Here is a 57,671-nt window from a genome sequence, read left to right as displayed (position 1 = left end):
GGCGGGCACGTGGTCGGACAGGGTTCGGTCGAAGAGCTGCGTTCGGGCGGGGGGTCGCGGTACCGGCTGGTGCTCGACGGTGATCCGGCGTGGTTGCGGGAGTATCCGGGGGTTCGCGCGATCGACATCGACGACGGGCGCGCGCTGTTCGAGATCGACGGTGCCGACACCGACGGGGTGTTGAAGGAAGCGCTCTCGCGCGGGTCGGTGCGGGAGTTCACCGAAGTACGGCCCACCGTGGCCGAGATCTACCGGGAGGTCACGGCATGAGAGGGTCAGCGCCTGGCGGCGGCAGCTCACGTCACCACGGAGGGCGCCCGATCATGCCGAGAAGGTGCAGCATGAGAGGTCGGGGCGGTAGCCCGCACCACCACGCAGTGCACTCGATCGTGTCGAGTAGCTGCAGTGTGAGAAGTCAGCGTCTGGCGGCCATAGCTCGAGTAGGTGTCGCGTGAGCGGGGTGTGGCGGATCGTCGCCGCCCGCGAGATCGCGGTGAAGCTGCGTGACCGTAACTTCGTGATCTCGACGGTGGTGACGATCGTCGTGATCGTCGCGTCGCTGGCCGTGAGCGGGTTCCTCAGCAGCCGACCGGACAAAGTGGAGGTCGCCGTCGCCGGTCCCGAGACCATGATGGTGCTCGACACAGCGAACAGCCTGGCCGCCACCGCCGATACCGACCTCACCTTCGAGGGCCGCGCGGTGGCCGACCGTGGCACGGTCGAGCAGCAGGTGCGCGACGAGGTGGTGGAGGTGGGTCTGGTGCCCGCCGAACCCGATGGCTGGCAGCTCATCGGGAAATCCGCGGAGAACGACGAGGCCACCACCTACATCTCCGCGGCCGCGCAGCAGATCGCGTTGCAGCGCAATGCCGCCGCGGCGGGAGTGTCGCTGGAGGAGCTGGCGCGCGGGGCGGCCGTGGATTACGAACTGCTGGAGAAGGGTGCCGTCGATCCCGGACTGAGCAAGATCGTGGCGTTCGTGTTCGCGTTCCTGTTCTATCTGGCCTCGGTGCTGTTCGGGATGTCGATCGCGCAGAGTGTGGTGGAGGAGAAGCAGAATCGCATCGTCGAGATCCTGGCCAGCGCGATGCCGTTGCGACAGTTGCTGATCGGGAAGGTGGTCGGCAACGCGGTGCTCGCGTTCGTGCAGCTGGCGCTGTTCGTCGGGGCCGGCCTGATCGGGTTGGCGGTGATCGACAAGGGCGCGCAACTGGGCCAGATCGCCGGGGCCGCCGGATGGTTCATCGTGTTCTTCCTCGTCGGTTTCCTGGCGCTGGCCAGCCTGTGGGCGGTCGCCGGATCGCTGGCCACCCGCAGTGAAGACCTGCAGTCCACCGCCACTCCCCTGTCGATGCTCATCATGGTGGTGCTGTTCGCCGGCATCTTCCTCACCGGCACCGGCCGCGTGATCGCCTCCTACATCCCGATCACCTCCATCGTCGCCATGCCGAGCCGCCTCGCCGAAGGCACCGCCGCCTGGTGGGAGCCGTTCGTGGCGCTGGCGTTGATGGGTGTGGTCACCTACGGCATCGTGATCGTCGCCGAGAAGATCTACCGCCGTTCGCTGATGCAGACCCAGGGCCGGCTCACGATGCGCCAGGCCCTGGCCCTGGAGGAATGACCCCGGCGCTTGCGCGGTGGTGAGTGCAGCCGATTGAATGCGGACGTGAGCGTTACGCGGGAATTCGATGTGTGCGTGGTCGGGCTGGGGCCGACGGGGCGTGGGCTGGCGCATCGGGCCGCGGTGGCCGGGTTGCGGGTGGCCGCGGTGGATCCGCGTCCGGACCGGTTGTTTCCGCCGACCTTCTCGTGCTGGGTCGACGAGCTGCCCGCCTGGTTGCCCGACAGCGCGATCGCCCAGCGGATCGCGGCCCCGACGGTGTGGACCACCGGTGAGCTCCGGATTCAGCGGCCCTACTGCGTGCTGTCGAAACCGGGGCTGCACGCGGCGCTGGCCCTCGACGACGCCACGGTGTTCGCCGACCGGGCCCGCCGCGTCGACGCGCACGAGGTGGAGCTCACCGACGGCACGGTACTGCGGGCGGGGACCGTGTTCGATACGCGCGGCCTACCCGGTCCGGGCCGGCGCCGGACGGCCTCGGCGCACGGCATCTTCGTCGACGAGAAGACCGCCGCGCCGATGATCGCCGACGGCGAAGGGCTGCTACTGGACTGGCGGCCCGAGAACGGCGCCGGACCCGACGAGCCCCCATCGTTCCTCTACGCGGTGCCGCTGGGCGACGGGACCGTGATCTTCGAGGAGACCAGCCTCGGTCTGCGCGGTGGGATGCCACAGCACGAACTGCGCAAGCGGACGCTGAGCCGGCTGGCGGCGCACGGCATCCGGCTCACCGGCGACGAACCGCACGAAGCGGCGCACTACCCGCTGGACCAGTCGCCACCGAAGCCGGGCACCGGCGGCGCGGTGCCGTTCGGGTCACGCGGCGGGATGATGCACCCGTGCACCGGGTACTCCGTGGCCGATTCGCTGGCCCTGGCCGACACCGCCGTCACCGCGGTGCGACAGGGCCGGGACCCGGTCGCGGCGCTGTGGCCGTGGCAGGCCCGCGCGGTGTACTGGATGCGGATGCGCGGGCTGTGGGGGCTGGGCCGGCTCACCACCGACCAGTCGATCGCGATGTTCGAGGCCTTCTTCACCGAATCCGAGCGCGGTCAGCGGGCGCTGCTGTCATCGCACGACGACTACCCCGCACTCGGTGCGGTGCTGTTCAACACCGTCGCCCACACCTGGCCGTTTCGCTGGCGCTACGACCTGGTCGGCTGGACCAACCGCGACCGCTGGCTGGACTACCCGTTCGCCCCGGCCGCCGAGACCGACGAACAGCCGGTCTGACGCGGTCAGCCGAATTCGTTCGTTTCCAGGGTGAACGCGAACGGCGACGGCAACTCGATCGACTTGCCGAACGGAACGCGGGTCGACGCGCGGTAGTCGATCAGGTCACCGGAGCCGCCGGGCTCGCCGAAGAGGGTCGCGGACTGTTCGCCCTGATCGATCAGCAGATACAGCGGCACATTGCCGCGTGCGTACGCGCGACGCTTCGCCCCGCGATCGCGATCGGCTTTGTAGCTCGTGACCTCCGCAACCATCAGCACGTGGTCCGGGGGCATCCACGATCCCTGGCCCGCAAACGCACCGACCGGTACGAATACCGCATCCGGGATCACGTGGTCGTCCACTTTGTCCGGCCCGCCGCCGATCGACAGGCCTTTATTGCCCGAAGCATCAGTTTCCAGCTTCGACCGCTTCATCACCTGACGCACAAGAGACGCGATCGCACTTTCGTGGGACCCATCAGGCGGCGGCGTCACAACGATTTCCCCCTCGATCAGTTCGGCGCGAAATCCATCCGGTGTTTCGAACGCGTGAAATCCATCGAGCAGTACCTCCGACGGGCTCCGCGCCGCCGACCGATCCTCTGGCGGCTCATACCGCGCAGCTGTGGTCACCCTGATCGCCTCCTCCGCTCCTGGTCACAGGATACGTACTGCTAGGCCGTCTCAGCTGCCCTCTTGTACCCGCGGATCGCCGGGTAGGCGAAGACCGCGATCAGGCCGACCGTCCAGAACACCGTCTTCAGCAGCGGCTCGGCGACCGGGCCACCGTAGGACAGCCCCTTCATCGCATCGATCGCACAGCTCATGGGCTGATTGGCGACCACGTCCTGCAACCAGGTGGGGTAAGCGACGATGGGCACGAATCCGGTGTTGAAGAACATCAGCAGCGTGTTGAGGATGCCGATGAGGCTGATCAGCATCACGCCTTCGGTGATGGTCGCCAGCGCCGTGATCATCACCGCGAAGCCGAGACCGAACAGCACCGGCACGCTGATCAGCGCGATGTTGGTGAGCGGGTCCTCCATGAACAGGAAGCCCAGTGGTACGGCGACGAGCAGCACGATGACCGTGGTGAGCAGGATGCGCATCGCCTCGGCGAGCAGGCGTCCGGCGAGCAGCGAACCCTTGTTGATCGGCATGGTGTAGAACCGGCTGAGCAGCCCCGACGCCTTCTCGCGTTTGAAGCCCAGCGCACTCACCACCGCACCGGTCATCGCGGCGATCAGGGTGAGCAGTGCGGCCTGGCCGTAGATGCTCGGGATGCCGGTGGCCGCGGTGATCGAGTCGCCGAGCACGATGCGGAACATCACCAGCGTCACGGCCGGGTAGGCGATGGTCTGGATGGTGGTCGACGGGTCGCGCAACCATACGGTCAGGATCCGTTTGCACTGGATGAGGCTGTGGAGGAACCACACCGACACCGAGTTCTCCGGCTTGGCATGGACCACCGGCAGCTGCGTGGCGGTTTCGGTTGCTGTGGTCATGATCGCCTCACACTCGCCCACACTGCCAGTGGGAGGAACAGAACTGCCGCACCGCAGAGCCACACCAGCGAAACCCAGGTGCCCGCCCACGACAGGTGTCCGGCGGCCATATCGCTGAGTGTCTGGGCGAACTGGGAGATCGGCTGGTTGCGCGCGAACGGGCGCGCCCAGGACGGGAAGCTGCTTTCCGGCACGAAGCCGGTGGACATCATGCCGAAGATCAGAATCGGCAGGGTGAGCGCCTGACTGAGCGCCTCGGGGTTCTTGGTCAGGCTGCCGAGCGCATCGGCGCCCAGGGTGAGCACCACGCCGACGGCGAGGGCGAACCCACAGAACGCCAGGGCCTGCGCCCAGCCGCCACTGAACTCGAAACCGATCAGGTAGCCGTAGACCATGGTCGCGATCAGCGAAACCACCGAGCGAACCAGGCCCGCGCAGATCCGTGACATCAGTGGAACGAGCGAACCGATCGGCATCGTCTGTAACCGGGTGCTCAACCCGGTGAGCGACTCGAACGCGGCCAGCTGGGCGTTCGACATCATCGTCAACGCCATCGTCTGCAGCACGATGATGGGCATGACGTACTGGGCGTAATCGATGCCCTGCGCCTCCATCACATAGCGCAGCGGCAGGTAGAACGCGAGAGTCATCACCAGCGGGGTGAGCACGGCGACGATCAGCTCGCCCTTGAGCGCCATGGTGCGCACGATGCGACCGGTCAGCGCGCGCCACTGCGCGAAACTGCTGTGCCGCACGTCGTACCGGTCGCCGAACAGCTCCTTCGCCGAGGGGGTGGAAACACTCACTAGTGGCCGCCCGAGTGACCGGTGATCGAGAGGAACACGTCGTCGAGCGACGGGCGGCGCAGCGCGATGTCGGCCAGTTCGATGCCCGCGTTGTCGAGCCTGCGCAGCGCCTCGGCCAGGGTGCTCGCACCGTCGGGGGCCGGTATGGACAGGTTGTCGGCGCCCGAGATCTCGGCGGCGACGGCAGCCGGGACCAGGTTACCGAGGGCCTGCACGGCCGCCGAGATGCGGCTCAGATCGAGCGGCACGATCTCGCAGTAGCTGCCGCCGGTCTTGGCCTTGAGCTGGTCGGCGGTGCCTTCGGCGATGACGGTGCCCTTGTCGATGACGATGATGTTGTCACTGAGCACGTCGGCTTCTTCGAGATACTGCGTGGTGAGCAGCACCGTGATGCCCTGGTTCTTCAGCGCGGTCACCAGGTCCCACACGCCCTGGCGGCTGCGCGGGTCCAGACCGGTGGTCGGCTCGTCGAGGAACACCACCTCGGGCCGCACCACCAGCCCGCAGGCGATGTCGACGCGGCGGCGCATGCCTCCGGAGTAATTGCGTACGGCGCGTTTGCCCGCGCTGACCAGGTCGAACTCCTCGAGCAGCAGTTCGGCGCGCTTGCGTGCGGCCGACTTGGTCAGGCCCATCAGGCGGCCGAACAGTTCGAGGTTCTCGCGGCCGGTGAGGTTCTCGTCGAGCGCGGCGTACTGCCCGGTCATCATGATCGAACGGCGCACGCCCGCGGCGTCGGTGCGCACGTCGTGCCCGGCGACCACGGCGGTGCCGGAATCGGGGCGCAAGAGCGTGGACAGGATCTTGACCGTGGTGGTCTTGCCCGCGCCGTTGGGGCCGAGGATGCCGAGCACGCTGGCCTTCTCCGCCTGAAAACTGATGCCTTGCAACGCGTGCACATCGCCGAAGGACTTGCGCACGTCGGACACGAGCACCGCGGGCTCACCGCCGTGCGATGCGACGCCACCTACGGGCGAATCCACTGAGATCGAACTCGGCATCAACTCTCCACCATCGGCCGGGCGCGGCGTCTCTGCGTCGAGACGAACGCACCGCGGAATTTACTTCCCGGTAAGTGATCCATACCGTTCGGCGCGATGTTACCGCTCCGGTGTTTTTCGGGGTGGGTACTGGGCCGAGGCGGTCCGGATTCACGCGGTGGCCGACCCATCGTCCCCAGGGCAGTGCAAGGGCAGTGCGCTGACCTTGTCGGCGCGGTCGCGCACCCATACGCTGACCTTCGGGGAAACACTTGTCTCGCCGGCCCGCGTGCGGGTGTGTTCGAACTCGTGGGAGGTGACCATGGCCGAGTCGGCAGCCGCCGCGCCGATGGGGCGATCCGATGTGCTCACATCGTTCGACCCGCGTACCGGCGAGCAACTCGACCGGTACCCGGTGCAGGGTCACGCCGAGGTGACCCGCGCGGTACGCACCGCACACGCCTCCCAGAACTGGTGGGGCGAGCTGACTTTCGCCGACCGCAAGCGCTTGTTGCTCGATTGGCGCCGCCGGATCGCCCGCAATGCGGGTGAACTGGTGGAGATCCTGCGCAACGAGACCGGCAAGCCAGAGGCCGACGCCGCGCTGGAAGTGATGCTGGCCGTGGAGAATCTGGACTGGGCGGCGCGCAACGCCGAGCGCACCCTGGGTCGGCGGCGCCTGGGCACCGGGTGGTTCACCCGCAATCAGTACGCCTCGGTCGGTTACCTGCCGCTCGGGGTGATCGGTGTGCTCGGCGCGTGGAACAACCCGGTTTTCACCCCGATGGGGTCGATCGCCTACGCGATGGCGGCGGGCAACGCCGTGGTGTTCAACCCGCACGAACTCACCACCGGTGTCGGCGTCTGGCTGGCGGCGAGCTGGGCCGCGGTCTGTCCTGATCAGCCGGTGTTGCAGGCGGTCACCGGGGACGCGCGCACCGCCACCGCGCTGTGCAAGGCAGAGGTCGACAAGATCGCCTACGCCGGACCGCAGGCGCGGGGCCGCGAGGTGATCGCGCTGTGTGCGCAGACGCTCACGCCCGTGGTGGTGGAGAACAGCGGCAAGGGCAGCATGATCGTGCACGTCGACGCGGTGCTCGACGGGGCGGCCGAGGCCGCGGTGTTCGGGGCGATGGCCAACGCCGGCCAGAACGCCTCGGGAATCCAGCGCTGTTATGTCGCCGACTCGGTCTTCGACGACTTCTTGGCCCGGGTGGCCGACCGGGCGGCGAAGCTGCGCCCCGGCGCCGACAATCGCGCCGCCTACGGCCCGATGATCAACGGCGATCAGGTGGACGTGGTGCGCAGACAGGTGCGCGACGCGATCGCCCGCGGCGGGCACGCGGTCCTGGGTGGGCTCGACTCGTTCCGCGACCCCTATGTGGAGCCGATCGTGCTGGCCGACGTGCCCGAGGAGAGCATCGCGATCACCGGCGAAGGGATCGGACCGGTGCTGGTGGTGAACCGGGTGGCCGATCTGGCCGACGCGGTGACCCGGGTCAACGCGGCGGGCAACGGGATCGCCGTCACCGTGTTCACCCGCGACATCGCCAGTGCCGAGTTCATCGCCGAGCAGCTCAAAGTGGGTGTGGTGACAGTTAATTCGTCCACGGCGTTCACCGGGATCCCGGCTCTGCCCTTCGGCGGGGTCGGCGAATACGGTCAGGGCCACAGCCACGGGCAGCAGGGCCTGCACGAGTACAGCCGCACCATGTCGATCGCCCGTAAGCGCTATCAGGCACCGATCCGGCTGTCGACGTTCGACCGTCGGCCCGGGCATCTGCAGTCGGCGAAGGCGCTGTTCCGGTTACGTCACGGCCGCGGCTGACCCGCGGCCGTTCAGTCGCCGGCCGAATCGCCGATCAGCACCGCCCCGGTGAGCGCGCCGAGCCGGGCCAGCTGCTCGGGGCGGGAATCGAAACGCAGCAGCCGGCCGACGTCGATGATCTGACCGATCGCGGCGTGTACGCGAAAACGCGACTCGATCGGGTCGTCGTCGAGCAGGTTGGCCCATTCGAGGATGTTCTGGCGCTGAAGAGTGCGCAGACGGTGCTGTTCGGCCTGCGGCAGGTTGCTGAACTCCGCGTAGTAGACCGGCATGATCTCCGGGGTCGCGAAGGTGAGGCGGGCGTGCTGATCGGCGATGCGGCGGGCGGCGTCGGCCCGGTTGTCGGCCTCGGCCAGCGCTTCGCCGATCGCGACGGCCAGGCGCTCGCCGGTGCGGTGGAAGGCCGCCGCGAGCAGATCGGCTTTGCTGTCGAAGTGGCGGTACACGCTCGAGGCGTTGATGCCGACGGCGGCGCCGATCTCCTCGATGCCCGACTCGTGGTAGCCGTTGCGGCCGAAGATCCGGATCGCCTCGGTGAGCAGCTGTTCGCGTTTCGAGATGACCGGCAGACCGCGATTCTGTTTGTCCGGTTCGGCCGCGGGGGGCGCGGGCGGCAGTTCGGCCCGCACGATCGCCCAGGCCATTTCGCGTTGCACGGCGAGCATGCGCGCGTGCGAGAGCGTGGTGCGGTGCGCGGCGATGCTGGCCAGCGCGCTCAGCGCGGCGACGGCCAGCAAAGTGACGTCGGCTTCGTCGGCCTCGGGGCGCAGTTCGGCGATCGGTGCGGCCACCAGCGCCTCGAGTTCGCGGTAGAACGCGCGGATGCGCACCCGGTCCTCGCGCTCGAGGTAGCGGCGTTCCCAGCGGTAGAGCCCGGCCTCGCGGCGGATCCCGATGTTGTGTTCGGCCACGGCGGTGAGCAGCGCGTCGAGCCGGTCTCGCGGAGCCAGCTCCGGGTCGTCGGCCGCGCGGGCGACGTCACGCAGGCCGCGTGCGCCTTCTTCGGCGGCGGCCACGAGCAGGGCGTACTTGTTGGCGAAATGGCGGTACAGGGCGGGGCCGGAGATCCCCACTTCGGCGGCGATCTCGTCGACGCCCACCGGGTAGTAGCCACGGGTGCTGAAGGCACGCGCGGCGGCCCGCATGATCTGTATCTTGCGGTCTTTCGGCCTGCGGCGCACCACCTTGGCCTGCGTGGCAGCCGGGTCGCAGGCACGTTCGGCCTCACTGCGATCGGCGACCATGTGCTCACTTTCCGTTCCACGAACCGGGTTGGACCAGTCAACCTAAGTTAACCACAATTCGCAAACGTCGACAGGTAGGTCGGCAAAACGAAACCCGCCCCGGCGGCGACTGGTCGCTACCGGGACGGGCTGTCGAGCGCGGAGAACTACAGGCCGAGACCGCGGGCCAGGGTCGGCCACGACAGCTTCAGTTCGTCCTTCCAGTAGCCCCACGAGTGGGTGCCGTTGGGACGGAAGTTGAACGTCGCCGGGATGCCGAGTTCGTTGAGCCGGTTGGACAGGTTGTGCGTGCAGAAGTTGGTGCCCGCCTCGATGATGCCGCCGATCACGATCTGGTTGGCCAGACCGTAGGCGCCGGGCAGCGCGTAGGGGCCGTTGAGGGTGTCGTACGGGCCGGGCAGGCCGTTGCCGGTGGAGACGTAGAGCTCCACACCGCGCAGACCCTCGGCATTCACGTACGGGTCGTTCTCCACCCATTCCGCCGAGCCCTGCGGGCCCCACATGTTCATGGTGTCGCCGCCGCCCCAGGTCTCGACCGTGACCTTGACGAACTCGGAACCGATCGGATCGGAGGTCTGCGCGCAGCCACTGTAGGCCGCGGCCGCCTGGTAGAGGCCGGGCTTGGCGATCGGCAGCGCCAGCACCGTGGTGCCCGAGGTGGACAGGCCGGCGATGGCGTTCACACCGTTGGTGCCCAGCGCGCCGTCGACCAGCGGGGGCAGCTCTTCGGTGAAGAAGGTCTTCCACTTGTTGCGGCCCAGGACCGGGTCGTCCTTGATCCAGTCGGTGTAGTAGCTCCAGGCGCCACCGATCGGCTGGACGACGTTCACGTTCTTGTCGCCGAGGAATTCCAGCGCATCGGTCTTGGCGACCCAGGACGCCGAATCCTCGCCGCCGCCCGCACCGTTGAGCAGGTACAGGGTGGGGCGCGGCACCGAGGCGTCGGCCGGGCGCTGCACGTCGACGATGATGTTCTGATCCATGGCCGCGGAGAAGACGTGCAACCGCAGGCTGCGCGAATCCTTCACCTCGGCCTTGACGATCTTGGAACCGTCGGGGGACACGGGGTTGGCGAGCAGGCTCTGGGAATCGATGATCGGGTCAGCCGAAGCGGGTGCCGTTCCGATGCCGGACATCAGTCCGGCGGCCACTGCCGTTGCCGCGATCATCGCCGCGGCTCGGGAGCCACGACGCCGGGTGTGCCGACGAATCAATTTCGCACCTTCGCTTCGTCTCGAATTCCGACTCGGTCGCACCCGTATTCCGGGCGCGCAGTTGCACCTCGGCAGAACCATACGGGTTGTGCGCTGGTTACAACAGTAGTAATCGTTACAACAGCGCGGTCACATCATGCCTCACCAGCCACAGTGTTGTCACCGTGACCCAACGGCCCGGTCACCGGCGTCCAACAGCTCGGCCAGGCGTGGCCCGATCTCGGCCAGCGCCTGCGGTGCGGTCATCTGATCATGCACCGCCGCGACCGGCCGATCGCGGATTTCGCCGTCGACATACGGGGCCCAATTTCGCGCGGCGTGCTCATGACCGAGCGCGCTGAAATACTCCAGCCTGCCCCGGAACACCGCGGGCCGGTGCTCGGCGATCAGTTCGGCCGAACGCACCGCGCTGCGATAGATACGGCGTACCCGTTCGGGGGTGAGCACGGCCATGTTGGCGGGGATGATCGCGTGCAGCGCGGCCAGCGCGTCATCGCTGAGATCCCGTACGCCCGCCGCGGGCAACGCCGCCCGCAGGTCCACGCCCAGTTCGGCCAGCGCGTCGCGTACCGCGGTGTGGAAGTCGGGAACGTCGATATCGGGGTGCGAGTCGAGCATCGCCAGCAGCGACACCTGCGCACCGGCGGCCTGAAGTTCGGTCGCGACAGCGTGGGCCAGCACCCCACCGAGCGACCAGCCCATCAGCCGGTACGGGCCCTCCGGCTGTTCGGTGCGGATCTCGGCGGCGTAGCGGCGCGCCATCTCGGCGAGAGTACCGGGCAGGTAGCCGGCTTCGCTCAGGGCGGGTGACTGCAGACCGAAGATCGGCCGCCGTGCCGGAATGTACTGGGCCAGCCCGGCGTAACACCACGACAACCCGTACATGGGGTGGATACAGAACAGCGGCCCGCCCGCTTCGGTGCCGTGCGGAACGCGGTTGCGGATGGGCAGCAGTACGCCGAGGGCGTCGTCGGATTCCAGGTCGTAGTCGCCGGTGCCGGATTGGGTGGCGTCGATGCGCGCGGCCAGTGCGGCGACGGTGGCGTCGGTGAAGAACCACTGCACCCGCACTTCGGCGCCGACCCGGGTGCGCAACCGGCTGATCGCCTTCGTCGCCACCAGCGAATTGCCGCCGAGTTCGAAGAAGTCGTCGTCGAGGCCGACCTTGCCCGCGCCGAGGACTTCGGCGTAGACCTCGGCCACCGCCCGCTGCAACGGTGTGGTCGGTGGCCGGTAGGGCCGGTTGGTGAAGGCCGGAACCGGGAGCGCCTTGCGGTCGAGTTTGCCGCTCGGGTTGAGCGGCAGGGACGGCAGGACCACCAGCGTGGACGGAACCATGTAGGCGGGCAGGGCGCCGCGCGCGTGGGCGAGCAGGGCCGCCTCGTCGAAGCCCGCCACCTGCGCACCGCTCTCGATCGAATAGCCGGCGGGCGGGGTGGGTGTGCTCGGCTGTCCGGCCGGCGCCGCCGTCGGCACGACGTAGCCGACGAGCCGATCGCCGGTCGGACCGTGTGCCAGCGCGACCGCGGCGCGACGCACCGAGGCGTGCCCACCCAGCACCGCCTCGATCTCGCCGAGCTCGATCCGCTGACCACGCAACTTCACCTGGAAGTCGCTGCGACCGAGGTATTCCAGTTGATCACCCAGCCACCGGACCACGTCGCCGGTGCGGTAGAGCCGGCCACCGCCGGGTCGGGCGACGAACCGCTCGGCGGTGAGCGCCGCGGCGCCCAGGTAACCGCGGGCCAGCTGGACACCTTCGATGTAGAGCTCCCCCGCCGTGCCCGGTGGTACCGGATTCAGCTGACGATCGAGCACACGCACACCGGTGTTGGCGACCGGAGCGCCGATCGCGATACTCACGGCGGCACCAGGTTTCGCCGACGCGGCGGTGACCACGGTGGCCTCGGCCGGGCCGTACCAGTTGATCAGCTCCACCTCGGGCAGCACCTGCGCGCAGCGGCGCGCGATCACCGACGACAGCACCTCACCGGCGGCGAAGATCCGTCGCAACGCGGGGAACTCGGCGAGGCCGGGTTCGGCGAGGAATGCGTCGAGCATGGACGGCACGAAATGCACGGTGGTGACGGCGCGTTCGGCGATCACCCGCGCAAGATAGGCGGGGTCGCGGTGGCCGTCGGGCTCGGCGATCACCACGGTGGCACCGGTCTGCAACGGCCACAACAGTTCCCAGGTGGAGATGTCGAAGGTGACCGGCGTCTTGTGCAGCACCACATCGCCGGGTCCGTGTGGGTAGGTGCGCTGCGCCCAGCGGAACTGGGCGACCAACTGCCGGTGAGTCAGCATCACGCCCTTGGGGGCGCCGGTCGAACCGGAGGTGTGGATGACGTAGGCGAGGTTGTCGGCCTGGGCGTGCTCGAGGTTGTCGGTGGTCGAGGAGCGCGGGCCGAGCGCGTCGATGTCGACGACGGGAATCTCCGTGCCGGTGCTGAATCCGGTGGCCGCGGTGGTGAGTACGCACACCGGCGCGGCGGCGGCCAGCACCCGTTCGGTGCGTTCGACCGGATGATCCGGGTCGACCGGCACGTAAGCGGCCCCGGTGCGCAGTACGGCGTAGACGGCGGCCACCAGGTCGACGCCGCGCCGCATCGCCACCGCGACCAGCTTCTCGGACCCGGCGCCGTGCTCGCGCAGGGCCACCGCGAGGGCCCGCACCCGCTCGTCGAATTCGCTGTAGGTGAGCGTGGTTTCGCCGTCGACGAGGGCGGTGGCGTGCGGGGTGCGCGCCACTTGGGCATCGAACAGCGACAGCAGGGTGGCCTCGTCGAGCAGTTCCGGCGCGTCGGTCGCGTTGGCCGCCGCCAGGGTCGCGTGTTCCTCGGCCAGCAGCACGTCGATGCCGGCGATCCGGGCCTGCGGGTCGGCGGTGAAGCGGGCCAGCAGCATCGACAGGCGCTGCGCCAGCGCCGTCGCGGTGTCGGCACCGAACACGTCACGCAGGTATTTGACCGAGACCCGCAGCTTCTCGTCGGCCACCACCTGCACGGTGATCGGGTAGTGGGTGCCGTTGGCGGCGTCCATCCCGGTGACCGCGGCCGCGCCGGACGCGGCCTGCGCCAGCCCGGCCCGGTCGACCGGGAACGACTCGAAGACCACCAGCGAATCGAACAGCGCGTCGATGCCGGCGATCTCTTGGATCTCCCCCAGGCCCAGGTAGTGATGGTCGAGCAGCGCGGCCTGCTCGCCCTGCAGGGTGCGCAGCAGTTCGGCCACGGTGTCGCCGGGACGCAACCGCACCCGCACCGGGATGGCGTTGAGGAACAGCCCGACCATGCGTTCCACACCGGGCAGCGCGGCGGGCCTACCGGACACGGTGGCGCCGAACACCACGTCGTCGCGGTCGACCAGGCGCGCGATCAGCAGGCCCCAGGCCGCCTGCACCACGGTGTTCACCGTGACCCCGAGCTCGGCGGCGAGCGCACTCAGCGCGGCGGTGTCCGGTGCCGACAGCTCGAAACCGGTTTCGCCGGTACCCGTGGCGATTTCGCGGCCCTGATCGACCGGTGCCAACGGAGTCGGTTCGGCCAGGCCGGTGAGCGCGGTGCGCCAGGCCTGCCGGGCGGCGTCGAGATCCTGGGCGACCAGCCAGGCCAGGTAGTCGCGGTAGGGCACCGGTTTGGGCAGGCGCCTGCTGCGCCCGCCGATCGTGTAGGCGGTGAGCAGTTCCTGCAACAGCAGCGGTGTCGACCAGCCGTCGATCAGAATGTGATGGCTGGTGACGAGCAGATGCGCACCATCGGGTGTGCGCACCAGTGTGAAGCGCAGCAGCGGTGCGGTACCCATGTCGAAATGCTTTGCCAGATCGGCGTTTCTGACCCGCTGATAGGTGTCGGCGTCGGTGTCGAGCACCTGCCACGGCACGTCGATGTCGTCGAGCACCACCTGCATCGGGGTGCCCGCGGCGTCGGTGGCGAAGGCGACCCGCAGGTTGTCGTGCCGGTCGAGCACGGCCTGGGCGGCGGCGTGCAGGCGCTTGTCGTCGACGGCGGGATCCAGATCCAGCACGAACTGGGTGATGTAGGGGTCTACCGAATGCTCGGCGAGCAGGGCGTGGAACAGCATGCCCGACTGCAGCGGGGTCACCGGCCACACATCGCTGAGCCGTGGGTAACGCCGCGTCAGGCGGGTCACTTCGGTCTGGCCCAGCCGCACCAGTGGGAAATCCGATGGGGTGAAACCACCCGCGTCGGGGCGCAAGCCGTGTTCGGCGAGACCGCCGAGGGCGCGGATCCAGTGTTCGGCGAAGGTCTTCACCGCGTCGGCGTCGAGCACGGCGGTGGCGTAGTCGAAACGGGCGACCATCCCGTCGTCGGTGGCGTCGACGGTGAGGACCAGGACCAGGTCCTCGGCGGCGACATCGGTGTGTACGCGGGCCGGTCGCAGGTCACGCAGGCGCACCGCGAACCGGCCGCGGTCCAGGGCCCGCACGCTCTCGGCGGTCTCGGTGTCGAGGTAGCGCAGCAGGGCGAAACCCGCACCGTGGGCGGGGACGGCCCGGCACAGTTCCTTGATCTGCGACAGGGCCGCCCCGGCGGCCGGTCCCCCGATCAGCGCGTCGGCGACGTCGACACCGTCGAGTCGCAGGGCCAGCGGATAGTCGGTGGTGAAGCCGCCGACCACGTTCTCCGCGTCGGGCCGGCCGAGCACCCGCTGATCGGCCCGCAACCGGACCACCGTGCCGATCGCCCTGGCCACGGCGGTGTCGGCCGCGGTGTGCAGGGCGAGGGCGGCGGCGGTGAGCAGCACCTCGTCGATGGTCGCGCGGTACGCCTCGGCGACCGTGCCGACGGCGGCGGTGCCCTCACCGGTGATGCTGAGCGAGACCCGGCTGCGCTGCCGCAGGTCAGCGGAATCTCCTGCACGGGAACGGATCACGCGATGCCAGTACGCACGCTCGGTGCGCGCCCGCGGCGAGGACGGGTAATCGGCGAGCCGGTGCACGAGATCGCCGAGGCCGGCGTCGGGACCGGTGGGCGCGGCGTGGCGACCACGGCTCCACGCGGTGGTCAGCTGGTCGACCACCGCGCGCCACGACACCTCGTCCAGGACCAGGGCATTGGCCACCACAACGAGCGTGGCGGGATTTTCGCCGTCGCCGGTGAGGATGAAGTGGATATTGCGGCCCTCGTCCGGATCGAGAGCCGCGACGGCCGCGGCGACGATGTCGTCGACCGGCAGCAGGGCCGACCCGTCATCGGCGCCGAGCCTGCGGAAGGCCCGGCCGGTGCGTTGCTCCTGTGCGGGTATGCGCAGCACCGGGGTGTCACCGGTGCGATCGAGCCGCGCCCACAGCATCGGATGCTGGCGCATCACCGCGGCCGCCACCGCGGCCACGGCATCATCGGGGCAGGTAGCGGGCACATCGAGCAGCACGGCGCGCGGTTCCACCGCTCGCTCACCGGCTTCGAGCAACTGGGCCGCGGTGGCGGTCAGTGGCAGGACATCGGAGGGCAGTGTGGTCGCCGAGGTGTCGGCGGTGAGCTGGGCGCGGGCCGCGAGCGCGGCGACGGTGCGGGCGTCGAACAGGTCGCGCGGGCGCAGGGTCACCCCGGCCGCCGCGGCCCGCGAGACCACCTGGATGGCGGTGATGCTGTCGCCGCCGAGGGCGAAGAAGTCGTCGTCGAGGCCCACCCGGTCGTGACCGAGGACCTCCGCGATCACTGCCGCGACGGCGCGTTCGGCTTCGGTGCGCGGGGGGCGGTGAGCGCCGCGCACTGCGGCCGGAGTGGGCAGAGCGCGCCGGTCCAGTTTGCCGGTGGGGGTGAGTGGGAGTTCGTCGAGGACGATGATCGCGGCGGGCACCATGTAGTCGGGCAGCTTCCGCGCGGCCAGGGCGGTCAGCTCGGCGGCGAGTCCGGTGTCGGTCCCAGCAGGGGTGTTCGCGGCGGGAACGGGCGCCGCGTCCTGCTCCCCCGGTTCGGCCAGCACGTAGGACACCAGCATGGTGGTACCGGTTCCGGTTTCGCGGCCGATCGTGGTGGCCCAGTTGACGCCGGGGGCGGCGGTCAGGACGGCATCGATTTCGCCGAGCTCGATCCGCAGCCCACGAATCTTCACCTGGAAGTCGTTGCGGCCCACGAACTCCAGGGTCTCGCCACGGCGGCGGACGAGGTCACCGGTGCGGTAGAGGCGTTCACCCGGGGTGTAGGGGTCGGCGATGAAGCGGGCGGCGGTGAGCGCGTGGCGGTCGTGGTAGCCGCGGGCCAGCTGGATGCCGCCCAGGTACAGCTCACCGGTGACGCCGTCCGGGACCGGGTGCAGCCGCGTATCCAGGACGAGCGCGCGGACGCCACGGAGCGGACCACCCATGTGCACGGCGTCGCCGGGGCGCAGCGGCGGGCTGATGGCGGTCATGATGGTGGTTTCCGTCGGTCCGTAACCGTTGTGGAAGTGCCGTTGCGCCACGGAGTTCCAGCGGGCGGCGAGATCGTCCGGTACGTGTTCGCCGCCGACGATCAGCGTGCGCAGGCCCGGCACACCATCGGGGTCGAGGGTGGCCAGCACCGTCGGGGTGAGGAAGGCATGGGTCACCTCTTCGGCCCGGATCAGTTCGGCGAGTTCGGTACCGCCGACGGAACCGGCCGGTGCCACCACGAGGGTGCCCGCGCCGCCGAGGGCCAGCAGCAGTTCCAGCACCGACGCGTCGAATGCGGGTGAGGCGAACGCCAGTGCGCGCGTGCCGGTGCCGAGTGCGTAGCGGTCGACCTGCTCGGCACAGAAGTTGGCCAGCCCGGCATGGGTGACGACGACGCCCTTGGGTCGCCCGGTCGAACCGGAGGTGTAGATCATGTACGCGGCGTCGCCGGTGCGCGGCCGCGCAGGCAGGTCGGTGTCGAGCACGGCCCCGGTGGCGCAGGCGGCGACTTCGGCGGTGAAGGCGCTGTCGTCGAGGGCGAGCCAGCTGCCTTCCCCGGGCAGGGCGGGCAGGTCGGACAGCTCGGCCGCGACGGTGAGACCGAAGACGGCGCCCGAGTCGGCGATCATGTGACTGATCCGGTCGGCGGGGTAGCCGGGGTCGATCGGGACGATCACAGCACCGGTGCGCGCGACGGCCCACACCGCGAGAACCGACTCCAACGAGCGCCGCATGGCCACAGCCACAGCGACTTCCGGCCCCGCACCACGGGCGGTGAGCGCCCGCGCCAGCTGGTTGGCGGCCGCGTCGAGTTCGGTGTAGGTGAAGCCGCGCCCGTCGCCGCGCACCGCGACGCCGGTCGGGTTGGCCCGCACCGCGTCGGCCATGAGCTGAGCGAGGGTACGTTCCGGTTCGGCGGGTGGACCGGCGAAGGTGAGCTGTGCGGTGCGCTCGGTGGGGCTGAGCAGGTCGATGTCGTCGACCGCGGCGGCGGGCGCGGCGACCACGGCTTTCAGCAGCCGGACGAAGCGGGTACCGAAGCCCGCGACCGTGCCGTGGTCGAACAAGTCGGTGGTATAGGTGAATTCGGCCCGCATACCACCGTTGTCCGCCAGCTCGCGCAGGGTGAGCAGCAGGTCGAACTTGGCTTCGGCGGTGCGGGCATCGAGCGCGCTCACCGCCAGGCCGGGCAGCTCGACGGTCAGCGGGGCCAGGTTCTCGAACGACAGCGCCACCTGGAACAGCGGATGCCTGCCCGCGGACCTGGCCGGCTGCACCACGTCGACGACCCGCTCGAAGGGGATCTCGGCGTGCGCGAAGGCACGCAGGTCGGTGTCACGGGTCCGGGCCAGCAGCGCGGTGAACGGCTCGTCGCCGTCGACGCGGCTGCGCAGCACCAAGGTGTTGACGAACATGCCGACGAGGTCGTCGAGTTCCCGGGCACCACGGCCGGCGATGGGCGTGCCGATGGCGATGTCGCCGGTGCCGCTGAGCCGCGCCAGCAGCACCGCCAGCGCCGCCTGCACCACCATGAACACGGTGACACCCTGGGTGCGCGCCAGCGCGGCCAGTTCGGCGTGCAGTTCGGCGTCGATCTCGAAAACGCTGCTCGCGCCGGCGAACGACTGCACCGGGGGGCGCGGGCGGTCGGTGGGCAGCGCGATTTCCTCCGGCAGCCCGGCGAGTTCTTCGGTCCAGTAGGCCAACTGGGTCGCGGCCGGCGAAGCGGGGTCGGCTTCATCACCGAGCGAATCACCTTGCCACAGTGCGTAATCGGCGTACTGAAGCGGCAACGGGGACCAAGCGGGCGGAGCACCGGCAGCCCGTGCGGTGTAGGCGAGGACCAGATCACGGGTGAGCGGACCCATGGAGAATCCATCGGCACTGATGTGATGGGCGACGAAGACCAGCACGTGCTCCTCGGCACCGACCCGCAGCAGGCGCAGACGCACCGGCGGTCGCGCGGTGACATCGAACCCGTCCCCGACCGTCCGAAGGACTTCGGCGAGCAACTCGTCCTCGGTCACCGGAACCGGTGTCAGATCAACGCGCACCGCGTCCGGTGCCAGCACTTCTTGCACCGGGGCGTCGACCGCGCCGCGACCCGCCATGGGGGCGCGGTCAGCCGAGGCGCTGGCCTGGGCGGTAGCCGAGCCACTGGGTGACGCCGGGTAGCGGGTGCGCAGGATTTCGTGGCGGGTGAACAGGTCGCGGATGGCGGCTTCGAGGGCGGGGAGGTCGAGGGTGCCGGTGAGGCGGATGGCGGCGGGGATGTTGTAGACGGTGGCGTCGGGGTCGAGCTGATTGAGCAGCCACATGCGGTGCTGGGCCGGCGAGAGCGGGATCCGCTCGGGTCGCGGGCCCGCGACCAAGGGAAGGATGGCTTGGGCGCCGGAGCGGTGTACGCGCACGGCGAGGTCGGTGACGGTGGGCGCTTCGAACAGCAGCCGGACGCCGACCGACCGGTCGAGGGCGGCACCGATCCGGGCGGCGGCTCTGGTGGCGAGCAGTGAGTTGCCGCCCAGGGCGAAGAAGTCGTCGTCGGCGCCGACGGTGCCCACACCCAGGATCTCGGCGTACACACCGGCGATCAGCTGCTCGGTCGGCGTGGTGGGCGCGCGGAAGGCGGCGGCCTCGAACACCGGGGCGGGCAGGGCGTTCCGGTCCAGTTTGCCGTTGACGGTGCGCGGCAGTTCGTCGAGTACGACGAAGGCTTCCGGCACCAGGTAAGCAGGCAGCTTCGCCCGCAGTGCCGACTCGGCCTGGGCGACAATCAGCTGTTGAGCTGCCTCGGTCGCGGAGTGCGAGGTGGCGGAGTCGGCTGTTCCGCTGCGCAAGGTGGCGGAGTCCGCTGTTCCGGCGCGCGAGGTCGCGGAGTCTGCTGATGCAGCGTGCGAGGTCGCGGAGGCGGAGTCCGCTGATGCGGTAGCTCGAATCGCCGGATCTGCAGGGGCGGGGTTCAGCGCACCAGCCGAATCCGGTGCTGGGTCGCCCTGCACGACGAGGTAGGCGACCAGCCGATCGCCGAAGTGCGCGTCGGTGCGGGCGAGCACTGCGGCCTGGGCGATGCCGGGCAGCCCGAGCAGCACGGCTTCGACTTCACCCGGCTCCACCCGGAACCCGCGAATCTTCACCTGGAAGTCGCTGCGCCCCAAGTAGACCAGTTCACCGCCGGAGGTACGACCACGCACGACACCGTCGGCCGCGGACCTACTCACGGAACTACTCTGTGGTCCACCACGACCTGCACCGGGCTGCTCCACGCCAGTACCTGGCTGCACCGCACCAGCACCCGGCTGCACCACGCCGACACCGGGCTGCTCCACGCCAGTACCCGGCTGCACCACGCCGATACCGGGCTGCTCCGCGTCGGTACCCGGCTGCACCACGCCGATACCGGGCTGCTCCGCGTCGGTACCGGGCTGCACCACGCCGATACCCGGCTGCACCACACCAGCACCCGGCTGCACCACGCTGGTAGCGGGCTCCTCCGCGCCAGTACCGGGCGGCCGCAAGTCCGCGCCGGTCGCGGGCCCGCCTCGCACACCACCATCAGCGAGCGCGACACGGTCGTCCGGGTGGCGCCCGCCGACAGGCTGTCCGCTCGGACCGGCGGCGGGAGTGCGGGCCACCAGGTCGCCGGTGCGGTACATGCGGGCGCCCGGCTCGAAGGGGTCGGGGACGAACCGTTCTGCGGTGAGGGCGGCTTTGCGGAGGTATCCGCGGGCCAGTTGGATGCCGCCGAGGTACAGCTCGCCCCGGACACCGGGCGGGACTGGGCGCAGGCGCTCGTCGAGGACGTAGGCGCGGGTGTTCCATTCGGGGGTGCCGATGGGGACGGTGAGCGTATCGGCTTCGGTGACACGGTGATCGGTGACCGACACGGCGGCTTCGGTGGGGCCGTAGAGATTGTCGATCCTGGTGTCGGGCAGCGCGCGCAGCAGTCGCTGCGCGAGCGGCGCGGGCAGCGCTTCGCCGATGGCGAGGATGCGGGTCAACGGCTGCGGGCGGGTTTCCCAGTAGCCGGTCAGGGCGTCGAGCAACGACGGGACGGCGGTCAGGGTGGTGACACCGGCCTCGGCGATGAGGGTGTCGAGGTAGGCGGGATCGCGGTGGCCGTCGGGCGCGGCGATCACCAAGCGGCCACCGCACACGGCGGCGGACCAGAATTCCCAGACCGACAGGTCGAAGGTGGCGGGGGTCTTCAGCAGGAACACATCGGACTCGGTGGTACCGAATTCGCCGCGCAGCCACTGCAATTGGTTGACGGCGGCCACGTGCGGCACCGCGACACCCTTGGGGCGCCCGGTGGAACCGGAGGTGAAGATGACGTAGGCGGTGTTGTGCGGGCGCAGCGGTGCGCGACGGTCGGCGTCGGTGATCGGCGACGGGTCGGCGGACTGCACCGCCGGGTGATCCACCCGGACCACCGGTGCCGCATCGGTGCGGAAACCGTTGCTGAGCACACAGATCGGGGCGGCGGTGTGCAGGATGTAGTCGGTGCGTTCGGCGGGCTGATCGGGGTCGATCGGCACGTAGGCACCGCCGGACCGGCTCACCGCGAACATCGCGACGACGAGGTCGATCGAGCGGGGCAGGGCCAGCGCGATCAGCGATTCCGGACCGACACCGAGCGAAATGAGGTGGCGGGCCAGGCGGTTCACGCGCGCTTCGAACTCGGCGTAGGTCAGTTCCAGCCGGCCTTCGGGCAGGTCGGCGACGAGCGCGACGGCTTGGGGACGCGCCCGCAGCGGCAGCTCGGCCAGTGTGCCGACCGGCACGGACAGGTCAGCGGCACCGCTGACAATCTCGGCGTCCCGTTCGGCGGGTGTGCGCAGGTCGACATCACCGGCGACCACGCCGGGTTCGCGCACGATCGCGTCGAGCAGCAGTGTCAGCCGATCGGCGAACGCGCGCACGGTGGCGGCGTCGAACAGCTCCGTGGCATAGGTGAAGAAGCCTTCGATGCCGGTGGGGGCACCGTTTGCGTCGTACCCGTCACCGACGATCAGGTGCAGATCGAACTGGGACACAGCCAGTTCCGTCGATACCGGTGCGATCCGCAGCCCGGGCAGCTCCAGCGCCGCACGGTCGATGTTCTGGAAGGACAGGCCCACCTGGAACAGCGGGTGCCGGGCGGTGGAGCGCGGTGGGTCGAGCACCTCGACGAGCCGTTCGAACGGCACGTCGGCGGCGGCGAAGGCGGCCAGGTCGCGGTCACGCTGGGTGGTGAGCAGTGCGGTGAACGGCGCGCCACCGTCGTAGCGGGTGCGCAGCACGACGGTGTTGACGAACATGCCGATCAGGTCGTCGAGCTCGCGTTCCCCGCGTCCGGCGACGGGGGTGCCGACCGCGACGTCGGTGGTGCCGGCCAACCGGGCCAGCAGCACGGCGAACGCGGTGTGCAGCACCATGAACACGGTCGCGCCACTGTCCTGCGCGATCCGGGTGAGCCCGGCGTGGGTGGTGGCGTCGATCCGTACCGGCACCCGGTCTCCCGCCAGGGCGGCGACCGCCGGACGTGGGCGGTCGGTGGGGAGTTCGAGCAGGTCCGGCAGATCGGACAGTTCGTCGCGCCAGAACTCGATCTGCTGGGCGGCGGCGGATTCCGTGTCGTCCTCGGAGCCGAGCCGATCCAGCTGCCGCACCGCGTAGTCGGCGTACTGCACGGGCAGCGGCGCCCAGTCGGGAGCCCGGCCCGCCACCCGTGCGAGGTAGGCGGTGGTCATGTCCCGCACCAGCGGCGCCATCGATGACGCGTCCGCGGCGATATGGTGCACGACCACGGCGAGCACGTGCTCGGTCGGCGCGTCGGGGCCGTCACCGGTGATGTCGAACAAGCGCACGCGCAACGGCACCTCGGTGGTCACGTCGAAGGCCGTCGTGGCGAGCCCGGTGATCTGCTCGCGCAGTTCGTCTTCGGCGTTACCGGCTGCCGTGGCCGACCGTGCGGTATCGCAGGCAGGAGCGTGCCACCCGGCTGCGGGATCCGTCGGCTCGACATCCGCGAGAGGCACGGCTTCTGCATCGGCTCCCGGCCGGTTGAGCGGCGCAGAAGGGCCCGTCCGACCAGGTGTTGTGCGGTGGATCGCGAAGTCGAGGTCGACCTGGTCGACCGGCAGGATCTGCTGGATCGGCCCGTTGCCCGTGTCGGGGTAGACGGTGCGCAGTACCTCGTGGCGGGCCAGCACGTCGTGTAGGGCCGCGGTGAGAGCCGCGGTGTCGAGGGTGCCGGTGAGGCGCAGGGCGAAGGGGAGGTTGTAGGCGGCGGTGCCGGCGCCGGTGGCGCCCTGGTCGAAGCGGTTGAGGAACCACATGCGGCGCTGGGCGGGCGAGAGCGGCAGTTCGGTGGGGCGTGGCAGGGGGGCGTGGGTGGTCGGGGTGGTGCCGGCGCCCAGGGTCGCTGCCAGGGCCGCGACGGTGGGGTGCTCGAACAGGGTGCGCACGGCGACGCGAGCACCGGTGGCGGCGGCGAGGCGGGCGACCAGGCGGGTGGCGATCAGGGAGTTGCCACCGAGGGTGAAGAAGTTGTCGTCGGCACCGATATCGGTGCGGCCCAGCATTTCACCGAACAGGTCGGCGACGAGCAGCTCCTGTTCGGTGGTGGGTGCGCGGAAGGCGCGCGCGGTGAAACGTGGTGCGGGCAGGGCGCGGCGGTCGAGTTTGCCGCTGGGGTTGAGCGGCAGCTCGTCGAGCACGGTGATCGAGGCCGGAACCATGTACGCCGGAAGGGTTTTCGATACCGCCGATTGGAGACGGTCGGGTTCGGCGGCGTGGCCGTGCGTGGGCACGACATAGGCGACGAGCTGGTCGCCCAGTTCGGTCGCGGCGACCACCGCGACGGCCTGGCTCACCGAAGCGTGGGTCAGCAACGCGGATTCGATCTCCCCGAGTTCCACGCGCTGACCACGGAACTTCACCTGGAAATCGATGCGGCCCAGGTAATCCAGCCGATGCGGCGCGGTGGCGGTGGGGCGGCGCCACACCACCAGGTCGCCGGTGCGGTACATGCGGGCACCCACGCCGACCGCACGCCCGGGGTTACCGTTGAACGCGGTGTTGCCCGCGAACGGGTCGGCTACGAACCGATCCGCCGTCAAGCCGGGCCGTGCGGCGTAGCCGCGCGCGAGCTGATCGCCCGCGAGGTAGAGCTCGCCCGCCACACCGGGCGGTACCGGCCGCAACCGCTCGTCGAGCACGTACACCCGGGAGTTCCACTGCGGCAAGCCGATCGGTACCGGCTGCTCCCCCGACCGAGCCGGCCAGTAGGTCACCGACACGGCGGCTTCGGTCGGCCCGTACAGATTGTGCAACCGGGCCGAGCACACGGCCGCCATCGCCTCGACGGTCGTCGGCGGCAGCGCCTCACCGATGACGAACACATCACGCAGCGAGGCGACCGGCCTCGGCGACTCGACCGCCGCGAGCTGTTCGGCGAACACGGTCAACATCGAAGGCACGAAGTCGGTGACGGTGACGCTGTGCCGTTCGATCAGCTCGATCAGATAGGCCGGTTCACGGTGCCCGTCCGGGGTGGCCAGCACCAGTGTGGCGCCGACGCGCAGCGGCATGAAGTATCCCCACAGCGACACATCGAAGGTGGTCGCGGTCTTCTGCAGGTACACATCGCCCAGAGCCAGTGGGTATTTCGCCAGCATCCACACCAGCTGGTTGTGGATCGCGGCGTGCGAGATCACCACGCCCTTGGGTTTGCCGGTGGAGCCGGAGGTGAAGATGACGTAGGCGGGGTGCTGCGGGAGCAGCGGCGCGGTGAGTTCGTCCGGGCGTACCGGATCGACGGGCACTGCGCTGGTGTCGAGTTCGTCGAGCAGCAGCAGCTCGGTACCGGCGGGCACCCCGACCGCGTCGGCCCGGGTGCTCAGGACACAGGCGGGCTGGGCGGTGTCGAGGATGTAGGCGATGCGTTCGGCGGGGTGGTCGGGGTCGAGCGGCACATAGGCGCCGCCGGCGGTCAGGACCGCGTACATGCCGATCACCAGTTCCGGCGAGCGCCGGATGGCCAGCCCCACCAGCGCTTCGGGGCCCACGCCGGCGCGGATCAGCAGCCGGGCCACGGCATTGACCCGTTCGTCGAACTGCCGGTAGGTCAGGACCGTGCCCTCGTAGACGAGCGCGGTGGCCGACGGATGCGCGCGCACCGCACGGCGGTACGCGTCGAGCATCAGTTCCGGCGCCACCGGGTGGGTGGTGTCGTTCCAGGTCAGTACGGCTTGTTCGCGTTCGACCGGGGTGAGCAGGTCGACATCGGCGACCGCCAGGTCGGCGTCGGCGCTCACCACGTCGAGCAGGCGCACGAAGCGCGCGGCCAGCATCGCGACCGACGCGGCGTCGAACAGGTCGGTGGCGTAGGTGAACGACGCTGCCATCGGCTCGGTGGGGTCGTGGCCGGGCACGATGGTGAGTTGCAGATCGAACCGGGCCACCTTGCCCTCGAACTCGATGGGCGCGACGTCGAGGCCGGGCAGGCGCAGGTTCGGCAGGTCGAGATTCTGGAAGAACAGCGCCACTTGGAACAGCGGATGGTGAGCTTGGGAACGAACCGGATCGAGCAGCTCCACCAGGCGCTCGAACGGCAGGTCGGCATGGGCGAACGCGGCCAGGTCGACGCGCTTGGTCGCACGCAGCAGTTCGGCGAAACTCGCCCGCGCATCGACGCGGGTGCGCAACACCAGGGTGTTGACGAACATGCCGATCAGGTCGTCGAGTTCGCGCGCGCCGCGCCCGGCCACGGGGGTGCCGATGGCGATGTCGTCGGTGTGGGCGACCCGGCTCAGCAGCGCCGCCAGCGCGGCGTGGACCACCATGAACTCCGAGGCACCGCTGCGCTGGGCCAGCGCGGCCAGTGCGGTGTGCACGTTCGCGGGAATCCGGAAACCGAATTCGGCGCCGCGGCCGGTGAACACGGGTGGGCGTGGACGGTCGGTGGGCAGATCGAGGCGGTCGGGCAGCCCGGCCAGTGCGCGGCGCCAGTGCGCGAGCTGGGTGGCGGCGACCGAATCGGGGTCGTCCTCGGCGCCGAGCAGTTCGCGGTGCCACAGCGTGTAGTCGGCGTACTGCACCGGCAGCGGCTGCCAGGTGGGCCGCGAGCGGTTGCGCCGGGCCAGGTAGGCGCCGAGCAGGTCGCGCAGCAGCGGCGCGATCGAGGCGCCGTCGGCGGCGATGTGGTGCAGCGCCACGGCCAGCACGTGTTCCTGCGGCCCGAGTTCGCCCACTGCCACCCGCAACGGCACACCGGCGGCGACGTCGAAGCCGGTGGCGGCGAATTCCGACAGCCACAGCGGCACCTGGTCTTCGTCGAGCGTGTCGAGCAGCACATCGGGCACGGCCTCGGCCATCGGCAGCACCACCTGGTGGCCGACGCCGTCGTGCACCGGATACCAGGTGCGCAGCGATTCGTGGCGGCCCACCAGATCCGACAGCGCCGCGTGCAGGGCTCGTGGGTCGAACGGCCCGGACAGGCGCAGCGCGAACGGGATCGTCTCGGCGGTGGAGTCGGGATCGAACTGGTTGAGGAACCACATCCGCTGCTGCGCGGGCGAGAGCGGGATCAGCTCCGGGCGGCCGCGGCGGGTGGGCGGGTTGTGGCCGCCGGTGCCCTTCAGCGGTTCGAGCAGCGTGGCCAGCCCGGCGACAGTGGGACTTTCGAAGACGTGTCCGGCGGGCACGCGGGTGGCCAGTTCGGCGCCGAGCCGGGCCGCGGCCTGGGTGGCCAGCAGCGAATTGCCGCCGAGGGCGAAGAAGTCGTCGTCGGCGCCGATCGGGTCGGCCGGGCGGAGCAGCTCGGTGAAGATCTGGGCGACCAGTTCCTCCATCGCGCCGGAGGGGGCCCGGAATTCCTGGGCGCGCAGGGCCGGCGCGGGCAATGCGGTGCGGTCGAGCTTGCCGACGGGTGTCAGCGGGATGGTGTCGAGCACCGTCAGGGCGGTGGGCACCATGTGGGCGGGCAGGCCCGCCGCGGCGTGGGCGATGAGCTCGTCGACATCGATGCGCGCGCCGGCGCCGGCGTGCACGTAGGCGGCCAGAATCGTGGTGCCGTTGTCGAGTTCGTGTCCCACGGTGACCGCGAAATCGACGCTGGGATGTGCGGTGAGCACGGTATCTATCTCACCGAGTTCGATCCGGAACCCGCGCACCTTCACCTGGAAGTCGTTGCGGCCGACGAACTCGATGGCGCCGTCGGCCCGCCTGCGCACGAGGTCACCGGTGCGATACAGCCGGCCGGGGGCCGCTTCGGTCGCGCGCGGTCCGGCCTCGGATACGACGAACGGGTCGGCCACGAAACGCGCGGCGGTGAGCGCGGGCTGCCGGTGGTAGCCGCGGGCCAGCCCGTTTCCGGCGATGTAGAGCTCGCCGATCATGCCGTCGGGCACTCGCACCAGCCGCTCGTCGAGCACGTATTCGGTGACCCCGCGCAGCGGTGCACCGATGTTCACGGTGTCGCCGACGGTCAGGGGCGCGCTGATATTGGTGACGATGGTGGTCTCGGTGGGCCCGTAGCAGTCGTGGAAGCGCCGGGGACCCGATGGCAGTTCGGTGGCCCAGCGGCGGATCAGATCCGGCGGGCAGGACTCGCCGCCGGTGGTGACCACGGCCAGCTCGTCGAGGCCGGCCGGGTCGAGTGCGGCCAGCGCGGCGGTGGTGATGAACAGGTGGGTCACCGATTCACGGCGCAGCACTTCGGCCAGCTCGGGTCCGCCGAGCACACCGGCGGGCACGATCACCATCGTGGCTGCCGCACCCACGGCCATCAGCAGTTCCAGCACGGCGCCGTCGAACGACGGTGAGGCGAAATGCGCGGTGCGCGAGGCCGCTTCGATGCCGTAGTGCGCGCGCTGCTCGGCGCAGTAGCCGGCCAGCCCGGCGTGGGTCACCACGACGCCCTTGGGCAGCCCGGTCGAGCCGGAGGTGTACACCACGTAGGCGGGGTGCTGTAGCCGCAGCGGTCGCACCCGGTCGGCGAAAGTGACCGGCTCCCCGGACAGTCCCTCGATGTCCTGCGCCACGGCGGGGTCGTCCAGGCACAACCAGTCGATGGTGCCGGGCAACCGGTCGGCCGCCGCGGCGACCGAAAGTCCTACCACCGCACCGGAATCGGCCAGCATGTGCCGCACACGGGCGGGCGGATAGTTCGGGTCGACGGGCAGGAAAGCCGCACCGGCCTTGGTGATCGCCCACATCGCCAGCACCGAAGCCGGGGAGCGGCCGATGCCCAGCGCCACCACGTCCTCGGGGCCCACCCCGCGGTCGATCAGCAGGCGGGCCAGCCGGTTGGCGCGTTCGTCCAGCTCGGCGTAAGTCCAGCGCACCGGCGCCGACATCCCGTCGGACCACGACAGCGCGAGCGCACCCGGATCCGACTCCACCGCCACCGACAACAGTTGCGGCAGCGACTTTCCGCGCTGCCTGGCACGGGCACCGGACGCCCGAGACGCCCGTGTCACGACAGTTCCGTCCGATCGACGGAACCGATTCGCCGTTGCCCGGTCATGCACACCTCGTACCGATCTCGACGCGCACCGCCCGGTCTGCGCAACCCGCGCGGACCGGCCGGCGTTCGTTCCACCTATCCATCCAACCCAGCTACCGCCGACCGCTGTCGCGGCTGCCCGGCGCTGCCGATCATCTCACTGAGCGCGACGATCGTCGCACCGGCACCATCCCCCGGCTCGGCCACCGCTACCGCCGACTCGGTGAACACATGGCTCACCTCATCGGCTCCACCGTCTTCGTCGCTCAGCACCAGGGTCGCGCCCGCGATGCCGGCGGACACGATCTCGAGCACCCCGGCCACCGAATCGGGCCTGCCCGCCGCGCGCGTGCGGGATTCGAAGTTCAGTCCGGTGCGCTGGGCCACCCGCTCGGCGGCCCCGGCCAGCTGGTCGTAGCTGAGCTTGCGGCCACCGCCGAGGAAGGCCGGGTCGTCACCGCGCAGGGCCCGGGTGCGGTGCGCGTATCCGATCGGGCGCGGCGATTCGGCGGCCAGTTCGGCGCGCAACGCGGGGTCGGACAGGTCGTACCAGTCCAGGCCGTCGGGCGGGTCGTCGATGTCGAGGCTCAGGCCCAGCTTCACCTCGAGCCCGTCGGGCAGTGGTGCGCCGATGGTGGCCAGCGGCACCACTGTCGCGCCGGCCTTGAGCACCGCCCAGGTGGCGATCGCGGCGTGCATCCCCCGGTCCAGGCGCACGGCCACCCCCGTGCCCGGCCCGGCCCCACGGGCGATCAGCGAACGCGCCAACTGCGAGGAGCGCGCGTCGAACTGGTGGTAGTCGAGCTCGGATTCGCCGAGGTCGAGCGCGGGCGCCTCCGGGTCCTCCTCGACCGCGGCGGCCAGCTCCTGCGCCAGCGCGGCGCCGTTGGCCGACGGCGCGGGCGCGTACACCGCCGCGGTCAGTGCGCGTTCGCGTTCCCTGGCATCGCGCAGGTCGATGTCGCCGATGCGCACAGCGGGGTCGGCGGCGACCGCGGTGAGGATCTCACCGAAGCCGTGTGCGAACGCGGTGACGGTGTGCTCGTCGAAAAGGTCGGTGGCATAGGTGAACACGACCGCGAGCTCGGCAAGGTCGCCGGCCGGGGTGTGGCATGGCTCCACGTTCACCTGCAGGTCGAACTTCGCGGGCCGCGCGGCTTGATCCAGCGCTTCGATGGTGAGTCCGGGCAGGCGCAGCACCGGGGTTTCGGTGTTGTGGAACGAGAGCACCACTCCGAACAGCGGGTTGTGCGAGACGGTGCCGGTGGGGGCCACTTCCTCGACGATCCGCTCGAAGGGCAGGTCGGCGTGGGCGAAGGCGGCCAGATCCACTTCGCGGGTGGTGTCGACCAGTTCGGCGAAGTCGCGCTGCGGCACCACCTCGGTGCGCAGGGCGAGCGTGTTGACGAACATGCCGACGAGGTCGTCGAGTTCGGGTGCGCCGCGACCGGCGATGGGGGTGCCGATCACGACGTCGGTGCTGCCGCCGATCCGGGCCAGCAGGGCCGCGAGCGCGGCGTGCACCACCATGAACAGCGAGGCATTGTGTTCGCGGGCGAGTTCGGCCAGGCCGGCGTGCACCTCGGCGGGCAGGGTGGTGCTCACATCGGCGCCGCGCAGTGAGGCCTGCGGGGGGCGGGGGTGATCGTGGGGCAGTTCCACGATGCCGGACCGGTCGGCCAGGGTGCGGCGCCAGAATTCGAGTTGCCTTGCCGCGATGGAGTTCTCGTCGTGCTCGTCACCCAGTACCGCACGCTGCCACAGCGCGTAGTCGGCGTACTGCACCGGCAGCGGCGGCCAACCGGGCGAACGGCCCTCCACCCGCGCCCGGTACGCGATCACCAGGTCGCGGGCCAGCGGGGCGAGCGAGGCGCCGTCGGCGATGATGTGCTGCACCACCACGGCCAGCACATGATCTTCCTCGGCCAGCGGATCGGTATCGGGCACCGTGAACAGCGCGGCCCGCAACGGAACCCGCTCGGCGACATCGAAACCACCCGCCAGCAGACGCGTCACCCGTTCGCGGGGGTCTTCGCAGGTCTCGATCGGCAGCCCGTTGGGCAGGACCGCGCTCACCGGCAGGATCTCCTGATACGGGAGCGCGCCGGGCCCGTCGGCCGGGAACCGGGTGCGCAGAGCCTCGTGGCGTTCGAGTACGTCGGCGACCGCGTAGCGCAGCGCCGAGGTGTCCAGCGCGCCACGCAACCGCAGCACCAGGGGGATGTTGTAGGCCGGGGAGTCCGGGTCGATCCGGTTGAGCACCCACATCCGGTGCTGGGCGGGCGAGAGCGGCACCACTCCGCGTTCAGCCGCCGGGATCAGCGGTGGCCGCGGGGTGGCGACCACGCCGGGACGGACTCGGGTGGCCAGCGTGGCGACGGTGGACGCCTCGAACAGGTCGCGCACCACCAGATCGGCGCCGAGGGCGGCGTTGATGCGGGCGACGGCTCTGGTGGCCAGCAGCGAGTTGCCGCCGAGGTCGAAGAAGTCGTCGTCGAGGCCCACCTCGGGCACCCCGAGCAGGGTCGCGAAGACCTCGGCCGAGCTCTGTTCGATCGGTGTCGTGGGCGCCCGGAACGCGGCTGTGGCGGTGAACTCGGGGGCGGGCAGCGCCGCCCGGTCGAGTTTGCCGTTCGCGGTGAGCGGCAGGCCCGCGATCACCACGACGGCGTCGGGAACCATGTGACCGGCCAGGAAGTCGGCCACGGTGGTGCGGATCGCGACCGGATCGAGGTCGGCGCCCGCGTCCGGGACGACATAGCCGACCAGCCGGTCACCGGCCTGCTCGTCGGCGCGCACGATCGCGGCCGCCTGCCCGACACCGGGCACACCGAGCAGTGCCGCCTCGATCTCGCCGGGTTCGATACGGAAGCCGCGCAGCTGCACCTGCTCGTCACCGCGACCGCCGTATTCCAGCGTGGGGGTGCCGCGGAAACCGATCCAGCGGCCGAGATCGCCGGAACGGTAGCGGCGCGCGCCGGGCGGGCCGAACGGGTCGGCGACGAAGCGGGTGGCGGTCAGGCCCGGCTTCCCGAGGTAGCCGCGCGCGAGCTGGTTGCCCGCGACGTAGAGCTCACCGGCGACACCGAAGGGCACCGGCCGCAGCCGGTCGTCGAGCACGGCCACCGACAGACCCGGCAGTGCCCGGCCGATCAGGCTGCCCGGCAGCTCGGTGACACTCGCGGTGGCACTGTCGGCCGCCCGCCGCGGCAGCGCCAGCTGCGAGACGTGCACGGTGGTTTCGGTGATGCCGTACATGTTCACCAGTTGCGGTGCGTCCGGATGATTTCCGTAGCGGTCGTACCAGCGGTTGAGCTTGCGCGGGTCCAGCGCCTCCCCGCCGAAGATCACGTAGCGCAGCGGCAGTGCCGGCGCACCCGCGGCCTGGGCGGCCCGGTCGGCCTCGTCGAGCTGGGCGAAGGCGGTGGGTGTCTGGCTCAGCACCGTCACCTGCTCGCGCGCCAGCAGTTCCCGGAACTGGATCGGCGAGCGCGAAGTGAAGTGGTCCACCACGACGACCGAGGCGCCACCGGCGAGCGCGCACCACAGTTCCCACACCGAGAAGTCGAAGGCGAAGGAGTGGAACATCGTCCACACGTCGCGCTCGTCGATGTCGAACAGCACCTGGGTGTTGGCGAACAGTTCGAGCACATTGCGGTGGCTCACGCCGACGCCCTTGGGCTGGCCGGTGGAGCCGGAGGTGTAGATGACGTAGGCGAGGTGGTCGGGCCGCAGCGGTGCGCGCCGCTCGGCGGGACGCAACGGGGTGCTGGGGTGGGCGGATTGCTCGTCGAGCAGCACCACCGGCAGTTCGGTGCGCGGGATGCGCGACGACTCGGCGGTCGTCGTCAGCAGCACAGTGGGTTTCGCGTCATCGATGACGTATTCCAGGCGCTGGGCGGGGTAGCCGGAATCGATCGGCAGATATCCCGCGCCCGAGAGCAGCACCGCAAGCAACGCCACCGGCAACTCCGCGGAGCGCGGCACCGCGACGGCCACCAGGGTTTCCGGGCCCGCACCGTGCGCGATGAGCGCGCGGGCCAGCGCCGAGGCGCACCCGAGCAGTTCACCGAAGGTCAGCGATGACGCCCCCGCGCGGACGGCGATCGCGTCGGGTCGCTGCTGGGCCTGCGCGCTGATCACCTCCACCAGGGTCACCTCGGGCACCGCGATGCCGGGCGAATCTCCTTCGCGCAGCACGAGTTCGCGCTCACCGGGGGCGAGGACATCGATATCGCCGACCGGCACCGACGGGTCGGCGACCACCGCGGCCAGCACGCGCGACCAGCGGCCGGCGAGATCGGCGACAGTGGCGCGATCGAACAGGTCGGTGGCGTAGCCGAAGGACACCGCCATGCCCTGTGGTGCGCCGTCGACGCCGATGTGCTCGGCCAGTTCCACCTGCAGATCGAACTTCGACAGCGGCACACTGAACTCGGCGGGCGACACGGTGAGCCCCGGCAGCGCCAGGTTCGTGCGAGCCAGGTTCTGGAAGGTCAGCATCACCTGGAACAGCGGGTGACGCGCGGTCGAACGCACCGGCTCGAGCAGTTCCACCAGGCGTTCGAAGGGCACGTCGGCGTGTCCGAAAGCGGCCAGATCGCGGGCCCTGACCTCGGTGAGCAGGTCGGTGAACGGCACAGCCGGATCGACGTCGGTGCGCAGGACCAGGGTGTTGACGAACATGCCGATCAGCTCGTCGAGGGCCTGCTCACCGCGACCGGCGACCGGGGTGCCGATCGCGATGTCGCGGGTGCCCGAGAGCCGGGCCAGCAGCAGCGCCAACGCGGTGTGCACCACCATGAACAGGGTGGCGTTGTGTTCGCGGGCCAATGTGGTCAGCCCGGCGTGCACCGAAGCGGGCACCTGGATCTCGAGGATGTCGCCCGCTCGGCTCGCCACCGGGGGGCGGGGCCGGTCGGCGGGCAGTTCCAGCTGTTCGGGCAGCCCGGCCAGGGTCTGGCGCCAGAAGTCCACCTGCGCCGACATCAGCGACTGCGGGTTCTCCTCGGAGCCGAGCAGTTCGCGCTGCCACAGCGTGTAGTCGGCGTATTGCACCGGCAGCGGCGGCCAGTGCGGAGTGCCACCGCCGCGGCGTTCGGTGTAGGCGGTGAGCAGATCCCTGGTGAGCGGGGCGAAGGAGAAACCGTCGGCGGCGATGTGGTGGATCACGCACACCACCACGTGCTCGGTCTCGTTCAGCGCGAACACCCGCACCCGCACCGGCGGGGCCGCGGTGACGTCGAAGCCGGTGAGTACCACCGCGCGGATCGCGTCGAGGAGCGCGGCTTCCTCGATGTCGACCACGTCGAAGGCCGGGGCGGCCGCGGGGTCGCCCGGTGCGAGCACCACCTGCTGCCCTTGCCCGTCGAGCACCGCGTCGCGGCCCGCGCGCCGCCATTGGTCCGCGTCCACGCCCTCGACCACTGGATACACCGTTCGCAGCACTTCGTGCCGGGTGATCAGGTCGGTGATCGCGGTGTGCAGGGCGGCCAGGTCGAGCCGACCGGACAGGCGAACCGCGATGGGGATGTTGTCGACGGCCGAGCCCGGATCGAACCGGTTGAGGAACCACATCCGCTGCTGGGCGTAGGACAGCGGGATGTGTTCGGGACGCTGCCGCACCGTCAACGCCACCGTGGGCGCCGCGTTGCGCTGCTGTTCGGCGCGCTGCGCGAGACCGGCCACGGTCGAAGTCTCGAAGACCGTCTGCACCGGCACCCGCACGTCGAGCGCGGCACCGATGCGGGCGACGGCCTGCGCGGCGAGCAGCGAGTCACCGCCCAGTTCGAAGAAGTCGTCGTCGGCGCCGACCCGGCCCGCGCCGCCGCGCAGCAACAGCGCGGCGAACACGTCGGCGACCACCTGTTCGGCCGGGGTGGCCGGGGCACGGAAGCCGCGCACGGTGAACACCGGCGTCGGCAGCGCGGCCCGATCGAGCTTGCCCACCGTGGTGAGCGGCAGCTTGTCGAGCACCATGATCACGGCCGGAATCATGTAGGCGGGCAGGGATTCGGCCAGGAAATCGGTGAGTGCCCCGGTGTCGACCGAGCGTCCCACCCGTGGCAGCACGTAGGACACCAGCGCCGTCGCGCCCGAGGGCATGGTTTTGCCCAGCGTCACCGCGTAGTCGAGATCAGGATGGTCGGTGAGCGCGTTGTCGATCTCGCCGAGCTCGATCCGGAAGCCGCGTACCTTCACCTGGAAGTCGGTGCGACCCAGGTACTCCAGGGTGCCGTCGGCCTCGAGCCGGCGGACCAGGTCACCGGTGCGGTACAGCCTGCCCGCACCGAACGGCGAAGCGACGAACCGTTCGGCGGTGAGCCCCGGCCGGCCCAGATACCCCTGTGCCAGTGCCGGACCGGACAGGTACAGCTCGCCGACGACACCGGCGGGCACCGGTCGCAACCGCGCGTCGAGGACGTACAACCCCATGCCCGGCACGGCGTTGCCGAGGGTGATCGGCGCGTGCGGGTGCAGCGGTGCGGTGCTGCTGGCCAGGATGGTGGCCTCGGTGGGCCCGTACGCGTTGTGGAACGCGCGACCTTCGGTGGCCCAGCGACTCACCAGTTCCGGGCCGAACCGGTCCCCCGCCACGACAACGGTTCCCAGCTCGGGCAGCCCGTTCGGGTCCACCGATTCCAGTGCGCCCGGGGTGATGAGCAGGTGGGTGACGCGTTCGTGGCGCAACAGGTCGGACAGTTCGAAACCGCCGAACACCTGCGGCGGGGCGATCACGAGCGTCGCCCCGGCGGCGAAGGTCAGCAGCAACTCCAGCACCGACACGTCGAAGTTGGGTGAGCAAACATGCAGCACCCGTGAATCGCGCTGCACCCCATAGTGTTCGCGCTCGGCAGTCACCAGCGCGGCCAGACCGGCATGAGTCACCACCACACCCTTGGGCTTGCCGGTGGAGCCGGAGGTGTAGATGACATAGGCCGGATGACGTTCGTCGATCCGACGCACCCGGTCGGCGTAACTCACCGAGTGCGCCGGCCTGGCGGACACCCGCTCCGCGACCACGGGGTCGTCGAGTTCGAACCAGTACAGGCTGGTGCCCAGACCCGCGCGGTGCGCCGCGGTGGTGAGCCCCAGGACCGCACCGGAATCGGCGACGATGTGCGCGATCCGGTCGCTGGGAAAGGCCGGGTCGACGGGCACGTAGGCGGCGCCGGTCTTGGCGACCGCCCAGACGGCGAGCACCGACTCGATCGACCGGGCGATCGCGACGGCTACGACGTCGCCCGCGCCGATGCCACGGTGGATGAGTTCACGCGCCAGGCGCGAGGACTCCTCGTCCAGTTCCCGATAGGTGAGCTCCCGCTCCGCACCACCCCAGCTGTAGCGGACAGCTATCGACTCGGCCGCGGATTCGACCGCGGCCGTGAGCAACTGGCCGAACAGCGGCGAGCCGACTGATCGCCGCCGATCAGCACGGCCAGTGCGACGGGGGGCTTCCACAGACCAATACACCTCTCGCGTCCGACGGCCGAACCGGACACAGCATAGCCACCTCTACAGTGCTACCGACGACCGTCGCCGAGGTGTGCGCCACAACACACCATCTCTCTGGCAACAAAATCGTAAACCCCGGGACCTTCGTTACGCGGACATATGCCCAGAATCGGAAAACCTGGCGATGACCTGCGTAATTACCGGACCGATGACAGCCGGGGCGGAGGTTGAGAGCAGCTGTTGATGGGTGGTGTCGACAGGGTGATCGGCAATGACTGCGCTGACATGGGGCCGCCAGCGCGAGGCGCCACCGCGGTCGGACCCGGTGGTGCGCAGCGCCGTGAAGTAGGTGAGCTCACCCTCGAATCGTTGCGGCACCAACTCGGTAACGAGTCCCACGGTGTGCAGCGCCCCGCGATACATCCCGATGAACTCCGCCGGTGAGATCGGGATCTCACCGGCCAGCATCGAGTGCAGCGCCGCGACGGTGTCGTCATCCAATTCGGTGAGCCGGTCGGCGCCGGGCAGTTGCTGCTCGGGGATACCGAGTTCGATGAAGGCGTGGCGCAGTTCGTCCCGGAAGTCGGTGAGATCGGCGCCGGGCACGCTGTCGAGCATGGTCAGCGAGGCCACCGTTTCGCCCGCGGCCTGCAGCCGGGTGGCCACCGCGTGGGCCAGCACGCCGCCCAGCGACCAGCCGAGCAGGTGGTACGGCCCGTGCGGCTGCACGGCCACAATCTCGGCCAGGTAGCGATCCACCAGGTCTTGGGGCGTGGCGGGCCGGAAGCTGGGGTCGCTCAGCGCGGGCGACTGGATGCCGATGACCGGCCGGTCCTCGGGCAGGTGCGGCACCAGGCTCGCGTATGCCCAGGCCAGTCCCGAGACCGGGTGCAGGCACAACACCGGCTCCCGGCTGCCACGGGTGCTCAGCGGCAGGACCGTCGACAGGGCGGCGGTCAGGTCGGCGGCGCCGGTACCGGGGGCGCTGATCCGGGCGGCGAGCCCGGCCACGGTGGGGTCGGCGAAGAAGGCGGCGACGGTGAGCGCGGTGCCGGTGCGCTCGTGCAGCTGGTGCACCACCCGGGTGGCCAGCAGCGAATTGCCGCCGAGGGCGAAGAAGTCGTCGTCGAGGCCGGGATGTTCGGCACCGAGGACTTCGGCGACCACCTCGGCCACCGCGATCTCCTCGCGGCTGCCCGGGGCTCGGTACGGGCGCGGTTCCAGCACCGGTTCCGGGAGCGCGGCGCGGTCGAGTTTGCCGTTGGCGTTGAGCGGGAGCCGGTCGAGGACCACGAAGGCCGACGGCACCATGTAGGACGGAAGCACCTGCGCTACAGCGCTTTTAGCGATATCTGCGGTGAGCTCGGCGCCCGGTGCGGCCACCACGTAGGCCACCAGCCGGTCGCCCAGTTGCTGATCGGTCTTGGCCAGCACGGCGGCCTGGGCCACCTGCGGAGCCGCCAGCAGCGCCGCCTCGATCTCGCCGAGCTCGATGCGGAAACCGCGGATCTTCACCTGGAAGTCGGTGCGCCCCCGGTAGTCGAGTTCGCCGCGCACTGTGCCGGAGGCATCCGACACCGCCTTCCAGGCGACCAGGTCACCCGTGCGATACATCCGGGCGCCCGGCTCGAAGGGGTTGGCCACGAAGCGGTCGGCGGTGAGGTCGGGGCGGGCGAAGTAGCCGCGGGCGAGCTGAGCACCGGCCAGGTAGAGCTCCCCCGCCACGCCGGGCGGTACCGGTTGCAGGCGGGCGTCGAGGACATAGACCCGGCTGTTCCACTCCGGTGCGCCGATCGGCACCGTGGTGCGGTCGGCGGCGGTGACGCGGTGGTCGGTGACCGAGACCGCGGCCTCGGTCGGCCCGTACAGGTTGTGCAGGGCGGCGCTCGACGTGGCGAGGAAACGCTGTGCGGTCGCGGCGGGCAACGCCTCACCGATCGCGAGTACTCGGCGCAACGACGGCGCAGGCCTGCCGTCGGCTTCGGTGAGCAGCGCGTCGAGCATGGACGGGACCACGTGCAAGGTGGTCACGGCCTGCTCCGTGATCGTGCGAAGCAGGTAGGCGGGGTCGCGATGCCCGTCGGGGTCGGTGATCACCAGGCGGCCGCCGCAGACGGCGGTCGTCCAGAATTCCCACACCGACAGGTCGAAGGTGGCGGCGGTCTTCAGCAGCACCGAATCGTGCGGGCCCAGCCCGAAGCGTTCGGCCTTCCAGCGCAACTGGTTGACGACGGCACCGTGGGAGACCGAGACACCCTTGGGTTTGCCGGTCGAGCCGGAGGTGAAGATGACGTAGGCGGTGTTCTCCGGGCGCAGCACACCGTTGCGCTCGTCCGGCCGGATCGGCGCGGGTGCATGGTCGGTCGAGTCGAGGGTGTCCACGGTGAGCACCATCGGCCGGCCCGTCGACGCGGCGACAGCTGGATCGAGGCTGAAACCGTCACGCGCAGTGGTCAATACGCACACCGGTGCGGCGGTTTCGAGGACGTGACGCACCCGTTCGCCGGGCTGGTCGGGGTCGACCGGTACGTACGCGGCGCCGGTCTGGGCCACCGCGTACATGGCGACCACCAGGTCGGTGCAGCGCCGGATCGCCAGCACCACCCGGTCCTCCACCCGAACGCCCTGCGTGATCAGGTGCCGCGCGAGCCGATTCACCCGCGCGGAGAACTCGCCGAAGGTGAGTTCGGCACCGCCGGCATCGACCAGCGCCACCCCATCGGGGCGCGCGGCGACGGTGGCGGCGAACAGCGAGGCCAGCGTGCCGGGCGGGCACGGCTGCTCGGTGTCGTTCCAGTCGCGCAGGATTCGCGTCCGCTCGGCCGCCGCGAGCAGGTCGAGCTCGTCGACCGGCTGCCCCGGCGCGGTGGCGACAGCAGCCAGCACCCGCCCGAACCGATCGGCGTAGGCGGCCGCCGTTCCAGGGTCGAAAAGGTCGGTGGCATAGGTGAACACGCCGCTGATGCCCTGCGCCGTACCGTCGGCGTCGTAGGTGTCGGCGACGATGGCGTGCAGATCGAACTGCGAGACCGCGAGGTCCACATCGACGCCTTCGACGGCGGTCTCGCCCAGCTCGAGCCCTGAGTGACCCAGGTTCTGGAACGACAACCCCACCTGGAACAGGGGATGCCGCGCGGTGGAACGAGCCGGGTTGATCGCCTCGACCAGCCGCTCGAACGGCAGGTCGGCATTGGCGAAGACCTGTAGATCGATGTCGCGCTGCCGGGCCAGCAGGCCGGTGAAGGATTCGCCGGGAGTCAAGGTGGTGCGGAAGACGAGAGTGTTGACGAACATGCCGATCAGGTCGTCGAGCGCGGCCTCGCCACGTCCGGCGATGGGCGTTCCGATGGCGAGGTCGTCGGTGCCCGCGAGCCGAGCGAGGGTGACCGCGAGCGCGGTGTGCACGACCATGAACAGCGTCGCGCCCTGCGCGCGGGCCACTGCCAGCAGCGCGCGGTGGGTCTCGGCGTCGATCTCGATCGGCACCCGGCCACCGGCCAAGGACTGCACGGCCGGCCGGGGCCGGTCGGCGGGCAGGTCGAGCTGATCGGGCAGCCCGGCCAGCGCGCCGCGCCAGTAGGCCAGTTGGGCCGAGGCCAGCGATTCGGGGTCGTCCTCGCTGCCGAGCAGCTCACGCTGCCACAACGCGTAGTCGGCGTATTGCACCGGCAGCGGCGCCCAGTCCGGGTCGGTGCCCGCCGCACGCGCCGCGTAGGCCGCCATCAGATCCCTGGTCAGCGGGGCCAGCGAAGCGCCGTCACCGGCGATGTGGTGCACGACCACGGCAAGCACAGATTCTTCGGCGCCGAGCTGCAACAGCGCGACGCGCAACGGCACCTGGCCGCGCACATCGAAGCCGGCGGAGCCGAGCTCACGCACGGCCGCGGTCAGTTCGTCGGGCGCGATCGTGCGCACCTCGAGCCGGGGTGTCGCCGTCGAGGGGTCGAGTACCCGCTGGATCGGACCGTCGTCGGTCTCGGGGTAGATCGTGCGCAGGGTCTCGTGCCGGGCCACCAGGTCGGCGACCGCCGCACCCAGTGCCGCCACATCGATGGCGCCGGTGAGCCGCACCGCCGTCGAAATGTTGTAGGCCGCCGACTGCGGGTCGAACTGGTTGAGAAACCACATCCGCTGCTGGGCCAGCGACAGCGGTATCCGCTCGGGCCGCTCCCCCGCCACCAGCGCCGGACGGGCACCGGCACCGGCGGTATCGGCCAGCTGCTCGGCCAGCGTCTCGACCGTCGGCGCCTCGAACAGCAGCCGCACCGGGAACTCGGTGTCGAGCGCCGCGCCGAGCCGGGCGGCGACCTGGGTGGCCAGCAGCGAGTTGCCGCCGAGGGCGAAGAAGTCGTCGTCGAGGCCGAGCTGGGCATCGTCGCCGACGTCGAGGACCTGAGCGAAGGTCGCGGCCACGATCTGTTCCACCGGGGAGGCGGGCGCACGGAAAGCGGCGTGCTCGAGCACCGGCTCGGGCAGTGCCCGCCGGTCCAGCTTGCCGACCGGGGTCAGCGGGATGCTGTCGAGTTCCATCAGCACGGTCGGCACCATGTGCGCGGGCAGGCTGGCTTCGGCGAAGGTGACGAGTGCGCCGGTGTCGACCGCGGCACCGGGAACGGCGTGCACGTACGACACCAGAATCGTGGCGCCACTGTCGAGTTCGTGTCCGACCGTGACAGCGAAATCGAGGCTCTCGTGCGCGGACAGGACGGCGTCGATCTCCCCGAGTTCGATCCGGAAACCACGGATCTTCACCTGGAAGTCGTTGCGGCCCACGTATTCCAATGCGCCCAGCGCGCCGTTGCCTGTGAGCACGGAGGCGGGGTCCGAGTCCGACCACGCGGTGTCGCCGGCCGCGGCGCCATCGGGAACACCGGTCCAGCGCACCAGGTCACCGGTGCGATAGAGCCGGGAGCCGGCCGGGTCGAACGGGTTGGCGACGAAGCGCGAGGCGGTGAGTCCGGGGCGGGCGTGGTAACCGCGGGTCAGCTGGGGGCCGGTGATGTACAGCTCACCCGTGACACCGGGCGGTACCGGGCCGAGCCGGTCGTCGAGAACGTATTCGGCGACGCCGCGCAGCGGTCCGCCGATGGTGAGCGGATCGCCGGGTTCGAGCGGCACGCTGATATTGGTGACGATCGTGGTCTCGGTGGGCCCGTACACGTTGTGGAACTGCCGCAGGGTGCCGTCGGCCAAAGGTACGGCCCAGCGCCGCAGCAGCTCCGGCGGGCACGCCTCACCGCCGACGGCCACCACCCGGAAGTCGTCGAGGCCGGCCGGGTCGATCGAGGCCAGCGCGGCGGGGGTGATGAACGCGTGACTTACTCGCTCCCGGCGCAGCAGCGCGGCCAGATCGGCACCGCCGTACACGCTCGGATCGACGATCACCATGGTCGCCCCGGCGCCGACGGCCAGGAGCAGTTCGAGCACCGAGGCATCGAACGAAGGCGAGGCGAAATGCAAAGTACGCGAATGTGACTCGACGCCGTAGTGCAACCGCTGCTCCGCGCAGAATCCGGCGAGCCCGGCCTGGGTCACCGCGACGCCCTTGGGCAGGCCGGTCGATCCCGAGGTGTAGATGACGTAGGCCAGGTCCTCGGCACGGATCTGGCGCACCCGGTCGGAGTTGGTGACCGGCACCCCGGAGAACTCGTCGAGCCGTGCCACCGTCGCCGCGTCGTCGACGGTCAGCCATTGCACCCGCTCGGGTAGCCGTTCGACCGACCCGGCGACGCTCAAGCCGAGGACCGCACCGGAATCGGTGACCATGTGCGCCACCCGATCCGGCGGATAATTCGGGTCGACCGGCACGAAACCGGCCCCGGTCTTCGCGACCGCCCACACCGCGAGCACCGACTCGATCGAGCGCGGGATCCCGATCGCCACCAGGTCGCCCGCACCGATACCACGCGCGATGAGCAGGCGCGCGATCCGGTTCGATCGCTCGTCGAGTTCGGCGTAGGTGGCGTCGGCGATGGTGCGGGTGGCGTCGGCGAGTACCACCGCGACACCGTCGGGACCGGTTTCCACGGCCGTTGCCAGCAACTGCGGCAGTGCGGTCACCCGGGCCCGGCGCGTGCGCACCGGACGGGTCCGTACCGGTCGTGTCATCGCGATTCCACCTCATCCATCGCCGAAACTCGTTGTGCTGCCACGCCGGTCACGGTTCAGACGGCCGAGGCACCCAGGTCCGCGAGCACCATAACCACCTCGGCCGAGCCGCAATCGTTCGGTGCCGCGTCATCGACGATCAGCGCCCGCAGATCATCGAGCCGACCGGTGTCGATGGCCTCCAGGCCGGTGCGGTCACCGAACATGTGACTCACCCATTCCTCGGCGAGGGCATCCGACAGCTCCGCTGCGGCCGGGACCAGCACCATCGAGGCACCGGCCACACCGGCCGCGACCGTCTCGACCAGGGCGGCGAAGCTGCCGGGCGCGCTGTGGGCGAACGTGCGTGACTCGAAGGTCAGCTCGGCACCGGCCCGGACCCGCGCACCCACGGTGGCGAGTTCGTCGTAGCTGCGCACACCGTCGGCGCCGACGAAAGCCGGGTCACCGCCGCGCAAGGCCCTGGTCCGGTCGGCGTAGGTCACCGGGCGGGCCGACTGGGTGGACAGTTCGGTACGGATCGCCGGGTCGTCGAGCAGCAACCATTCGAGGCCGCTGGAAGAGGCCGCGCCGGTGGTGATCCCGATCTTGGCCGTCGGCTCGCCGGGCAGCTCGTCCAGGACCGGCACGACCGCCGCACCCGACTTGAGCACCGCCCACACCGCGGCCGCCCGGTCGACGCCGCGCGCGAGATCCACCGCGACCCCGGCTCCCGGGCCGAAACCGCGGCCGATCAGCAACCGCGCCAGGCGCGAGGAGCGGGCGTCGAGCTGTTCGAAGGTGACCGAGTCGTCGCCCCAGACCAGCGCGGGGCCGTCCGGGTCGTCCTCGGCGGCCGCGGTGAACGCCTGGGTCAGCGTCGTGCCGCCGGTCGGCGTGGTGGGCGCGGGCGTCTGGGCGGCACCGGCGAGCAGCTTGGCCCGCTCCTGCTCGTCGAGGATGTCGATATCGCCCACCCGCAACTGCGGGTCGGCGGCGACCGCGGTCAGGATGCGGGCGAAGCGCTCACCGATGGTGCGCACCGTCGACTCGTCGAACAGATCGGTGGCGTAGTTGAACAGGGTGACGAGATCGTCCGGCTCACCCGCCGCGGTGAACCGTGGCTCCACATCGACCTGCAGGTCGAACTTGGCCGACACCCCGGTGTCCAGCGCCGCCACGGTGAGACCGGGCAGCTCGAGCGCGGCGGTCTCGTTGTTGCTGAAGGTCAGGGCCACCTGGAACAGCGGATTGTGCGCGTTTCCCTTGCCCGGTGCCACCTCGTCGACGATCCGCTCGAACGGCAGGTCGGCGTTGGCGAAGGCACCGAGATCAGCCTCGCGGGCCAGGTCGACCGCCTCGTCGAAGGAGCCGGCCGGATCCAGTGCCGTGCGCAGTGTCAGCGTGTTGACGAACATGCCGACCAACTCGTCGAGCGCACGCTGACCACGCCCGGCCACGGCGGTACCGATGGCGATATCGGTGCTACCCGAGAGCCGGGCGAGCAGTACGGCCAGCGCGGCGTGCACGACCATGAACAGCGACGACTTGTGCTCTCGCGCAAGCGCGTCGAGCTGGGCGTGGACCTCGGCGGGCAACCGGAGTTCGGTGGTGGCACCGCGCAGGGTCGGCACCGCCGGACGGGGCCGGTCCTGCGGCAGTTCGAGCAGCGGGGGTATCCCGGCCAGCTGGGTGCGCCAGTAGTCGAGCTGGGCGGCGGCGACCGAATCCGCCTCGTCGTCGGTGCCGACGACCGCACGCTGCCACAGGGCGAAGTCCGCGTACTGCACCGGCAGCGGCGCCCACGCCGGGCTCGTGCCACCGGAGCGGGCGACGTAGGCGGTGATCAGGTCGCGGGCCAGCGGGGCGAGCGAGGCGCCGTCGGCGGAGATGTGGTGCACCACGAAGACCAGCAGCCACTCCGCCGACGAACCGTCGGTGAGCAACCGCGCCCGCACGGGCACCTCACGGGTCACGTCGAAACCGGCACCGGCCAGTTCGGCCACCCGGGCGACCACGTCGCGGGTTGTCTCCACTTCGAGGCCGTTCGGCAGCACTTCGGCCACCGGCAGGATCTCCTGCATCGGCGAGCCCTCGCTCACCGTCGCATCGACGGGCCGATCGGCCGTGCTGGTCGTCGCATCGACGGGCCAACCGACCGTGCCGGACGCCGGATCGACGGGCCGACCGACCGTGCCGGACGCCGCAGCGCCGGATCGGCTACTCGTGCCGGACGTCGTCGCGGCCGGTCCTGCCACCGGGAAACGGGTGCGCAGCGACTCGTGCCTGCCGAGCACATCGCGCACCGCGGCGTCGAGGGCGGCGACATCGAGATCACCGGTGAGCCGCAGGGCGAAGGGCAGGTTGTAGGAACCGGAGGCCGGATCGAGCTGGTTGAGCACCCACATCCGCTGCTGAGCCAGCGACAACGGAATGCGTTGCGGCCGTTCGGCGGCGGCCAGGGCGGGCCGGGCAGGCACACCGCCGCCGACACCGATCCGAGCCGCCAGCGCGGTCACCGTGGGCGCCTCGAACAGATCGCGAATGGTGATGTCGGCGTCGAGCGCCTCGTTGATCCGGGCGATCGCGCGGGTGGCGAGCAGCGAGTTGCCGCCGAGGGCGAAGTAGTCGTCATCGGCGCCGACGCGGGCCATGCCGAGCAGTTCGGCGTAGACACCCGCCACGATCTCCTCGGTCGGCGTAGCCGGTGCGCGGAACTCGCCCGCGGTGAAGGTGGGAGCGGGCAGCGCCTTGCGGTCGAGCTTGCCGCTGGGATTGAGCGGGAACTCGGCCAGCGGAACCAGCGCGGCGGGAATCATGTACTTGGGCAAGGTGGCACCGATGGCGGCGAGCAGTGCCGCCTGCTCGATCTCGGCACCGGGCTTGGGCACCACGTACGCGACGAGCTGCTCCCCGGCGGGCGAGTCGGCGACAATCGCCACGGCCTGGCTGACAGAGGGCTGGGCGAGCAGCGCGGTCTCGATCTCACCGAGTTCGATGCGCTGACCACGGAACTTCACCTGGAAGTCGGTGCGGCCCAGGTATTCCAGCGCGGCGTGACCGTCGGGCTGGGTCTGCCAGCGGACCAGGTCGCCGGTGCGGTACATCCGCGCGCCACCGGCCGCGGCGAAGGGGTTGGCGACGAAACGGTCGGCGGTGAGGTCGGGCCTGGCCTCGTACCCGCGAGCGAGCTGGTCACCGGCCAGATACAACTCACCGACCACACCGGTGGGAACCGGGCGCAACCGCGAATCCAGCACGTACACCTGGGTGTTCCACTGCGGCACACCGATCGCGACCGTGCCGCCCGACGCATCGGCGGGCCAGTAGGTCACCGACACCGCCGCCTCGGTCGGCCCGTACAGGTTGTGCACCGTGGCGTTCGACACCGCGTTCATCGCCGCCACCGTCTCCGGCGGCAACGCCTCACCGATGGCGAACACGTCACGCAGCGTCGGCACCGCGCCGGGCCCGGTGTGCGCGGCGAACACGGTGAGCATCGACGGCACGAAGTCCGTCACCGTCACACCCTGGGCGGCAATGGTTTCGGCGATGTAGGCCGGGTCGCGGTGCCCGTCGTGGGTGGCGACGACCAGCTTCGCACCGGCACGCAACGGCATGAAATAGCCCCACAGCGACACGTCGAATGTGGTCGCGGTCTTCTGCAGGTACACATCACCGAGGCCCATCGGGTATTCCGCGAGCATCCAGCTGATCTGGTTGTCGATCGCCGCGTGCGACACCACAACACCCTTGGGCTTTCCGGTGGAGCCGGAGGTGAAGATGACATAGGCGGGATGCGCGGGCAGCAGCGGCCGAACCAGCTCGGTCGCGGCGAGCGGCTCGCCCGAAACATTCTGCAGCGCAACAGCATCGATCAGGACAACGGGTATGTCCGCAGGCACCTCGACCGCGTCGGCGGCGGTGGTGAGCACGCACACCGGGGCCGCGGTGTCGAGGATGTGGGCGATGCGCTCGGCCGGGTGATCCGGATCCAACGGCACATACGCACCACCGGCGGTGACGATCGCGTACATCCCGACCACCAGATCGAGCGAACGGCGCACCGCGAGACCGACATACGACTCGGGACCGACGCCGTCGGCGATCAGCCGCCGCGCCAACCGGTTGACGCGATCGTCGAACTCCCGGTACGTGAGTTCGGTGCCCTCGTAGGCCAGCGCGACAGCATCCGGATGCGCCGCGACCGCACGGCGGTAGCCGTCGAGCAGCGCAGCGGGCGCCAGCTCGTGCTGGGTGTCGTTGCGCTGCACCAGGATTCGATCGAGCTCGGCGCGCTCCATCAGCTCGTGCGCGCCGATCGGCGCCGACGGGGCGGCGACGATCTCACCGAGCAAACGCACGAAGCGCGCGGCGATGGACTCGACGGTGCCCGCGTCGAACAGGTCGGTCGAGTAGGTGAGGCCCACCGCGATACCGTGCGGCACACCGTGGCGGTCGGTGTCCTCGACCATCTCGAACTGCAGGTCGAACTTCGCGAACGGAATACTCAGATCCACGCCGCTCACGGTCATGCCGGGTAGTTCGAGGGCGGTGCGCGCCATGTTCTGGAACGCGAGCAGCACCTGGAACAGCGGATGCCTGGCGGTGGAGCGGGCCGGGTCGAGCAGCTCGACCAACCGCTCGAACGGCACATCGGCATGGCCGAACGCGGCGATATCGGTGCCGCGGGTGTGCGCCAGCAGCTCGTCGAAACCGGCCGCCGGGTCCACCTCGGTGCGCAGCACCAGCGTGTTGACGAACATGCCGATCAGGTTGTCGAGGGCGGCGTCACCACGGCCGGCGACCGGCGTGCCGATCGCGATATCGGTGCTGCCGGACAGTCGCGCCAGCAGGGCCGACAGCGCCGCGTGCACCACCATGAACAGCGTCGAGTTGTTGGCGTGCGCGAGCTTGTCGAGTCCGGCGTGCACCTCGGCGGGGATGCGGAAATCGTAGGTCGCGCCGCGATAGGTGGCCACCGCCGGGCGGGGCCGGTCAGCGGGCAGGGCGAGCTGATCGGGCAGCCCGGCGAGCTGGGTGCGCCAGTAGCCGATCTGCTGGGACAGCACCGAATCCGGGTCGTCCTCGGAGCCGAGCACCGCGCGCTGCCAGAGCGTGAAATCGGCGTACTGCACGGCCAGTTCGGGCAGCTGGGGTTCCTGACCCGCGCTGCGCTGGACGTAGGCGCCCATGAGGTCGCGGGTGAACGGCCCCATCGACACACCGTCGCCCGCGATGTGGTGCACCACGCACACCAGCACGTGCTCGTCGGCGCTCAGGCGCAGCAGGCGCAACCGGATCGGCGGGGCCAGCGTCACGTCGAAGCCGACGCCGACCGTCTCGGCGACGAGCGCGGGCACCTCGGCCTCGGTCACCGGCTCGCAGTCCAGGGCCGGCACGGCACGCGGATCGGTGATCGGCAGGATCAATTGCTGACCGGCGCCGTCGACCTGGGGGTACATGGTGCGCAGCACCTCGTGGCGGGTCACCAGGTCGCGTACCGCCGCCCGCAGCGCGTCGACGTCGAGCGCACCCGACAACCGCACGGCCATCGGCATGTTGTTGACCGCGCTGGCCGGGTCGAACCGGTTGAGGAACCACATCCGCTGCTGGGCGAACGACAGCGGGATGATCTCCGGGCGCTGCTGCGGGAGCAGTTCCTGCCCGGAACCGGTGCCGATGTGGCGCTCCACCCGCTCGGCCAGCGCGGCGACGGTGCTCGCCTCGAACAGTGTCTGCACCGGCACCCGGGTGTCGAGCGCGGCGCCGATCCGGGTGGTGGCCTGCGCGGCGAGCAACGAGTTGCCGCCGAGCTCGAAGAAGTCGTCGTCGGCGCCGACCCGGATCTCCTCGGCGCCACCCACGGTCAGCAGGGCGGCGAAGACCTCGGCGATGATCTCCTCGACCGGCGTCGACGGCGCGCGGAACTCCCGCGCCGCGAACACCGGTTCGGGCAGCGCGTTGCGGTCCAGCTTGCCGACCGGGGTCAGCGGGATGCGGTCGAGCACCATGATCGCGGCCGGAATCATGTAGCCCGGCAACGATCGGGCCAGGAACGCGTCGAGGGCCGCGACATCGATGGTGGCGGCCGCGCGGGGCAGCACGTACGAGACCAGCGCGGTCACGCCCGAGGGCAGGGTTTTGCCGAGTGTGGCGGCGAAGTCGATGTCGGAGTGCGTGGTGAGGGCATTGTCGATCTCGCCGAGCTCGATCCGGAAACCACGGATCTTCACCTGGAAGTCCGAACGGCCCATGTACTCGATGACGCCGTCCCCGGCTTCATTACGGCGCACCAGGTCGCCGGTGCGGTACAGCCGGGCGTTGGGGTCCCCGGCCTGCGCGCCGAACGGGCTGGCGACGAACCGCTCCGCGGTCAGACCCGGCCGGTTCAGATAGCCCTGGGCCAGCGCGGGCCCGGACAGGTAGAGCTCACCGATCACCCCGGCGGGCACCGGGCGCAGGCGCGAATCCAGGACGAAGGCGCCCACGCCGGCAATGGCGGAACCGATCGTCACCGGTGCGGCCGGATCCATCGGCGCGGTGCTGGTGGCGAGGATGGTGGCTTCGGTGGGGCCGTAGCCGTTGTAGAACCGGCGCTGCCCCACGGCCCAGCGACCGACCAGTTCCGGCCCGAACTTGTCCCCGGCGACCACGACGACGCGCAGGTCGTCCAGGTCGGTCGCCTCCACCGATTCCAGCGCACCCGGCGTGATCAGCATGTGCGTGACCTGCTCCCGGCGCAGCAGGTCGGCCAGTTCGAACCCGCCGAACACCTGCGGTGGCGCGATCACGAGGGTGGCGCCAGCGGAGAACGCGAGCAGCAGCTCGAGCACCGAGACGTCGAAGTTCGGGGAGCACACGTGCAGCACCCGCGCGTCGGCGGTGACGCCGTAGTGCTCGCGTTCGGCGGCGACCAGCGGCGCGAGACCGGTGTGGGTCACCACGACGCCCTTGGGCTTGCCGGTGGAGCCGGAGGTGTAGATGACGTAGGCGGGGTGGCGCTCGTCGAGGGTGCGGACGCGGTCGGCGTAGGAGACCGGGTGGGCGGGGTGGGCGGCGATCCGCGCGGCCGTCGCCGCGTCGTCGAGTTCCAGCCAGGGCACGGTGGTGCCGAGGACTTCGCGGTGCGCGGTGGTGGTGAGGCCCAGTACCGCGCCGGAGTCGGACAGGATGTGGGCGATGCGGTCGGCCGGATAGTTCGGGTCCACCGGCACGTAGGCGGCGCCGGTCTTGGCGACGGCCCACACGGCGAGCACCGATTCGATGCTGCGGGCGATGCCGATGGCGACCACGTCGCCGGGGCCGATACCGCGCGCGATCAGCTCACGGGCCAGCTGCGCGGACCGCTGGTCGAACTCGGAATAGGTGAGTTCACGCTGATCGGCGGATTCACCGGTGGGGTTGAACCGGACCGCGATCCGATCGGCCGATGACTCGACCGCCCCTGTCAGCAACTGCCCGAAAGTCGGACTGCTCGACCGGCGACGGCGGTTACCGCGGGCAGAACGACGGGCAGTTTCCATTCGAGTTCATTCACCTCTCATCGAGCCTGACGCGCGGCGAGACCGCACCGTGCAGATCGAGCCATCATATCGACCGGTGCGACGGGGCCGCTCGCGCGCCGGTTGCCCCCGGAACTCAGGGCCCTGAGGAGTATCGACGCGGCGCCCGGTCGTGTTGCCGGTTCAACAGCAAAGTGACGGGGTTCATAACGAACACCGTCACTTCTTGTGTGCTGTCGGGGGCGGGAGCGATCCCGCGCGCGCTCAGTGCGCGGAGGGGCCCCACTCCATCGGCACGCCCTTGGCGGCGAGGTAGGGCACCGGGTCGATCTTGTTGCCGCCCTGATCCCAGATCTCGAGGTGCAGGTGCGGGCCGGTGGACTGGCCGCGGTTGCCGACGGTGGCGATCACATCGCCCGCGTTCACTCGCTGCCCCTGGGTGACGTACATGTCGTTGACGTGGCCGTAGACCGCGGTGGTGCCGTCGTCCTGCAGCACGCGCACCCACAGGCCGAAGCCCGAGGCCGGGCCCGCCTCGACGACGGTGCCGCTCATGACCGAGTGGATCGGGGCGCCGATCGAGTCGGCGAAGTCGATGCCGTTGTGCATGGCACCCCAGCGGGCGCCGAAGCCGGAGCTGATCGGGCCGGCGACCGGACGGGCGGCCTGCGGCGGCGCGACCTGGTGCTGGATGCCCTGAATGAAGTCTTCGACCTGCGCCAAGGGCGCGGAGATCTCCGGCGGCAGGTTGCCGATGCCGAACGGCGCGGCCACGGGGGCCGCGATCGGGGCGGCGACCGCGTCGACCGGAGCCGGAGCGGGCACGTGCGAGGAGACTTCCTGCGCGGCGACCAGGTTCACGTCCTGCTTGGCCGACTCGGGGGCCACCGACTCCTCGACGTCGTCCTGCGTCGACGGCAGCAGGGGGGAGGCGTAGGCGATGGCGGGCACGATCTGCGCGGCGGTGCCGACCAGGGCGCCCGCGGCGACCGCGGCACTGGCGGCGACCCGCACGCGATCGGTGCGCGAGGCTCCGGCGCGGTGCCGGCTCGGGCGCCCGGCGGCTCCGTCACCCAGCAGGGCCTGCACGGAGATGGATTCGGGGCCCACACGGTGCTGCGACAAAGTTTCGTCCTAGCGTCCGACAACAAGGAGTAACGATGCCGACCTCGCGATCGGCCCGGGGGCCACCTGGGTGTTCCCCGATGCCGAATCATGTGTAACGGTTCGGCATACGTTGTGATGGGAACTGTACATCGCCGTGACCATTCCGCAACCTTCTGTCGAGAATTCCCAGGTAGATCGCGTTTCCTCGGCGTTACAAAGCCGTCGGTGAGCGGGGTCCGGGTGTCAGCGGGGCTGGACACGGTGAGGACGGGCCACACTCTTGGCATGGTGATCGAAAGTTTGCGTGTCCCCATCGTCGCCGCGCCCATGGCCGGCGGGCCGTCCACACCGGAGCTGGTGGTCGCCGTCTCGGCGGCGGGCGGGTTCGGTCAGCTCGCCGCCGGATACCTCGGCACCGACGCCGTCGCGGCGCAGATCGCGGCGACCAGAGCGGCGACCGCGGCCCCGTTCGGAGTGAACCTGTTCGCGCCCGGCGCGGTGGCCGACCCGTCCGTCTACGCGGCCTACCTCGCCGAACTGGGGGTCGACCATCAGCTCGGCACCCCGAAACACGACACCGACGGCTGGGCCGACAAGCTCGACCTGCTGGTGGCCGACCCGGTGGCGGTGGTGTCGGTGACCTTCGGTTGCCCCACCGCGGTGGAGGTCGACCGGTTGCACGCGGTGGGCACGCAGGTCTGGGTGACGGTGACCACCCCGGCCGAAGCGCTGATCGCGGTCGACGCGGGCGCCGACGCCCTGATCGCCCAGGGCGCCGAGGCGGGCGGGCACCGCGCGTGTTTCCTCGACGACCCGGCCGACGACCCGATCGACCCGCTCGGCCTGCTGCCGCTGCTGCAACTGCTCACCGCCACCACCGATCGCCCGCTGATCGCGGCGGGCGGCATCGCCACCGGCGCCGCGGTCGCCGGGGTGCTCGCCGCGGGCGCCCGCGCGGCCCAGATCGGTACCGCGCTGCTGGGGTGCGCGGAGGCGGGCACCAACCCGGTACATCGCGGTGCGATCGGCTCGACGGAACCGACCATGCTCACCCGCGCCTTCACCGGACGACGTGCGCGCGGCATCCGCAACCGCTTCCTCGAAGAACACACCGCCGACGCGCCCGCCGCGTATCCCGAAATTCATTACGCCACAGGGCCTCTGCGTGCGGCCGCACGCGCCGCCGGCAACCGTGACGAAGTGAATCTGTGGGCGGGCCAAGCACATTCGCTGAGCACCGGGCAATCGGCAAGCGAACTGGTCGGCGACCTCGCCGCCGACGCCAAAGCCGCTCTCCATAAAGCGCTTTCGCTATGAATCCAGGGTTATTGACAACGAATTTCGTTTAGACTCGGACAGGCATCACGTCCCGCCGAACACCCCAAGCAGGAGGAGAGCGACATGTCCCTCGATGTTCCCGCAGCACTGCTCGAGCGCGCCGAACAGGGCGATATCGACGACGCAGAATTCGTCGAATGTGTCCGCACATCGTTGCCCTACGCCTGGGAGGTCGTGAGCCGGGTGGCCGGTGACCTACGGTCCGGCACCGATGAGTACGCCGACAACCGGGTGCCGCCGCCGGACGAGGTGGCCCGCGGTCAGCTCCTGCGCGCCCTGGCCTCCGACGCCATCCGCGGCGGCCTGGAACGGCACTTCGGGGTGAAACTGGCCTTCCAGAACTGCCACCGGGTGGCGGCCTTCCCGCTCTCGGCGGTCGGCGGGGAAACCTACAGCCGCTACATCAGCCCGCGCGCCCAGCTGCTGAACCAGAGCCCCGAACTCCGAAACTGCTGAACAACGAAAAGGGCGGGCGTGGAAGCAATTCCACGCCCGCCCTTTTGTACGCCCGCCGCTCCGGCTACACCGTGACGACTTCCAGCTCGCCCTCGGCGTACTGGGCGCGCAGCCGCTTCTTGTCGAACTTGCCGACGCTGGTCTTGGGCACCTCGGGAATGAAGGTCCACCGCTCGGGCAGCTGCCACTTGGCGAACTTGTCGACCAGGAATTCCTTGAGCTCGGCGGCCTCGGCGGCGAGCCCCTCGGCGAGCACGATGGCGACCAGCGGGCGCTCGTCCCACTTCTCGTCGGGCACCCCGATCACGGCGGCCTCGGCGACCGACGGGTGGGCCATCACCGCGTTCTCCAGGTCCACCGAGGAGATCCACTCGCCACCGGACTTGATCACGTCCTTGGAGCGGTCGACCAGGGTGAGGTAACCGTTGGGGCTGATCTTGCCGACGTCGCCGGTGCGCAGCCAGCCGTCGTCGAACTTCTCCGGGTCGATCTCGGCACCGGTGGGCGAATAGTAGGAGCCGGTGATCCAGGCGCCGCGCACCTCGAGCTCACCGAGCGACTCACCGTCGTTGGGAACGACCTTGCCGTCGTCACCGACCAGCCGGGCCTCCACATTGGCCGGGAATCGGCCCTGCGTGTACCGGTAGGCCCACGCCTCTTCACCCTCCGTGCCCGCCGGCGCGTGCGCGACGCTGCCCAGCGGGGAGGTCTCGGTCATGCCCCAGGCGTGCAGGATGCGCACGCCGTGCTTGTCCTCGAACGCGCGCATCATCGACGGCGGCACCGCCGAACCACCGACGACGGCGGTGCGCAGGTGCGAGATGTCCTGCGGCGCGGCGGCCAGCGCGGCCAGCACACCGCCCCAGATGGTGGGCACGGCGGCGGCGAAGCTCGGCTTCTCGGCGGCCATCATCTCCAGCAGCGGCGCGGGCTGCAGGAAACGGTCCGGCATCAGGATGTTGGCGCCCGACATCAGCGCCGCGTACGGCAGGCCCCAGGCGTTGGCGTGGAACAGCGGCACGATGGCCAGCACGTAGTCGCCGCCGTGGAAACCCATGCCGTTGGGCGAGTTCACCTGCATGGCGTGCAGCCAGTTGGAGCGGTGCGAGTAGACGACGCCCTTGGGGTCGCCGGTGGTGCCGGAGGTGTAGCACATCGCGGCGGCGGAGCGTTCGTCGAGGACCGGGAAGTCGAACTCGGCGGACTGGCCGTCGAGCAGCTCGCGGTAGGAGTGCACGGTGACCCCCTCGGGGGCGGTCAGCGCGGCGGCGTCACCGTTGGCGACGATCACGTGCCGCACCGTCTTCAGGTTCGGCAGGTACTGGGCGAACATCGGCAGCAGCGTGCCGTCTACGATCACCACCTTGTCCTCGGCGTGGTTGGCGACGAACACCAACTGCTCGGGGAACAGCCGGATGTTGAGCGCGTGCAGCACCGCGCCCATCGCGGGCACCGCGATGTAGGCGGTCATGTGCTCGTTGTTGTTCCACATGAAGGTGCCGACGCGGTCGCCCTCGCCGATGCCCAGTCCGCGCAGCGCGTTGGCCAGCCGGGCCGAATCGGCGCCGAGTTCGCGGTAGGTCATGGTGCGCACACCGTCACCGGTCCAGGTCGACACGGTGGAATCGCCCTGGAAAGTGGCGGCGTAGTTGAGCAGTGTGGCCAGCGAGAGCTGGTCTTCCTGCATGGTGCTCAGCATCGGTGCTCCTTCAAGTCCCTGCCGTGGCATGAGCCACGTCACACCGGATGTTACCGAAAGGTTTGCGCCCCGCAATCGTTTCTGCCGCTAACTTTCCTGCCGCGAGCTGGGCGTGGAGCACCGGTGCGCTATTCGTGCGGCGGCTGGGCATCGGGTCCGCTGTGATGCGGGGGAACGCCCGGACCAGCGTGTTCGGCGTTGTGCACGGCGTCGACGACCAGCCTGCGGACATGGTCGTTGTCGAGGCTGTAATAGATCGTGGTGCCCTCCCGGCGGGTGCGCACCAGTCGCGCCATCCGCAGCTTCGCCAGATGCTGCGACACCGACGGCCCGGGCTTGCCGACCAGCTCGGCCAGCTCGTTCACCGACAGTTCCCGATCGGCCAGCGCCCACAGCACCTGGACCCGGGTGGGGTCGGCGAGCATGCGGAACACCTCCACCACCAGGCCGAGATGATCCTCGGCCAGAGGTGCGCGCGCCGATCGGTCATCTGCGTTCATGCGCGGATAGTAAGTCACCGGTGTGACGAGTGGCGTCGACCACTCACGGCCGCGCGATTCGGCCGCCGCCGTACTGTGACGGGCATGGCTGTTGACCGCATGCTGCCCACCGACGAGGCGCGCGACCTGATCGAACTGACCCGCGACATCGCCGACAAGGTGCTCGAACCGCGCGCCGCCGAGAGCGAGAAGACCGGCACCTTCCCCGACGGCGTGTTCGGCGCACTGGGCGCGGCCGGGCTGCTCAGCCTGCCGTACCCGGAGGAGTTCGGTGGTGGCGCGCAGCCCTACGAGGTGTATCTGCAGGTGCTCGAGGAGCTCGCGAGCCGCTGGGCGGCGGTGGCCGTGGCGGTGAGCGTGCACGGTCTGTCGTGCCATCCGCTGTTCACCTACGGCACCGGCGAGCAGCAGCGGCAGTGGCTCGAAACCATGCTTTCGGGCGAAACCATCGGCGCCTACAGCCTTTCCGAGGCGCACGCCGGTTCCGACGCGGCCGCCCTGCGCTGCCGCGCCACCCCCGTCGACGGCGGCTATCGGCTCAACGGCACCAAGGCCTGGATCACCAACGGCGGCCGCGCCGACTTCTACACCCTGTTCGCCCGTACCGGCGAGGGATCACGCGGCATCTCCTGCTTCCTGGTCCCCGCCGACACCGCGGGCTTGAGCTTCGGCAAGCCCGAGGAGAAGATGGGCCTGCGCGGCATCCCCACCACCACCGCCGCCTACGACGACGCCTTCCTGCCCGCCGACCGCCTCATCGGCGAACAGGGACAAGGACTTTCGATCGCCTTCAGCGCACTGGATGCGGGCCGCCTCGGCATCTCCGCCGTCGCCACCGGAGTGGCCCAGCGCGCCCTCGACGAGGCCGTGGCCTACGCCAAGGAACGAGAAGCCTTCGGCCGCAAGATCATCGATCACCAAGGCCTCGGTTTCGTGCTGGCCGACATGGCCGCGGCCGTCGACACCGCCCGCGCCACCTACCTCGACGCAGCCCGCCGCCGCGACGCCGGGCTGCCCTATTCGCGCCAGGCCAGTGTCGCCAAACTCGTCGCCACCGATGCCGCGATGAAGGTGACCACCGACGCGGTCCAGGTCTTCGGCGGCGCCGGCTACACCCAGGACTTCCCGGTGGAGCGCTACATGCGCGAGGCCAAGGTCATGCAGATCTTCGAGGGCACCAACCAGATCCAGCGACTGGTGATCGCCCGCCATCTCGCCGGCTGAGCTATCCGGCAACGCGCTGATCATCGCCGGTCGACGCCGCAGGGCAACCTGCCAGTAAACTGAATAGCATCTCGAGACCTCGACGAAATGAGGCGCGCGATGCTGTGGTGGCTGATCTTGATCGTGATCGTGTCGGTGGGCGCGCTGCTGTACCTGCGTGCCGAACAGAACAAGCGCGCCGCGCGTGACCTCGACGACGCCCGCGCCGCAGCCAGGGTGCGTATCGAACGGCTCGGCGGGCAGGTCTACGCGCTCAACCCGCGCAACGAAGCCGCCCGCCAAGCCCTGGCCGACGCCTCCGAGCGCTACAACGCCGCGGGCGGCCAGATGGACCGCGCCGCCACCACCACCCAGGCCCGCCTGGCCGAGGACACCGCCCTCGAGGGCCTCTACTACGTCCGCGCCGCCCGCACCGCGATGGACATGGACCCCGGCCCGCCCATCCCCGCCCTGGACGGCCAGGACACCGCGGGCCGCGTCGAGCAGAAACGCGTCGTCGAACACAACGGCCGCCGCATCGTCGCCTCCCCCGTCCCGTCCGCGGGCACCGCGAACTACTTCCCCGGCGGCCGGGTGGCCGGACGCCCCGTTCCGGCCGGCTGGTACTCCGAACCGTGGTGGAAACCCGCCCTCGTCGCCGGAGCCTGGGGCGCGGGTTCGGTCCTGCTGTTCAGCGCCCTGTTCGCCGGGATGGCCGGGGTCGACTACGACGCGCAGGCGTTCGAGGACGGCACCGGCGAGGCGTCCATCCCACCGGAGCAGACCTGGGACGCCGACCCCGATCCCGGATTCGACGGCGGTTTCGACGGCTTCTGAAGCCTTCGCCGCCGGCGCCCGCTCAGCTGATCCGTGCCCGCAACAGCGCGGTCACCAGCGAGCCGCCTCGCAATACCGCCGCGTTCGCCTCGGCGGGCCGCCGGCTGTCGGTGGTCACCACCATGGACTCCGGCCGCGGATCACCCACACAGAACGGTGCGAGCGCACCGAAGAACGCGTCGGGCTCGAACACCGCCTCGGGCGGGTACACACCGGGACGATCCACCGCGAGCAACGCACCCACCGCGAGCGGAACCCCCGTGGCCTCGGCCATGTTGAGACCGGGAACCTGCCCCAGGGCGCACGCGATCGTCGCGGCCGCACCGTCGACGGTGCCCGTCGCCATCGCGAACAGCGGCGGCAGGGTGCCGCTGTCCAATGCCGCGACCGGCGAACTCGGCAGCACGTTCTCCACGACCGCCGCGAGCCGCGCGGCTCGTTCCCGGGACAACAGCCCCGACCGGACCGCCGCACCCAGCGCTGTCAACGCCGCGATGACGTAGCGCGGGGCGACCGCCACGTTCACACAGTCGACGAGCTCCGGGAAGGTCCGCCCGAGCGTGACCGGTTCCGGGTGCCCGAAGGTCCATCCAGTGCCCGCACCGATCCCCGGGTAGTCGACGGTCGTTTCCCGCAGCGGCCTTTCCCGCACCCGCTCGTTCCCACGGATCACCGGGATCGGCGCGCTCACCTGCTCGATACCGTGCACGATCGCCGCACTCGGCCGCCACGACCGCTTCGCCGGCTGCGCCATCAGCAGGTTCCACCCGGTGACCACCGTCGCGGCCCGATCCAGCGAGTCGATCGCCTTGCGCGCCAACAGGTTCGCCACACCGGGGCTGGCACCCATGCCGATCACCGCGGTCACCCCGGCCGACACGGCCTGCTCGTGCATGTCCAGCATGGTCGCGGTCGGCGCCGGATCGTCACAGACGTCGACATAGTTGCGTCCCGCCTCGATCGCCGCGGACAGAATCCCCGGCCCGAACCGGAAGTACGGCCCCACCGTGTTCACCACCACATCGCACTCCCGCATGAGCGCCACGAGACGCACCCGATCGGTGACATCGACCTGGCAAGCGACCGCACCGCACCCGACCTCCTCGGCAACCGCCCCGGCATTCACCCCGACCAGATCAGCGATCACAACCTGCTCGACGACACTTTGCGCGGCAAGCACTTTCGCCGCCACCCGGCCGATCTCACCG

22 protein-coding genes (2 of these 22 running past the window's edge) are annotated in these 57,671 nt (G+C 70.3%); 8 read left to right on the top strand and 14 right to left on the bottom strand.

The features are described 5' to 3' along the window. The 3 genes from ACFO5K_RS25155 to ACFO5K_RS25145 all read left to right on the top strand — a co-directional run. Nucleotides 1-270 carry the final stretch of an ABC transporter ATP-binding protein gene (locus tag ACFO5K_RS25155; RefSeq protein ID WP_378567941.1) on the top strand. Its footprint begins 609 nt before the window's first position, so 270 of the gene's 879 nt are visible here — the last part of the coding sequence; the start codon falls outside the window, past its left edge; its stop codon occupies nt 268-270. 181 nt (nt 271-451) lie between these two features. After that, on the top strand, nt 452-1,621 hold the full coding sequence (locus ACFO5K_RS25150; RefSeq protein WP_378567938.1) for an ABC transporter permease: 1,170 nt from the start codon (nt 452-454) through the stop codon (nt 1,619-1,621). A 45-nt stretch (nt 1,622-1,666) separates the two neighbouring features. After that, complete coding sequence (locus ACFO5K_RS25145) at nt 1,667-2,854, top strand: lycopene cyclase family protein (RefSeq protein WP_378567935.1); 1,188 nt, start codon at nt 1,667-1,669, stop codon at nt 2,852-2,854. Between the two features lie 5 nt (nt 2,855-2,859). On the opposite strand, the gene ACFO5K_RS25140 is transcribed toward ACFO5K_RS25145, so the two are convergent. The 4 genes from ACFO5K_RS25140 to ACFO5K_RS25125 are packed head-to-tail and all read right to left on the bottom strand — an operon-like array spanning nt 2,860 to nt 6,147. Continuing rightward, a complete protein-coding gene (locus tag ACFO5K_RS25140; protein ID WP_378567932.1) occupies nt 2,860-3,468 on the bottom strand; it encodes a Uma2 family endonuclease in 609 nt (202 codons plus the stop codon). 41 nt (nt 3,469-3,509) lie between these two features. Beyond that, nucleotides 3,510-4,340: an ABC transporter permease gene (locus tag ACFO5K_RS25135; protein ID WP_378567929.1), complete on the bottom strand. Its 831-nt coding sequence runs from the start codon at nt 4,338-4,340 to the stop codon at nt 3,510-3,512. Then, the gene (locus ACFO5K_RS25130; protein WP_378567926.1) at nt 4,337-5,146 is read right to left on the bottom strand and encodes an ABC transporter permease; all 810 of its coding nucleotides are present in this window, start codon (nt 5,144-5,146) and stop codon (nt 4,337-4,339) included. The genes ACFO5K_RS25135 and ACFO5K_RS25130 overlap by 4 nt, the downstream gene beginning before the upstream one ends. Next, entirely contained in the window at nt 5,146-6,147 is a 1,002-nt protein-coding gene (locus ACFO5K_RS25125; protein WP_378567923.1) for an ATP-binding cassette domain-containing protein, read from the bottom strand. Before ACFO5K_RS25125 ends, ACFO5K_RS25130 begins: the two co-directional genes overlap by 1 nt. Nucleotides 6,148-6,448: 301 nt before the next feature. On the opposite strand from ACFO5K_RS25125, the gene ACFO5K_RS25120 reads away from it, so the two are divergent. Continuing rightward, a complete protein-coding gene (locus tag ACFO5K_RS25120) occupies nt 6,449-7,954 on the top strand; it encodes an aldehyde dehydrogenase family protein (RefSeq protein WP_378567920.1) in 1,506 nt (501 codons plus the stop codon). 11 nt (nt 7,955-7,965) lie between these two features. On the opposite strand, the gene ACFO5K_RS25115 is transcribed toward ACFO5K_RS25120, so the two are convergent. The 7 genes from ACFO5K_RS25115 to ACFO5K_RS25085 all read right to left on the bottom strand — a co-directional run bounded on the left by ACFO5K_RS25115 (nt 7,966) and on the right by ACFO5K_RS25085 (nt 50,448). Beyond that, nucleotides 7,966-9,198 carry a TetR/AcrR family transcriptional regulator gene (locus ACFO5K_RS25115; RefSeq protein ID WP_378567917.1) on the bottom strand — a complete coding sequence of 411 codons (1,233 nt, stop codon included), beginning with the start codon at nt 9,196-9,198 and terminating at the stop codon, nt 7,966-7,968. A 146-nt stretch (nt 9,199-9,344) separates the two neighbouring features. Continuing rightward, nucleotides 9,345-10,367: an alpha/beta hydrolase gene (locus ACFO5K_RS25110; protein ID WP_378568327.1), complete on the bottom strand. Its 1,023-nt coding sequence runs from the start codon at nt 10,365-10,367 to the stop codon at nt 9,345-9,347. A 204-nt stretch (nt 10,368-10,571) separates the two neighbouring features. Further along, nucleotides 10,572-28,250 carry an amino acid adenylation domain-containing protein gene (locus ACFO5K_RS25105; RefSeq protein WP_378567914.1) on the bottom strand — a complete coding sequence of 5,893 codons (17,679 nt, stop codon included), beginning with the start codon at nt 28,248-28,250 and terminating at the stop codon, nt 10,572-10,574. Between the two features lie 122 nt (nt 28,251-28,372). After that, complete coding sequence (locus tag ACFO5K_RS25100) at nt 28,373-35,737, bottom strand: amino acid adenylation domain-containing protein (RefSeq protein WP_378567911.1); 7,365 nt, start codon at nt 35,735-35,737, stop codon at nt 28,373-28,375. 141 nt (nt 35,738-35,878) lie between these two features. Further along, nucleotides 35,879-41,812, bottom strand: coding sequence for an amino acid adenylation domain-containing protein (locus ACFO5K_RS25095; protein ID WP_378568325.1), 5,934 nt, complete (start codon nt 41,810-41,812; stop codon nt 35,879-35,881). Between the two features lie 83 nt (nt 41,813-41,895). Beyond that, nucleotides 41,896-49,344 carry an amino acid adenylation domain-containing protein gene (locus ACFO5K_RS25090; protein ID WP_378567908.1) on the bottom strand — a complete coding sequence of 2,483 codons (7,449 nt, stop codon included), beginning with the start codon at nt 49,342-49,344 and terminating at the stop codon, nt 41,896-41,898. 243 nt (nt 49,345-49,587) lie between these two features. Further along, nucleotides 49,588-50,448, bottom strand: a complete 861-nt coding sequence (locus ACFO5K_RS25085; RefSeq protein ID WP_378567905.1) for a M23 family metallopeptidase — start codon at nt 50,446-50,448, stop codon at nt 49,588-49,590. Nucleotides 50,449-50,715: 267 nt separating this feature from the next. On the opposite strand from ACFO5K_RS25085, the gene ACFO5K_RS25080 reads away from it, so the two are divergent. After that, nucleotides 50,716-51,747, top strand: coding sequence for a nitronate monooxygenase (locus ACFO5K_RS25080; protein WP_378567902.1), 1,032 nt, complete (start codon nt 50,716-50,718; stop codon nt 51,745-51,747). Between the two features lie 84 nt (nt 51,748-51,831). Further along, complete coding sequence (locus ACFO5K_RS25075) at nt 51,832-52,224, top strand: SCO5389 family protein (protein ID WP_378567899.1); 393 nt, start codon at nt 51,832-51,834, stop codon at nt 52,222-52,224. Nucleotides 52,225-52,288: 64 nt separating this feature from the next. Here the strand turns inward: ACFO5K_RS25075 and ACFO5K_RS25070 are convergent, their stop codons facing one another. Beyond that, nucleotides 52,289-53,923: a long-chain fatty acid--CoA ligase gene (locus ACFO5K_RS25070; RefSeq protein WP_378567896.1), complete on the bottom strand. Its 1,635-nt coding sequence runs from the start codon at nt 53,921-53,923 to the stop codon at nt 52,289-52,291. 128 nt (nt 53,924-54,051) lie between these two features. Next, nucleotides 54,052-54,423 carry an ArsR/SmtB family transcription factor gene (locus ACFO5K_RS25065; protein WP_378567893.1) on the bottom strand — a complete coding sequence of 124 codons (372 nt, stop codon included), beginning with the start codon at nt 54,421-54,423 and terminating at the stop codon, nt 54,052-54,054. Between the two features lie 84 nt (nt 54,424-54,507). Here ACFO5K_RS25065 and ACFO5K_RS25060 point away from each other — a divergent pair, with 84 nt between their 5' ends. Both ACFO5K_RS25060 and ACFO5K_RS25055 read left to right on the top strand, forming a co-directional pair. Continuing rightward, entirely contained in the window at nt 54,508-55,647 is a 1,140-nt protein-coding gene (locus ACFO5K_RS25060; protein WP_378567890.1) for an acyl-CoA dehydrogenase family protein, read from the top strand. 99 nt (nt 55,648-55,746) lie between these two features. Further along, nucleotides 55,747-56,463 (top strand): DUF1542 domain-containing protein, encoded by a 717-nt coding sequence (locus ACFO5K_RS25055; RefSeq protein WP_378567887.1) that lies wholly within the window; start codon nt 55,747-55,749, stop codon nt 56,461-56,463. A 22-nt stretch (nt 56,464-56,485) separates the two neighbouring features. Here ACFO5K_RS25055 and ACFO5K_RS25050 read toward each other — a convergent pair whose 3' ends face one another. Next, nucleotides 56,486-57,671: the 3' portion of a saccharopine dehydrogenase family protein gene (locus ACFO5K_RS25050; protein ID WP_378567884.1), read on the bottom strand. It continues 26 nt past the right edge of the window; 1,186 of the gene's 1,212 nt are visible here — the last part of the coding sequence; the start codon falls outside the window, past its right edge — the gene reads right to left on this strand; the stop codon is at nt 56,486-56,488.

Source organism: Nocardia halotolerans (assembly GCF_042650145.1).
In the GTDB taxonomy this organism is placed as follows: domain Bacteria; phylum Actinomycetota; class Actinomycetes; order Mycobacteriales; family Mycobacteriaceae; genus Nocardia; species Nocardia halotolerans.
Note: the sequence above shows the minus strand (reverse complement) of the source record. Positions and strands in the feature narration are given on the sequence as shown.

What these genes read in the sequence shown, in the direction of transcription:
- ACFO5K_RS25135 (WP_378567929.1), bottom strand. Translation starts at nt 4,340, where the DNA reads ATGACCACAGCAACCGAAACCGCCACGCAGCTGCCGGTGGTCCATGCC.
- ACFO5K_RS25125 (WP_378567923.1), bottom strand. Translation starts at nt 6,147, where the DNA reads ATGCCGAGTTCGATCTCAGTGGATTCGCCCGTAGGTGGCGTCGCATCG.
- ACFO5K_RS25120 (WP_378567920.1), top strand. Translation starts at nt 6,449, where the DNA reads ATGGCCGAGTCGGCAGCCGCCGCGCCGATGGGGCGATCCGATGTGCTC.
- ACFO5K_RS25115 (WP_378567917.1), bottom strand. Translation starts at nt 9,198, where the DNA reads ATGGTCGCCGATCGCAGTGAGGCCGAACGTGCCTGCGACCCGGCTGCC.
- ACFO5K_RS25110 (WP_378568327.1), bottom strand. Translation starts at nt 10,367, where the DNA reads ATGATCGCGGCAACGGCAGTGGCCGCCGGACTGATGTCCGGCATCGGA.
- ACFO5K_RS25090 (WP_378567908.1), bottom strand. Translation starts at nt 49,344, where the DNA reads ATGGAAACTGCCCGTCGTTCTGCCCGCGGTAACCGCCGTCGCCGGTCG.
- ACFO5K_RS25080 (WP_378567902.1), top strand. Translation starts at nt 50,716, where the DNA reads ATGGTGATCGAAAGTTTGCGTGTCCCCATCGTCGCCGCGCCCATGGCC.
- ACFO5K_RS25075 (WP_378567899.1), top strand. Translation starts at nt 51,832, where the DNA reads ATGTCCCTCGATGTTCCCGCAGCACTGCTCGAGCGCGCCGAACAGGGC.
- ACFO5K_RS25070 (WP_378567896.1), bottom strand. Translation starts at nt 53,923, where the DNA reads ATGCTGAGCACCATGCAGGAAGACCAGCTCTCGCTGGCCACACTGCTC.
- ACFO5K_RS25065 (WP_378567893.1), bottom strand. Translation starts at nt 54,423, where the DNA reads ATGAACGCAGATGACCGATCGGCGCGCGCACCTCTGGCCGAGGATCAT.
- ACFO5K_RS25060 (WP_378567890.1), top strand. Translation starts at nt 54,508, where the DNA reads ATGGCTGTTGACCGCATGCTGCCCACCGACGAGGCGCGCGACCTGATC.
- ACFO5K_RS25055 (WP_378567887.1), top strand. Translation starts at nt 55,747, where the DNA reads ATGCTGTGGTGGCTGATCTTGATCGTGATCGTGTCGGTGGGCGCGCTG.